The sequence below is a fragment of the Spartobacteria bacterium UBA695 genome (genome assembly GCA_002298145.1).
In the GTDB taxonomy this organism is placed as follows: domain Bacteria; phylum Verrucomicrobiota; class Verrucomicrobiia; order Chthoniobacterales; family Chthoniobacteraceae; genus UBA695.
The window spans coordinates 115,344-156,168 of the sequence record DBMP01000017.1 but is presented as its reverse complement, the minus strand read 5'-3'; the positions used below and the strand labels follow the sequence as shown (position 1 = coordinate 156,168).

At 56.7% G+C, this 40,825-nt stretch carries 34 protein-coding genes and 1 pseudogene (1 of these 35 running past the window's edge); 12 read left to right on the top strand and 23 right to left on the bottom strand.

What is annotated here, in order from left to right; genetic code table 11:
* From B2828_RS11530 to B2828_RS11520, 3 genes and pseudogenes are all read right to left on the bottom strand, one after another.
* Positions 1-109: hypothetical protein (locus B2828_RS11530; protein WP_479633894.1), on the bottom strand; the 109-nt coding region annotated here is incomplete at its 3' end.
* Between the two features lie 1,123 nt (positions 110-1,232).
* Positions 1,233-1,376: pseudogene (locus tag B2828_RS11525) on the bottom strand (hypothetical protein); the annotation flags it as partial.
* Positions 1,328-3,955 (bottom strand): hypothetical protein, encoded by a 2,628-nt coding sequence (locus B2828_RS11520; protein ID WP_479633891.1) that lies wholly within the window; start codon positions 3,953-3,955, stop codon positions 1,328-1,330. The pseudogene B2828_RS11525 and the gene B2828_RS11520, both read right to left, overlap by 49 nt.
* A gap of 431 nt (positions 3,956-4,386) precedes the next feature.
* Between B2828_RS11520 and B2828_RS11515 the strand changes: the two genes are divergently transcribed.
* The 4 genes from B2828_RS11515 to B2828_RS11500 are packed head-to-tail and all read left to right on the top strand — an operon-like array spanning position 4,387 to position 6,822.
* Positions 4,387-5,298 carry a hypothetical protein gene (locus B2828_RS11515; RefSeq protein WP_479633890.1) on the top strand — a complete coding sequence of 304 codons (912 nt, stop codon included), beginning with the start codon at positions 4,387-4,389 and terminating at the stop codon, positions 5,296-5,298.
* Positions 5,295-5,708 carry a CsgG/HfaB family protein gene (locus tag B2828_RS11510; protein WP_479633889.1) on the top strand — a complete coding sequence of 138 codons (414 nt, stop codon included), beginning with the start codon at positions 5,295-5,297 and terminating at the stop codon, positions 5,706-5,708. Before B2828_RS11515 ends, B2828_RS11510 begins: the two co-directional genes overlap by 4 nt.
* Complete coding sequence (locus tag B2828_RS11505) at positions 5,686-6,441, top strand: hypothetical protein (protein ID WP_479633888.1); 756 nt, start codon at positions 5,686-5,688, stop codon at positions 6,439-6,441. The genes B2828_RS11510 and B2828_RS11505 overlap by 23 nt, the downstream gene beginning before the upstream one ends.
* Before the next feature lie 48 nt (positions 6,442-6,489).
* Positions 6,490-6,822, top strand: a complete 333-nt coding sequence (locus tag B2828_RS11500) for a hypothetical protein (protein WP_479633887.1) — start codon at positions 6,490-6,492, stop codon at positions 6,820-6,822.
* A gap of 32 nt (positions 6,823-6,854) precedes the next feature.
* On the opposite strand, the gene B2828_RS11495 is transcribed toward B2828_RS11500, so the two are convergent.
* The 9 genes from B2828_RS11495 to B2828_RS11455 all read right to left on the bottom strand — a co-directional run bounded on the left by B2828_RS11495 (position 6,855) and on the right by B2828_RS11455 (position 15,042).
* Entirely contained in the window at positions 6,855-9,989 is a 3,135-nt protein-coding gene (locus B2828_RS11495) for a hypothetical protein (protein ID WP_479633886.1), read from the bottom strand.
* Entirely contained in the window at positions 9,923-10,216 is a 294-nt protein-coding gene (locus B2828_RS11490) for a hypothetical protein (protein ID WP_479633885.1), read from the bottom strand. Before B2828_RS11490 ends, B2828_RS11495 begins: the two co-directional genes overlap by 67 nt.
* Positions 10,217-10,222: 6 nt before the next feature.
* Positions 10,223-11,143, bottom strand: coding sequence for a CsgG/HfaB family protein (locus tag B2828_RS11485; RefSeq protein ID WP_479633884.1), 921 nt, complete (start codon positions 11,141-11,143; stop codon positions 10,223-10,225).
* Positions 11,144-11,146: 3 nt separating this feature from the next.
* The gene (locus B2828_RS11480; RefSeq protein WP_479633883.1) at positions 11,147-11,902 is read right to left on the bottom strand and encodes a hypothetical protein; all 756 of its coding nucleotides are present in this window, start codon (positions 11,900-11,902) and stop codon (positions 11,147-11,149) included.
* 53 nt (positions 11,903-11,955) lie between these two features.
* Complete coding sequence (locus tag B2828_RS11475) at positions 11,956-12,537, bottom strand: hypothetical protein (RefSeq protein ID WP_479633882.1); 582 nt, start codon at positions 12,535-12,537, stop codon at positions 11,956-11,958.
* Positions 12,534-13,079, bottom strand: a complete 546-nt coding sequence (locus tag B2828_RS11470; protein ID WP_479633881.1) for an RNA polymerase sigma factor — start codon at positions 13,077-13,079, stop codon at positions 12,534-12,536. The genes B2828_RS11475 and B2828_RS11470 overlap by 4 nt, the downstream gene beginning before the upstream one ends.
* A gap of 386 nt (positions 13,080-13,465) precedes the next feature.
* The gene (locus B2828_RS11465; RefSeq protein WP_479633880.1) at positions 13,466-13,654 is read right to left on the bottom strand and encodes a hypothetical protein; all 189 of its coding nucleotides are present in this window, start codon (positions 13,652-13,654) and stop codon (positions 13,466-13,468) included.
* A gap of 75 nt (positions 13,655-13,729) precedes the next feature.
* On the bottom strand, positions 13,730-14,887 hold the full coding sequence (locus tag B2828_RS11460; RefSeq protein ID WP_479633879.1) for a hypothetical protein: 1,158 nt from the start codon (positions 14,885-14,887) through the stop codon (positions 13,730-13,732).
* A gap of 5 nt (positions 14,888-14,892) precedes the next feature.
* A complete protein-coding gene (locus tag B2828_RS11455; protein WP_479633878.1) occupies positions 14,893-15,042 on the bottom strand; it encodes a hypothetical protein in 150 nt (49 codons plus the stop codon).
* A gap of 213 nt (positions 15,043-15,255) precedes the next feature.
* Here B2828_RS11455 and B2828_RS11450 point away from each other — a divergent pair, with 213 nt between their 5' ends.
* Positions 15,256-15,849: a hypothetical protein gene (locus B2828_RS11450; RefSeq protein WP_479633877.1), complete on the top strand. Its 594-nt coding sequence runs from the start codon at positions 15,256-15,258 to the stop codon at positions 15,847-15,849.
* Here B2828_RS11450 and vccA read toward each other — a convergent pair.
* The 8 genes from vccA to B2828_RS11410 form a co-directional block, all read right to left on the bottom strand.
* Positions 15,821-19,531, bottom strand: a complete 3,711-nt coding sequence (gene vccA / locus B2828_RS11445; protein WP_479633876.1) for a Verru_Chthon cassette protein A — start codon at positions 19,529-19,531, stop codon at positions 15,821-15,823. The two genes, B2828_RS11450 and vccA, sit on opposite strands and share 29 nt — an antisense overlap.
* Before the next feature lie 83 nt (positions 19,532-19,614).
* Positions 19,615-20,679, bottom strand: a complete 1,065-nt coding sequence (vccC, locus tag B2828_RS11440) for a Verru_Chthon cassette protein C (RefSeq protein WP_479633875.1) — start codon at positions 20,677-20,679, stop codon at positions 19,615-19,617.
* Complete coding sequence (gene vccB / locus B2828_RS11435) at positions 20,676-21,170, bottom strand: Verru_Chthon cassette protein B (protein WP_479633874.1); 495 nt, start codon at positions 21,168-21,170, stop codon at positions 20,676-20,678. The genes vccC and vccB overlap by 4 nt, the downstream gene beginning before the upstream one ends.
* A 1-nt stretch (position 21,171) precedes the next feature.
* Positions 21,172-21,831 (bottom strand): Verru_Chthon cassette protein D, encoded by a 660-nt coding sequence (gene vccD / locus B2828_RS11430; RefSeq protein ID WP_479633873.1) that lies wholly within the window; start codon positions 21,829-21,831, stop codon positions 21,172-21,174.
* A gap of 74 nt (positions 21,832-21,905) precedes the next feature.
* Positions 21,906-25,661, bottom strand: a complete 3,756-nt coding sequence (locus tag B2828_RS11425) for a beta strand repeat-containing protein (RefSeq protein ID WP_479633872.1) — start codon at positions 25,659-25,661, stop codon at positions 21,906-21,908.
* A 169-nt stretch (positions 25,662-25,830) separates the two neighbouring features.
* Entirely contained in the window at positions 25,831-27,255 is a 1,425-nt protein-coding gene (locus B2828_RS11420) for a family 4 glycosyl hydrolase (protein ID WP_479633871.1), read from the bottom strand.
* 94 nt (positions 27,256-27,349) lie between these two features.
* Positions 27,350-29,041 (bottom strand): hypothetical protein, encoded by a 1,692-nt coding sequence (locus B2828_RS11415; protein ID WP_479633870.1) that lies wholly within the window; start codon positions 29,039-29,041, stop codon positions 27,350-27,352.
* Positions 29,042-29,045: 4 nt separating this feature from the next.
* A complete protein-coding gene (locus B2828_RS11410; RefSeq protein ID WP_479633869.1) occupies positions 29,046-30,806 on the bottom strand; it encodes a right-handed parallel beta-helix repeat-containing protein in 1,761 nt (586 codons plus the stop codon).
* 217 nt (positions 30,807-31,023) lie between these two features.
* Between B2828_RS11410 and B2828_RS11405 the strand changes: the two genes are divergently transcribed.
* The 3 genes from B2828_RS11405 (at position 31,024) to B2828_RS11395 (ending at position 34,588) form a co-directional block, all read left to right on the top strand.
* Positions 31,024-31,869 (top strand): helix-turn-helix transcriptional regulator, encoded by an 846-nt coding sequence (locus B2828_RS11405; protein WP_479633868.1) that lies wholly within the window; start codon positions 31,024-31,026, stop codon positions 31,867-31,869.
* A 233-nt stretch (positions 31,870-32,102) separates the two neighbouring features.
* Positions 32,103-33,836, top strand: coding sequence for a right-handed parallel beta-helix repeat-containing protein (locus tag B2828_RS11400; RefSeq protein ID WP_479633867.1), 1,734 nt, complete (start codon positions 32,103-32,105; stop codon positions 33,834-33,836).
* Entirely contained in the window at positions 33,833-34,588 is a 756-nt protein-coding gene (locus B2828_RS11395) for a GDSL-type esterase/lipase family protein (RefSeq protein ID WP_479633866.1), read from the top strand. The genes B2828_RS11400 and B2828_RS11395 overlap by 4 nt, the downstream gene beginning before the upstream one ends.
* Positions 34,589-34,599: 11 nt before the next feature.
* Here the strand turns inward: B2828_RS11395 and B2828_RS11390 are convergent, their stop codons facing one another.
* Positions 34,600-35,646, bottom strand: a complete 1,047-nt coding sequence (locus tag B2828_RS11390) for a LacI family DNA-binding transcriptional regulator (RefSeq protein WP_479633893.1) — start codon at positions 35,644-35,646, stop codon at positions 34,600-34,602.
* A 95-nt stretch (positions 35,647-35,741) separates the two neighbouring features.
* On the opposite strand from B2828_RS11390, the gene B2828_RS11385 reads away from it, so the two are divergent.
* On the top strand, positions 35,742-35,912 hold the full coding sequence (locus B2828_RS11385) for a hypothetical protein (RefSeq protein ID WP_479633865.1): 171 nt from the start codon (positions 35,742-35,744) through the stop codon (positions 35,910-35,912).
* A gap of 723 nt (positions 35,913-36,635) precedes the next feature.
* Here B2828_RS11385 and B2828_RS11380 read toward each other — a convergent pair.
* A complete protein-coding gene (locus B2828_RS11380; RefSeq protein WP_479633864.1) occupies positions 36,636-36,806 on the bottom strand; it encodes a helix-turn-helix domain-containing protein in 171 nt (56 codons plus the stop codon).
* Positions 36,807-36,954: 148 nt separating this feature from the next.
* On the opposite strand from B2828_RS11380, the gene B2828_RS11375 reads away from it, so the two are divergent.
* From B2828_RS11375 to B2828_RS11365, 3 genes are all read left to right on the top strand, one after another.
* Positions 36,955-37,761, top strand: coding sequence for an MFS transporter (locus tag B2828_RS11375; protein WP_479633863.1), 807 nt, complete (start codon positions 36,955-36,957; stop codon positions 37,759-37,761).
* A 145-nt stretch (positions 37,762-37,906) separates the two neighbouring features.
* Positions 37,907-39,295, top strand: coding sequence for a hypothetical protein (locus tag B2828_RS11370; protein ID WP_479633862.1), 1,389 nt, complete (start codon positions 37,907-37,909; stop codon positions 39,293-39,295).
* The gene (locus B2828_RS11365) at positions 39,292-39,960 is read left to right on the top strand and encodes a hypothetical protein (RefSeq protein WP_479633861.1); all 669 of its coding nucleotides are present in this window, start codon (positions 39,292-39,294) and stop codon (positions 39,958-39,960) included. Before B2828_RS11370 ends, B2828_RS11365 begins: the two co-directional genes overlap by 4 nt.
* Before the next feature lie 192 nt (positions 39,961-40,152).
* Here B2828_RS11365 and B2828_RS11360 read toward each other — a convergent pair whose 3' ends face one another.
* Positions 40,153-40,825: the 3' portion of a hypothetical protein gene (locus B2828_RS11360; RefSeq protein WP_479633860.1), read on the bottom strand. The gene runs 2 nt beyond the window's last position; only the last 673 of its 675 coding nucleotides appear in the window; its start codon straddles the right edge of the window (only 1 of its three bases is visible, at position 40,825); it ends in the stop codon at positions 40,153-40,155.

The following is a 40,825-nucleotide window of genomic DNA, read 5'->3' as shown; positions in this document are numbered from 1 at the left end:
ACGTAGGCTCGAGCAAAGGGGGGGAGACCTCGAAGCTCTTCTGGCAGGCCGGGCAATAACATTGGGGCACTTCCACCACCAGCACCGTCTCTTTGAGCCCGATGGGCACGCTGCGGATGCGCCGGACCGTACTGAGCCGCGCTCATCATCTGCCGCGCCGTCAGGAAGTCCTCGCGAGCCAATGCGCGTTTGGCGATGAGCGCCCGTAAATCCCACGCAAACGCTTGATCGTCCGTCTTCTCTGCCGCTGCCGCCAACTCCGGTAATGGAGCAAAATGGCGTAACGTGTCGGTCAACTGCGCGATCTGCTCCGGTTCCGCATTGGAGAGGCTGGGATAGATGCCCGAGTCAGTGAAGGCGAAGGTATAGTCGGCCAAAAATCGGAACGGTTCTTCGTAGGTTTTTTCGCCCTGCTCGACTTGCAAGGCTTTTAATTCCAACAACGCAAGTCCTGTCTGGTGGTTGTCGCGCAGAGCGATGGCTAGGCGGATCCGGGCGGCGTCGCCCAGCGGATTTTCCTGGTGAGGATTATAGTAATGGCCGCCCCTTTCCCGAATGGCAGCGGGCACACCGGGAGGATAATGGCCGGGGAATTTTTTGAGAAGCAGGCGGTATTGCGCGATAGCCTCCGCTGTCTTTCCCGCACGCTGGAGAGCGACAGCCTTGGCAAAGCTGAGGTCTTCGCTAGCCTCGGGCTGGGGATCAAGCGCGGCAATGCGCAGTGCTTCGTCATGCTTTCCTGCGTTACTGGCTGCGTGGACGAGGAGTGCGAGATAGCGGGGATGCCAGGCTTCGGATTGATAGGCGGGTTGTTGCGCGGCCACGGCGGCAGCCAGCTCGGGTAGGAGCGTTTGCCTCCATTTACGAATTTTGTCCGTCAGCATGGACGGCGTTTCGCGGTCTTCCGGGTATTGAAAACGGAATGCCGCGTCTGGGGATCCAAGTACAAGGTAAAGCATCCCCATCGCCACCTGTGGGTGGGCCGCGACGAGAGCAAAAGCAGCCTTGCGCTTTTCCGCATCTTCGGTCGCGGCCAGCCGCCGCAACGTTTTCTCGATCATCAGTACGACGGATTTGAGCACTTCGGGATGATCGGGCGTCTCTGCTTGCCGGATATACCACTCCAGTGAACCGAGGTAATCCTCGGCATCCCAAGCGAGGCCGCCCAGCCAACCCTTCGCGTCGGAGGCGAAGCGGCCTTCGGGATACTTCTTGAGGTATGCATCGAATGCCGCTTGGGCGGCATCGCGCAAGCTCCCGTCTTTGGTGCGTTCGTCAAAGTCATAGCCCGGGGCGCGGGAAGCAGAGAGCAGACACCGCCCCTTCATCAAAAGAGCCGTTTCGGCCCGGGGATGGTCAGGGAATTCAGCGAGCACTTTTTCAAACCATGTTTGCGCGTCCACTTTGTCGCCATAGTGGAAAGCAACCGCGCCGCGCAAGTAGAGCCACTGGCCCCGGATGGAGCCTTGGGCGGTGCTGGCGCGCTTTTCCAATTCCACGAGCATGGTTTTGGGCGCAGGCGGCAAGGTTCGGGAAAAGCCGTTATAGGGATCAAGTTGCGGTTCCGGCTGAATGGTCGCGTCGTTGTCGAGCCGCCATGCCAGGTAAGGTGAACCTCTTTACCACCCACGCCGGGAATCGGTTCCCATTGGGCACTCCCGGCATTGTATAAATAGGATAAGCCGGTGGCGCGGACGGCCAGTTGACCTTGCGGGCCGCGAAAGACGTCCGTGCTACCATAGCCGCCGCAATCATCGAGTTTGTTTTGCGCGGGCCGCCGCCGACTGCTGGAGATGGTCTCGAATTCACCTGTGGCGGCGATCCATTTCCAAACGCCCGAGACGTGGTCCTGGCTCATATTGGAGGAGCGGCCTATAAAAAAGTCGTCCCCTTCGGGAAGAATCTCCGACCATCCCCATCCGCCGCGGTCGCCGGGCAAGGTGATGGCGGTCCAAAGCTGCTTACCGCGATCATACCGAGACACCTGGCCATACGCCCGATAGTAGAAGGCCCGCTCGCCCACATCAAAGTTGTCATAATCGAACGACTTGAACTGCATCGGCATGGAGGGCGGAAGCTCGATGGCATCGCTACGCTTGAAGTCCGATAACGCGACTCCATAAAGAGCCCCCCGGCAAGCGTTCCCATTGGTGGTCACGCAGAGCCAGAGTTTGTCTCCCCAAGGCGCGATTTGAACCGCCCACTTGGCAGCCTTTGCCTCCAACAGCTCCGGAATGGGAAAAAATTGCGTCACCCGCAAAGTTCCCGGCGGCGGCGTGGGTCGGATGTTGGGATAGCGATCGAGCCAGTTGTTTTCAATTTCCTGGCAGGCTCTGAGGAAGTTGGAACCGGATGCCCGCTCGCGATAGCCTCGCAACGCTTTGCAAACGCGGTCCGCTTCTTGTTCGGTGAAGTCATCCTGCGCCCATAGCGCCAGCAAATTCACATCTTCATCTTTTGAATGTTCCAAAAAGTAAAGCAGCCAGCGCAGCCGGTAAGCGTGGTCGAATCCAGCGGAGGGTTGATCCGGGCCCGGCTTGGTGTTCCGCTGCAAATAGGCGTCGAGCGTGGCGACTACCGGACCGATTTTGTGTTGCGCCAGAAGTTGCTCCCGGTAATTCCATAATTTTTCGAGCGCCGTCTGCAAATGCGCCGGGCTGGCCGCTTTTTCATCCACAATCTGAAGCAGCATTCCATCGGATTGTTCGCCCACATCGGGGGACGCCAGGAGTGTGCCAATGAAATCCCGCCAGAGCGTGGCGCAGTTTTCAGGCGTTTGCCCGCTCCAACCGACCAGATGGGGAATGTTTCTGACATCCCACACGGGGCTGTAAGTATTCATCCCCAGGCCGGAGACATCGCAACGCAGCAAGGCGTAACGCAGCCGGTCCATGTGCCCCACGGAAACCTCCGGCGGCTGTGCGGCCAGGAGTTTACGGCAGGCACCCAGGGCATCGGCGGGAGTATCGTACCAATAAGGGTAGGAGGCCGCAGCGTTAATATGAGGCGCTCCCGAGCGATTGAGAAACTGACACTTCCACGCCATGATGGTCGCAAACAACTCGCGCGACCGGCTCCGGATATCGGCAATCGTCGGGTCCGTTCGAAGCCCCTGGTTAAACGCGTCGCGCAATACATCCGAAGCCGTATTGAGAACGTCCATGGCGACGTACTCGCGATTTTCCCTGAAGGACTGGGTCCAGTGTTTCGGCTTGCCATCCGTCGTTGGCGAGGGAGCCGGCGCGGCCAGGAAGCGCTCGTAGCTATCCAGGGCCAGTTGGGCGTGGCGGATTGGTTCAGGGTTTTTGCGCAGATCCCTTTCATGCGCACGATTGACCAGTTCACTATAGATATTCGCGCCCAGCCGAAAATAATCCCGTTCGTGATTGCCCAAGGCTCCGCTCGATTCCAATGCCGCGCGAGCGATGGGCAGGAGATTGCCCTGCAAGGCCCATTCCGCCTCGCGCACGTATTCATGGCTCTCCTTCTCAGGCATCCAGCTTGTCGCTGGAATGGGTTGCTTTGCAATCAGCGAGGCAACCTTCGAGGCCAGCAGGGCGGCCAGTTCTGGCAGTTGGCCCCCCTCCCCTTGCGCTTCGATGGTTTGAACTTCTTTGCCTTCCGGGGAGCGGGCGAAAACCTTGACGTTCACCTTCATGGGAACCGTGCCGGATGCCTCGATCTCGCCGTCCACAAGGTAAGCACCGTTCCAAAATCCGCCCTCATCGGAGTGGGCCAACTCTTTCTCCAAAAGTGCGTCGCCCAGCCGCCACCGTTCCAGCACAAAGAACTCCGGCTGCGCGATCAGCCGGTTGGTGAAGAGAAACGCGAGCTGATTTTCCAGCGTTTGCGTTTCCGGCGTTTTGACGGAACAGCGCAGACGCAGCAGCGAAATCGGCACGGCCTCTTCGCGCTTAACATTGAGCTTGCGCAGCAACGGCGTAAACCGCGACACGATATCCTGCGCCAGGCTTTCGGGATCCCAATCAAGATGAAAAAAGACTGCGCGATAAGCTCGCCTCCGTTCATAACTCGATTTGGCGTCAATATCCCGTGCTGGCTCCGCAAGTGGTTCCCCGGCCGGGAGAGATCGCGGTTGGCCATTTCTGGAACACCCAAACGCAACCGGCCTTGAGTGCGGTCCCCAAGGATTCCGATATCGCATGGCAGGGGTGGCGCGAGGGCAAACTTTGGTTTACAACGGGGCACCGGGGGCGGGATCATTTGTGCGGGATCGCCCCCTTTTCCCTAGACGTTGTTGATCTTGAAAATCCGCATGAGATGCGGCCTGTTGAGATCACAACGAAGCATATTCTATACAAAAGCGGGTCCACGGTGCTTCAGGTGGATCGTATTTCTGGAGAATCGAAACGGTGGGCTCTTCCCGTGGACTCGTTCATCGTGCGGGCGCTTGCCTCGGGGCTATATGCAACCTTTCCGGCCCTTGGCTCCAATAGCCCCGATAAAGGCGGCGGCTTGTTAAAACTCAACGCAACCGATGATTCCTGCGACGTGCTCATTAGCAGCCGCCGGACGCCCCCGGTCAATCTGCTGGACGGCAGGTCCAAAAATACGCCCCAGGGGATGTTTGAGGACCGAAAAGGGAACGTCTATTTTTGGTGGTGGGATATTCCGGATCGCACCGTTTCGCCCGGCCTTCGCTCGGAGAGCCAGGTCTACCGGTGGTCCTCGGAGGGAAAGGAATGGGAGAAAGTGTTTTCCTCCGTCCGGGGTATTCGCCTCAAGGACGAGCGCCCGGGGGCGCTCATCATGACCCGGGGGAACCCGCCCGACGGGTTAAGCATGTATGGTTATGCACGGTTCGAGCAGATCGTGCTGTTGAACCCTGAGACCGGGAAGTTCGAGCTTTTGCTGGAAAATCCCGATGCGGAACAGCATCCGCTGAAACCGCCCGCGCGCTGGGATTTCCCGCCGGAGCTATGCCGGATTCTCCCCAATGCGGTCCGCTTCCATGAAATGGCCTGGTACAACGGAACGCTATGGGTGCTGGCCTATGACAAGAAGCTCGGCGAGAACAACGGCTCTGAGTATCTGCTATTCGCCTTCGTGCCCGGTCGCAAAACAGCGGTGCAGATTCCGCTGCGCTTTACTTTATCGGAAGAGGATCAAAAATGGAGCAAGCAGCGCGGGGCGAATCTTGATCGGCCGCTGCTGGCCGACAACGGGCTTTTTGCGACGCCCCAAGGGCTTGTCATTACGGCGCAAATGTCTCCTGGTTTTTGGTTCCTGCCTTACGCGGAAATCCCCCAACTTTCCCAACCCGCCGTTGCCCGATGAAATCCCGTTTCCTCCCGCTGGTTTTTCTGCTGTTTTTGGCCGTGGCTATCCACGCGGAAACGGTGCGGATTGCCATTCTGAACACCGCTGCAACCGAAGAGCTGGAGCCGATCCTGACATCGATCCTTTCCCAAACCGATGGAATTGCTTTGGTAGAGCGGCCGGAGGTGGACCGCATTCTTCGTGAACACGCACTTTCAAAAGCGGGTAATTTGCAGGAGCAGCTTTCCATTTCCTCGCTGCTGCACGCAAACGGCCTCTTGATTTTGGGCAAGGAAACCGTCGACAAAAGCGAAATCCTGTCCGTGCGACTGACGGCGGCGGAGCCGGGCGTGGTGATCGGTTCCGCCCTTTTTGCGCCACGCAAGGCGGATTGGAGGGAAGCGATTGCTCCATCGCGGTCAGCTTAGGTTCCAACAACTTTGCGTCCTCCTCCGTCCACTTCTGGTTGCCGGGAAGAAATGCGTCCCACGTAAGAATGTCGGTTTTTGTACGCGCATCCAGCATGTAGCCAAGCAGGTTGGGCAGAAACGATGGCGTCTGTGGCGCGGAACTGCAAACCCGGATGGCATTCAGCAATCCAACAGCAGTCACCCGCGGCGTTTCGAGGCCCAGCGCCGCCGCGCTATTGGCAGCGGAAATGGCCTCGCCGGGGAGTTGATTCACCATGGCCCATTCGGCAAGCCGTGCGAAGTTTTCCGCTTCAGCGATTTTATCCCAAGGCAACGCCACAGCGCCCTGCATTCCCAGTTCCGCCCTGAGCTTCGTCGCTATCCCATCGGCCATCGCACCGAGGTTTTCTTCGGACCCGGAAAGCTGAAATTCGATTCTGCTGGCATCGGCTTTTTTAAGATACACCGCAAGCGTCAGCGTTTTCCCCTGCCGGTGAATCGATCCTTCCATCAAATAGCTCCCCGTCCAAAACGGCGCTGGGGTAGCCGTCAGGCTTTTCTCCCAAGCGAGCGATTCCATTTTCCAGCGCTCCAACACAAAGAAACCCGGCTCATGGATCAGCCGGTCAGCCGTGAGCCGGTTGAGCTGGTTTTCCACGACTTTGGCTTGAAGGGAATCGACATCAAACTTGAGCCCGAGCAGCGAAATCGCCACGGCGTTTTGACCCGGCTGCATCTGGATTTTGCCTAGCAAAGGCTGAAACCTCGCCTGGATCGCCGCCGCATCCGAATCCGCTTTTTGGGAAACGGGAAGGCTTATCGTATCGATCACCACGCCCTGTTCGACGGCAATCAGCCGGGCCGCTTCCATCGCCGGTTTGGAATGGGCATCGCAGGTCAGGACGATCAGCCCTTGAGCATGGAGAAACGCGCCGGTTCTTTGAAAATGCCCCCGGGAGACGAGTTCGTGCAACTGATGCTCGGCGGCAATACGCTGAATTTCCAACCGTTCGACCATCTCGATTCCCTGCGATTGCGAAAACCCGGCGCTCAGAAGGTCGGCCAGAGGCTGGGAACCTTCGTCAGCGAGAATGGCAAGGCGCGGCGCGGCCCATCCATCGGCCAGGCTTAATAGCAGAAAAGTCAGCAGGAGAAGGCGGGATTTCATTGAGAAGCGGCGGGTTGGGAGAGTTGAGGGATCTCCGAATAAGGCAGAAACCAGAAGCCGGGCGTCAACTGAGCCGTGATAATGAGCCCATTTTCGGTGGCAAAGACGCCTTTGGAAAAAAGAGCCGGCTTTTCAATGCAACCCGGGAATTTGGGGTTGGAAAAAACACCTTTCAGATCCTTTTTATCCTGCTCTGGAACCTCAAACCGCAACGGAATCTGTATGGCCGTTTTCTGTCCCGGGAGGAAGGCATACAACGTATAGTTGGCCCCGCTCCAGTCGCTATACTTTTGGTCATAGGAAATGATCCAAAGCGAACCGTTCGCATTCCATCCCATTTCGTGACGGCGGTTTGATCCCGGCAATTCGTTGCAGAGTGCTTGGGGAAATTCCCAGCGCGGGGCATTCACCACGGGATGTTGCTTTGCCTCCGGATTTTCAAGCAGAAGTTCAAATTGGCCGCTGTCGGGGTTGAGCAATACGATCTGGTCAAAATTGCCAAAAGACATACTTCTGCCGCGAATCCCTTCCGTCATGATCAACGCTCCCGGGCGCTCGTCTTTCAGTTGAATCCGCCGACCGGTAAAGAAAACCTTCTCCCAGCTCTTTTGCGCCTCGGACCATTGATAAACCTGGCTTTCCCAAATATAGCCATGCCGCTTTTGGATCGTGTGGTCCAGCCAGGAAAAATAAACGTGTCCCTGCCGGTCATCCACAACGGCCTCCGGTTTGTTCGCCGATTTCCCGTCCAGCGGGCTCACGGCGGGCGTCCGGCGGCTGCTAAACAGAACATCGTAGGGGGCATCCCTGGAGGTCAGTTTCAGCATTCCGCTGCCCACTACGGGGCATCCCTGCTCGTTTTGAGGAAAAGGCAGGTAAAGCTCGTTCCCATGGGCGCGAACCATGTAAAAGGACGGAGGGAGATCGAACCGCTTCCATTTACCGGTAGCGCGCTGATAGCAAAGCACATCCGCCCGTTCCGCAAGATAAACAGCGGTGGATGTGACATCGAAGGAACGCCCTCCCCTGCCAATGGGCGGCTCTCCGAGGTGAAGATTCTCCGGCCATTGAAACGTCACGAGATCGTTTGTCTGGGGGGCGACACCGCAAATGCGGCGATCCTCTCCAATCGCAAACCAGAGCCGCCCTTGGATCCAACATGGCTGCTCGATATAGCAATCTCTCGGGATATTTTTCAGCGCATCCTGCGCGAACAGGTTCCAGTAATGTCCAACGGAAATTTCGCCGGGCCGTTCCTGTTCTTTTGCGACAAGGTCGGGGTACTGGCGCAAAAGCACGTGGTGAAAATTCGATAGGTGAGGCAAAAGCTCCCGATCCGATTGATCCGCTGACGCGGCGAGCGCTTGCTCATATCCAGTAATCAACGGTTCCACGGCTTGCGCCTCTTCAACGGTCCAGTTGCGGGTGGGATCGAGAAGTTCACTCCACGTTGAGATATCCGTTTTGACTCGCTGTTCCAAAAGATAGCACAGCAGCTTGGCTGAAAACGAAAAAGATGAGCCCTTGTCGGCTTGGTGATCCCGAAGAGAATTCTGGATCCCGCTGATTTTGATCCGGCTCTCGGGGCCAAAGATTTCGGCGCGGTGATTCCAGATTAAATCGTGAATGGATCCCAACAATTCTGCGTGATGTTCCGTGGTCGCATACTCAAACATCAGCCCGTCAATTTGAGTTTGAAGTGAGGGTGCATTTTTGAGTTCCTCGACAAACGCTTTCCAAAGCGCGGGGATCTCCCTTTCCGCCTCTGGCGTCCACGCCACCAGGAGCGGACTGTGCGTTTTGGGCAGTTTGGGATTATCAAGAGATGGATAATGGCACCATCTTGTCCCCCACTCCTCCCGGAGATGTTCTGGTGTGCCGAACACCCCAGCGGGGCTCATGGGCCGTGCGAGCGCACGCCGGTAAACGGCAAGGGTTTCCGCCGGCGTTTCCGTCCAGTAGGGAGCGTTGACGTTATAGTCCATCTTGGGAGGAAGCCCCTCCGGTTTGGCGTGGCGGAGCAGGCCGCCCACTTGCCGGACCTCCGCGCGCAATGCCGCGACCTCCGCCGGATGTTCGACGTAAATTTCGCTTTCGTACGCCCCACGCAAGACGCGGAAGGCCATCATCAAAACACGAGGCGCGAGATATTCCGGGTGCTCCAGCGTAAAGTTGCACGGCTTGGGCACGGTGGAATATTTTTGGGTAAACCAATTTAAGAGCCTCACCGCCTCGGTGGCGGCTTCAACACTTTGCAGCGCCGTTTCCTTTTTGAATTTCGCCGGAGCATAGGAATGCGAGCCGACCAGCAAATCATCCGGGTAGGCCACCATGCAATAGGCCCGAATCCGGAGCGTCTCCACGCGGGGTTCGGCCAAGCCGAGCGCAACGGCGCTTTCAGCGGCGGAAACGGCATCGCCAGGCAAGTCATTAGCCATGGCCCATTCGGCGAGGCGGACCTGATTTTCCGCTTCGGCAGTTTTATCCCACGCCAACGCCGCCCCTTGCGAGCCGAGTTCTTTTTTGATTTGGCTCACGAGCTCGTCGGCAATGCCCGCCAGATCTTCCTCCGAACCGGATAGCCGAATTTCCTTTGCGGTGGCATCGGCTTTTTTGAGACGCACCGCAAGCGTCAGCATTTTCCCCTGCCGGTGAATCGCTCCTTCCATCAAATAGCTCCCCGTCCAAAACGGCGCTGGGGTAGCCGTCAGGCTTTTCTCCCAAACGAGCGATTCCATTTTCCAACGCTCCAACACAAAGAAACCCGGCTCATGGATCAGCCGGTCCGATATGAGCCGGTTGAGCTGGTTTTCCACGGCTTTGGCTTGGAGGGAATCTACATCGAACTTGAGCCCGAGCAGCGAAATCGCCACGGCGTTTTGGCCTGATGGCAAACGGACTTTCTCAATCAACGGCCCAAATCTCGCATGAAGGAGCGCCGCATCGGATTCCGCTTTGTCCGAGACGGGAAAAGCGATGGCGTCCACGACCACCCCGGGCTCCACGGCAATCAGCCGGGCCATTTCCACAGGCCGCTTGGATCGGGTTTCGCGAGTCAGGACGATCAGCCCCTGCGCATGGAGTAGCGCCCCGGTCTGCTTGAAGTCGCCCCGGGAAGCGAGCGCCTGCAACTGTGCTCGGCGGCGATGCGCTGAATCTCTTCCCGCTCCACCAAGTCCACGCCGGGCGATTGCGAAAACCGGGCGGTCAGCAGCGCGATAAGGTCGCTGTCGGCGTCCGAACCAATCACGGCCAGCCGCGTGTTGGCCCAGGCTTCCGTTGCCATAAGCAGCCAAAGGACAAAGCCCGCGAGCGCCAGGGCAAAGGAACGTCCGCTTTGGTGTGCGATCCTTCGCATGTTCGATCAACGGGCGGTGATTGCGGGGACGATCCGGTCGATCAACTTCGCGGCGGCATTTTGAAGAGCGCTTTTGCCCGCCATGTTTTCGGCGAGATCGACGGCCACGCCGGTCTGGCGGTCGGCCAAAAGCAGGCTTCCCGTGGCGGGACGGGTGATTTTGAGTTCCACCCGGGCGCGGCAGGAAACCAGGTTGCCCCGGCGTCCGGCCATCTCGCTGAATGCCTCGCCGCTGATCACCACATCGGAGGGTTTGCCCGAGGAAGCGTCCACCACTTCAAAGCCGAGTTGCTGCAAAATGAATTTGATTTCGGTTTGCGCGGCGGGGTCCGCGACGGCCCGGGAAAGGTGTTGTTCGGCGATTTGAACGCTGACACTGGGGAGCGTTTTGCCCGCGACCAGTTTTTTGAGCCGCTCGATGCGGGCCGCCGGATCTTCGACCTTGGCGACCAGCGTGTCGGCGCGTTTATCAATCGTGGAGAGAATCTTGGGCGCGAGTTGATCCATCGCGCCGTCCAGGGCGTCCAGCGAAGAGAACAGAGCCGTTTCGCCATAAACGCGGCTGGTCTCGGTGCCGATAATCTTGGCTACTGCGTAATATTTGTTATCGGCCCCGAAGATCCGCCCGGTGATAATCACTTTCGCACCGGTAAGCTGGCCGACTTTCGCCGCCGTTTCAGGCGTGACGTTGCCCGAAAGCCCCAGTTCCTGTTCGCCAAACACCTTGTCGAGTTCCTGGCGCTCGACCAGGATGAGGTTGGGATCGCTGGAAAGTTTGGCGTTGAGCAGCACGGCGGCTTCGGCTCCCTTTTTGTCAAACCCCGGGCCGGAGGTTTGGAAATCGAGCACGGCGGCGGTGAGCGGTTCCGCGGCGCGCGCCGGGGCCAATGCCGCAAGGGCGAATAAGAGGATAAGCAATCGTTTCATAAGCTACGGGTGGTTGACTGTTTCGAGGATTTCCAAAAAGGTCTTTTGGTTGCGGGGATTGGAGGAAAGGGAGTCGAGCAGCGGCAACGTGACTTTTGCCAAGTGCAACCCGTCCTGCCTGGTGACAAACACCCCGGACAGCAGCGGCGCATCGGGACAGAAAGCCACGAGGTTCCCCTTCCAATGGGGATTGGCGGCGAGCCAATCGGTCAGGTTGGCGGCGTCGGATTCGATAAAATAAATCTCCGGGCCGCCATTCGCGGGGAGTGCATTGAGCCCCTCCCCCGCCGTCTCGAATGGGACGTTCTGCGCTTTGAAAAAGGCGTGGAGCCGTGAGCTTTCGCCCAAAAGGCGCAGTGGTCTGGCTTTGCAGACAGCAGCAAGAGCTGTTTTTACGAAATCCCGGGGATAGGCCGTGATATAAATCTGTCCCGAGGAGAGCCAAGGACCGTCGCCGGATTTCGTCCGCAACCGGGCCACAAATTGCGTCTCTCTTTTCACCTCCGGGATCGGCAGTTGCCAGCAAATCAGCGGCAACACATACGTCGGATTACCAAAGCAGCCTTCGTATACTGAAGGCTGGGCCACTTCGATTTCTTTTTGGATGGGAGCCAAAAGTGTCTGCCCTTTTTGGTACAGGTCGGCCCGGATTTCCACCGGGGCCAAAAGGTTGAGGCTTACCGGCAAAATCTCGATCGCAATGGACGCGGATGTGCCGCCAAACCCATCAAACGACGCCGGGGTTTTGCTATCGTTCACAGGCACTGTTCCCAGGGACATGATTAGAGTCACTGTACCTAGTATTATCGGGTTCATAACGAAAGGGTCCGCGCTTCGAGTTGATAGCCCGCGATATGGATCGGCTGGGAGCCCGTCCAGACAAAATCGGTCCCCTGCACGATGATCTTTCCATCGCCGGTGACCAGCGGCTCCAAAGCACACAGCTTTCCGCCCAACTTCACGCGCACTTCCCGTCCGCTAAATCCCAGCACGCGCACGATCTGCTTGCCTCGTCGCAGCGTAAGCGCCAACGCCTGTTTGGAGTTCGCCCCGGAGGTTCTCTGCGCAATATCAAGGTCCACATTCCCGTTGGAGCAAATCACGCCATCGAGCTGCCCGGGAAACAGCTTTTCCATTTCAGCGAGCAGTTGAGCGTCGGCATTGGGAGCGGAATGAGGGCGCAGGGTTACCCATAAACCCATCGCAATGAAAAGCACCGCCATGGCGACGGCCGCATATTTTCGCCACCGGATGGGCGACGGCTCATGGGCAGGAGTGGCGGGCGAATTGGCAAAGGCCACCGCAGCCCGATAGCGCGCCTTTTCCCGCGCGGCTTCGTCCAGGGGCGGAACCGTCAATTTGCCCATCAGTCTGTGGAGATCCGTGTCTTTCATGGCCGATCCTCCCGGGAAAGAAAGTGTTTCAGTTTTTGTTTCGCGCGGAAAATTCGCCACGAAACCGTGGTCTCTGCACAGCCCAGCGTCCGGGCCGCTTCCGCGTGGCTCATCCCCTCGTAAAACGTCAGCACAATCGCCAGCCGCAAATCATCGGGCAGCCCTCCCAGCGCTTCAGCTAAGCGCGCATGCTCGGGTTCCGGCCCCTGAGAGCCCGCAATCCACTGATCCGCGGCAGCCTCGGCAAGACGTTCCTCCCGCGCCTGTTTGCGCAGCCAATCTCGCGTGGTGTTGGTGGCGATTTGGTAAACCCAGGACTTGAACGACGAATCGCGGCGGTAAGTTCCCAGGGACCGCGTGGCCTTGATGAGCGTCTCCTGCGCAAGATCTTGCGCCTGTGCCGTGTGCAGACAGGCCCGGTAACAGAAGGCGTAAATCATAGGGTAAAAACGCTCAAACAGTTCATTAAATGCCGCCGGGTCGCCCCCTTGAGCCAAGCTCACCAGTTCCTCGGTTTCGATGTCTTTTGGGGGGACGACCATGCGTTCTTTTAACACCTAAGACGCATCCAAAACGACAATCCTTTGAAAAATTTTGCAGCGGGATGAAGGGCACCCCACCGGGAACTGGACGCCGAAATTTAAAGATGTGATCCGAATTTCACCGCTGGATCACCATAAAAGTCTTCAGAAGGCACAATCCAGAGAGAAAAAGATGGTAACGTGATTTACTAATCGACGACATAGAAACACAACACACTTGGATTCATCCGGGCTTTTCTGGGGCAGATCAACTAGACGACAAGGGAAAATTACATGGGGATTAATATTCTCGCCTATCCGACCTATGCAGAGCAGAAAACAGTCAGAATAACCCAGAGTTCCCCCCTACGGCGTGGAGGGGAATTCCAAAGGGGGAGCGAGGACAATCACTCGCGCCCTCTTTGGTCGGCAATGATCTTTTTAACGTCATAGCCAAAGTACCATAGGATGAAGAGGGCAAAACCAATGGTGCAGAGTTCGACTCCGGCCAGAAAGATTAGTGTCAGGCGCCAAAGCAGCTTGATGATTTTTCCTGCAATGCAGAGCGCAACGGCAAACCAAATTAAGTAAATCATATTTATAAAGGCTTCTTTCGCTGGAATCACTGACGCATTGGCGGGTGGCGACAGCCATGCCCGCCAACGCGGTTATTAGAAGCTCCGTCGATTTTCCCCGTAAGAGGCAATCATTTCGAGGAACTTTCGGAACGAAGGGGCGACTACCGGGGTATTAGGCAGTATCAGTGCGCCGTTAAGAACCTCTTTGACCATCACCGGAAGTGAGATTTCATCGGCCCAGATGAGATCCAAGCACCAAAATCGGAAATAGGTAGCGAGCCGTTGGCGGGTTCGAAGCGAAAGGTGATCCGTCGTGTGAAACTCGGAGTTCAGATCCAGGAATTGCTCAAAGGCGAATATCTGCGCTTCGGTGACCTGAGCGAGATACTCATTAATTCCAAGTAGACGAAGTTCAAGGCCGGCGGGATCGGGTTCAGCTTCATTGGGGACAACCACCTGCAATATGTGTCCCCATATATCTTGCTCAATTTGGTTCATGAGGATGGAAGCCACCGGGTAATGGTAGGTTGCTGGCATCCTATGATGAATGTATCGGATCGCCGTAGAGATGGGCTGCGCCTTGGGGCAATGCTCCAACTCGATGCCGGGAATATAATGAGCCAGCACTGTCATCCAACGGCCAATCTGGTCTCGGAGCAGAGCGATCTGGCTCGCGCGCGAGCAAATCCCGCTGGTAACTAGATTCCGTATCCGGCGGTAATCCCGACGCAGGAGGGCTAGATAGCGTTTGGCTTTGGCATGGCGCTCGTCGCTGAGCGCGACTTGGAGTTGCTGAATATATCGGATGGTTTGGATATTGTGGTTTTCCTCATCTGTAAAACCATTGGAGGATGGTTCCTCTGAATTTTTACATTTGAGGGCGGGATCGGCAAAAACAATGAGCTTCCCCTCTTCGGGCTCCCGGATTGGAATCGGCGGAAGCTCCCGCAGCAGGTTTTCCGCGTGGGCGACCAGCTGTGGGATGGAGTGCATTGCGTCTTTTGTTTTTGGCAGCAGCACAAAGAGCAGATTTGGAAAATACTTACCGCTTTGATCAAAGGAGGCGATGGCAGGCTTGTCGGCTTCTGGGGCTGGCAGAAAAACCAAATCAGGCTCATAACAAGCGATCTCCTTGGCTAGATTGGACACCTTGGATGTATCCAACAAAACGGCGTGGTTGGTATGCTTTTCGAGCCAACGGCGAAGGCCGGTTCGCAAGCGGTTATTGGGATGAATGAGGATGATTTTCATGATGGTTAACGGGCGAGCATTTGATTGCGGGAACGATGGTTGCGGTTGGGTTTGCTGGAGATGCTCCGGGGGCGGATACGCACCAGGAGATCCTGTGCTTGCTTGGATTTGAGGTTGAAGGAGCGGATGGAATGAATGCTGTTGATCTTTTTCATGGCACCCCGAAACCCGGAACGAGAGGCCGGAGCGACAGCTCAAGGGCCCCCATCGAAGGGGAGAGGGCTGGGCAATTCGACGGTAAGAAATCGCATGGCCTTCTTTGAGAAAAGACTTTTGGCCTGCCGCAGCAAGTAGTTCACGCTGATTTTTGCGCGTCGCTGCTTGATGGGGTCATCACCGGCCTGCTTCAGAAAATCCAGTTTTCACCTTTGAATTTTCTCTGGGGTAAGTCCGCCAATTTGATGGCGCTCGACCTTTCCAACCCAGTTCTGTCTCCCTCCCGTATGCGGGTTGAATTTCTCCCGCCCGCCATCAATCTCAAAAATGTCCGCAACAATCTTCCTGAGGGCTTTGGAAGAATCGGCAAGTGTCTTGGGTCGCAACCCCGCAATGCATTGCACATCCCGGAGCAGGTTGCCGACCGTGGCGACCGCTTTTATAGGAGCGGCCGCGGCGGCCTTGAATCGTTGGAGGGCCTCCTCCCATCCGCTGCTTTAAGGGCGAAGAATATCTCCTTGTCCCTTGCTGCCGCCCTGTTGGGAGCGCCAAGCAAAAATGTCTCCCGGCGTCCGCCATGCTGGATGCGCACGGAAAAGTCCAGCGAGGCAATCCCGCTGCCGTCCCGGGTGAATTCCGAGGAAAAGCCGCTTACCCCAATGACTTCTTCTTTTTCTCCAGCCTCCAGGAAAAGCGGATGCGAATACACCATCCGGGCCACCTCGCTGTCAAGAAAGCAACTGGCACATCCCGTAAATACCCAATCCTCCCCGATATTTAAGGAGAAAACTGCTTGGTTTCGATAGTCCGGAAGCGATAGAAGACATCGATTGGGACGGGGTTGGGGGCCGTTGCATAGTCAGGAATGGAAGTATCTCCGGTGTCAAGATAGCGTTCAAAAGTCGAAGAACCCCTGTATTCAGAGGTCACGGCATCTTTGCCTTCGATCCATTGGGCAGAAGCGGTCATTTTGAGTTTTTTGAGAGTCTGTACTTTGTAATGAACCGTGTAGGTGTTCGATTTGGTGGTCAGACGTGGATAGATGTTGGCGTAAGGCCGTTCACGGACGTTGTCTCCGGTGAGGAGATTGCCGGTCCAAAACGCTCCCATATTGGCGTAGGCTTTCCCTTGAGGTACGAGATAGAGCGAACAGATTTCGCTGGCCGACCGGAAGATATCGTTCGAATCAAATCGGGATTGAACCCCTTTCAGCGTTTCATCCAAATCGATAAAGTTGCGTTTCGAGCCAAAATTCGTCGCTCTTTTGTAATTCCTAGTGTCAGTACTCGATAATACCATAGGTTGTTCGGATCGCAGCACTGCTCGCAAGCCGGTGCTCCGGCTGATATAGGTGAAGGGGACAATCTGGCAATTTAGGTTGACCTTTCCCGCCGTGGAAAAGGGATCGCTGATGGCATAGGGTTCCACGACCGGCATATTGAAGAGGTCGAGCATCAGGTGATCCATGGGGGCATGAGCGCCGAGATGGGTTCCCGACGTGCTGGCTGGAGCGGGATGGAAGAGGAGGGTCTGCCAGGGGCGATTGGAGAAGACACCTGTAGGCAATGAACCGAACATAACCGGAGAGGGAACCTGGCGATTTGGAGAGAAGAAGGTAACGCCGCCGCCTTGGGAATAATTGATATTGTCGTAGTATGGGTATTGGTTGCCACTGGTGATGGCATAGGTGCTTCCCTCGTCGGCTTTGTTGATATAGGGGCCGTCAGAGATGAATGAGATGCCTGTATCCCAATCGCCCGGAGGATAGCTCAAGGAACCCGAAGTGGTGGTGGCGTTGGTGCCCGAGTAAACCCCGTTGGCGGGGACGCAACTGCTGCTGCTCATTCCAAAAACGCGGGGACCCGCGTAGGCGAGTTGGCCGGAGCTTGGAGAACTTACTTTGAGTTGAAGGTTGTCGGCAGCAGTGCCGGTGACCGTGAAGGTAAGCGCGCTATTATAGGGCTGATAGTAATCCGCGTCGGGAACGAATTTCCCATACAAACAGCCGACGGCGGGATATGCTGCACCGCCGTTGACACACTCTGAAATACTGTGTGTTTGCATGACGGATGAGTTTGAATAGTTTTGGGCCGGGCTGAAAAAGCTGATGGGGACGGCCTGCCGAGCGGCTATCAAACGGTAATCCGTGTTAGCCACGACGCTTCGCACAACATCCTGGCTGCATAGCAATATCCTGGTGCTGTTGCCTACCCCGACGCTCGTGTTGGAGGCCCCGGTGAATCGCGCGAAAGTGCCCGAAGTCGAATAATTATTGGTGGAAGTCGTCAGGCTTCGGAAGTCGGTATAGTAGTTGGGCAGGTTGGAATCCACAAGCTGTGGCGCCAACTGGGGAACGGGAAATATAGTGGCAGATGCAGGAAAGTTGATGGTGCCCGTTTGCAAGACGGTGTTCCCAGTGCTGTCCAGAATCTCCACTTTGACATCCCCACCGGCGAAGGAGAAGGTGCCGCCGGTATTGAGATCGATGTAATTGCTAACCACGGATGTCCCAGAAGCCACGGCAAAGGTGGATGCCCCCATATACCCCCCTAAGATCGGCCCGTTGTAACACTTGGTTATGGGAACTATCACGGAGGAGGCGAACCCCATGGCCGAGCTGTTCCATGTGAAGTTATTAAGGTTGCTGACACGCACTTTGAAATTAGGAACATAGACGCCGTAACCCTGACTGGGATCGAACAAATTCAGCAGAAACGCGGCTTGCACCCGGGTTTTGCCATTGGCAATGGCAGTCGCGGGGTTTTGGCTGGCATCGGGGGGGATGCTCTTGTAAATTGATCCGCTGGTCTGGACGGCGGTTTGACCAACTCCCACAAAGAGAAGGGTGGCCTCGCGTACGGTGGGGAAGCGCCCGAAGCCTCGAAGCGTCTCGGTATTGGAATCGTCGTGACTGGTATCGGTGATCGGAATAACCTGGCCCTGCCCGGTGACGCCAGCCTTAGCGGTTCCGCTGATGGCAAAGGTATTTCCCCCGACGAAAACGGGATCTTGAGCGTTGGTGGCGCGGATGTAATCGAAGATTTCGGTGAGAATTTCGTCGCGGTCCTGCGGATACTTGGCGAGAAAGGTTCCGCCGAATCCGGGAATGGCCTGGCTGGTCAGTTTTCGCAAATAGGAGATCAATGCGCGATTGCGACCGATGCCGGTGGCGGTAGCAGAGGGCGGCAGATCGGCCGTTGCAGAGGTGCTGTCGCCGCGTTGAAAATAATATGGAGTGCCGTTTAATGTTCCGCAGTAGGCAATGAGACTGTCATAATGGGTTCGGTATTGGGAGGTGGTATTGGAACTGACCGGCCACATCACAATGCGCGGCTGGCTGAAAAGATTGACTTCGGGAGCGCGGCTGTGGGCCGTAAGGAAGAATTCGGCGGATCGAAGGACGCTTCCCGATACCACTGGATTGGTGTCACGCAACGTCCCTGTTAGCGTGGGTGTGAAGAGCAGTTCGTCCACGGATGAATAGAGACGATTGGTATCGATGGTGATGGCGCTCCCGGTAACCACGGTGCCTCCGACCGATCCCCCGGGGGCTACCCGCGGGGTGATCTGGTAAATATCCGCTTCGGTAAGGCTCGGGAAGACGGCGCTTAGGTAGGTTGTGGCCGGATGGCCCGGATAACGCTGAAATTCATTTTTAGCCGGTTGGTTTTGGGCAAAGTAGGTCTTCTCAAATGGCGAATAGGTGCGCGGAATATCCCAGAAAGACCCTGGGTTGCCTGGCTGGCCCGCATCCGGCGCCGTATCGGACCAGACATCTCCCGAGGCGGTGTTAATGTTGATTTTGCATGTGTCGTCGTCGGTCCAAAACGCGATGCGGCCCACGATCGGGTTGGAATTGGAGGGGGAATTCGCCGAGCTGTTCCATGAGGCGATTTTTCCCGTCGAATCGATGCCGGTCGGGGTGGTCAACTGCCCGTTTTTGAGCACGTAGATCCATTTAACGGGCATCGGAGCATTGTTATTGATTGCCGAAACGGACTGGGTGGAATTGAAGGTTGAGGGGATTGAGATAGATCCGCCCTTGACCGCTGAAAGAGCCGATGGATTGAGAATCGGGTAGCTCGTGCCACTGTCGGTAATGACGGGCGCATTGAGATCGGTGTATTGAGCCGGTTTGCCGTTCCAATCGCTATCCCATTCCCCCGAGGGATTGAATGGGAAACTTGTGACGATCATCTGATCCGACGAATAGAGTTTATAATACGCCTGAGGAGTGCCCGAAGCGTCGTAGGTGCGGATCATCCCCGGTTGCGAAGCCCACGCGAGGTTGCCGGATGCGTTGGTGGCAGTGGTGGCCTGGCGGATGATGCCCATCGACAATTGCGCTGCGGATTCCCCCAACTGCCTGGACGACGCACTGCTGGCATAGCTGTTCGCACCGGAAAGCTCCGTCTTGACCGCTGAAAAAAAAGCGGTGATCATCATGGAAATGAGGACAAGGAACGTCAGGACTAGAATCAACGCCATGCCGGAAGCTGGGCGCTTCGGTTGCGGTTTCAAGACAACGGGAAGCTCGTTTTGATAGGGGAAGGTCATGAACGGAAAACGCTCTAGTTGATCTGCTCCCGGTTCCACTTGGCGTTCTTAACGCTCACATTGGCCGTGAAGATCCGGTAGTTCAACTTCAAATTGCGCAAGGTGGTTTCCAGCGTTTGCAGATCTTTTGCATAACCCGCGTTCGCCGGGTTTTGGATATCGCCAACGTTGGTAAACAGTGTGTTGAGGCCCAGGTCGGGCATGGTTTGGTTGCTCCCCAGGTAACGGCTAAAGGAAGCTTCGTCCACCGCCACCAGCGTCACTTGGAGGACCGTCGGAAGCTGGTTTTTGGAGTTGAGCGAGGCCTCTGGATTGGCCACGGTGGAATCATAACTATAGGTTGGAGCCAGCTTGGCTCCGGTGGAGTCCTCTTCGGGAGCCAGTTTCGGCAGGATAACCAATGCCATGATGTTTTCCGCGCGGACTTGTACGGGCCTGGATGAGCGCCCCAATGCGGTGGTAAACCACTCCGTACCTGCATACCCCGGGTAACCGCTCGTATATTTGTAAAGGGTCAGCGATTCCGACGGCTCCACCATTTCCATGAGCCGGAAGCGATAGCGCGACGCGACGATGGCCGCGGTGATGAATTCCGGACGCGCCGCGGTATCATCCCCCCACTCGATAAAATAGCCGCATGTGTTAAGCAGCTTTTGCGTCTCGGAATAGTCCGCCTTCTCGCTGTAACCGATGGGCGCCTGGAAGAATACGGCGTGTGTTGTGCAAGAACCTGAGCCAATTAGGGTCTGAGCCGATCCGGAGATGAACCGGAGTTCGGATTGGCGCGCGTAGCGGGTGGGCAGTTGCGTGGTGTCGGCCTTGCCGTCGGTGGTCAGCGGGTAATCGTAATCCAAATAGGTGTTGAGCGTTGCCTGGCTGAGCTTGCGCGTAACCGCCTCGAACGCCTCGCGTGTGTCGCGGAATTGTTCGGTCTTGGCGGTCGTGTAGGTCCACGTCCGCCGGACGGAATCCGTCAGCGATACCAGTACCAAAAGAATCAAGGTGAGGACGGAGATCGAAACCATGATTTCGACCAATGAAAACCCTCGGCGGAAAACAATGGTCGCAAAGTGGGTCATGGAGCGGTGTATTTGTTGCGCGAGACCATGCACGGATAAGACGAGATGGAAAGCCGGGAATCGCTCCACGCACCGGTGGTTGGATCCGTGCCCGGCGTCAGATGGGCGGGATTATTGGTAATCTGGATTAGCACGGTGGCGAGACTGGAAAAGGAAGCTGCCGCATTGGGCGTTGCGGTGGTTCCCGAGACGACGATCTTGACTTGGTAGACGTATTTGGAGCTTTGGGTGACTTCGTTGCCTTCTTCGTCAAAATAACGTTCCGCCTGGCTGCCACCCGTGAGCGTGTCGAAATCCGTTTGCTGAACGTCATTTATCACGCGCTGACAGATTTGCGTCCCCACCGACGCGTCCATGGCTTGGCGGAAGTTGCTCAACCCCATCGGGATCAGGCCAATGATTGCTGCAAACGCAAACCCGAAAATGCCCATAGCCATCGTGACTTCGACGAGGCTGAACCCGGCGCGCCGCACCCGGAGGCTTTGCTTCATATTACGGCCTGAAGGTTTGAATGTGTCCGTTGAGTGCATTGATTTGAAGGGTGAAAAAGTTCGGCGGCGGAGAGGCCAGCCCATCTCCGGCATCGCTCCCGTGGAGCGTCAAGAACCATCTCCCGGTTTGCGGTTTTAGCCTCGCGGAACCATCCGGAAGGAAACGGAAACAGACCGCGTTGTATTGAGTTCCAACCTTCGGAATGGATAGGCCAAGCGCATCGCCGGTGGTGTATGTGGGAACCGCGGGAGATGCCCCGGACAAAGCAATAATAGATGATAGGGCTCCAGAGTCCATTACGACTGACGTCGCAAGTCGATGGATTTTCCCTAGTGCGGCGGCCGAACCGCTCTCCAGAATGTTGAAGGATTGAAGCGCCCGGTATTTTCCCATAGTGGGCCTGAACTGCGTTTCCCCAGGGACATCTGGATCGGCAAATTGATAGAGCCGGATCTCGACTTCACAGTTGCGGGTGATTGCTTGCTGCCGCGCAAGGCTCAATTCGTTGACAAGCAACTGGGCTGCCTGTGAAAGCCTCGATGCCCCCATCAGTTTACCCGCTGTCGGAACTGCCAGCGCGGACAAGAGCACCATGATGCCCGCAACGATCATCAGCTCCAGGAGCGTGAATCCATAACGGGGATCGGTTCCGGCTTTCATGGATTGGGGGAAAATTTCGGATAAGGGCGCCTACACCGCCGGTTTATCCAACCGGCGGGGGCGCCCGATGTTGGTTACTTGATCGCTTTGCGGCGGAGGCGCTGACCGAAGGCCATCATTCCGATGCCGCCCACGAGCATCGCCCAAGTACCCGGTTCAGGCACCACCGTCAAGGTCACATCATTGTTATAGCCGTCGCCGCCCGTGTTGGCGGCGTAGTTTAAGAGGTATTCGGTGCCGTCCACGGCAAACGTATAGTTGGCGTTGCTGGTGGCGGTATAAGTGGAGCCGCTGGTGAGAATCGTCGCGAAGTATCCGCTGGTCGTTCCGCCGTTGACGTTGTCGATCAATGTGATCTTGGAGCCCAAGGTCAAGCCGCTGAGTTTGGAAAGATCGAGTGTTCCTTCAAGGGTGACATTGCCGCTGACCACCACCTGGTTATAGGATGTGCCCGCCGTTGTCCCGCTGACGACGATTTGCAATTTGGAAGTGCCATCCATGGTGAAGTTGCCTCCGACGGTTGTCAGCCCGGAGTTGATGTCCGGGGCCAGGGTGCCGCTGGTCAGCAAGAGGTTGCCGGTGATCGTGCTGGCACCTTTGAACAAGCCGCTGACGGCCACGTTGCCATCGATGGTGCCATTGGCGCTCGCCAACGTTGCTTGGGCCGAAACCGACAGCGTACTCGTGGACTTGGTGGTGCCGGTGAGCGATGTGGTGCCACCCACGACTGTCACGCTGCTGGCGATGTTGTGGCCGGAAAGCGTGCTGGCGCCATAAAGCGTGACGGCTCCAACGTTCAGCCCGTTGCCGTTGATCGTGGCGCTGGTGCCGCTGACGGTGTTGGTCACGGAGCCGGAACCGCTGAGGGTCTTGCCGCTGTGGAGGTTAAGCGCACTGGTGATCGTGCCGTTGTCCACAATGTCGCCATTGAAGGCGCTAGCCGAAGCCGTGGCCCCGCTGGCGATGGTTACGTTGTTGTTGAAGGTCAGGCCGCCCGAGATCGTCCCGCTGTTGACGACCGTACCGTTGACCACGCCGGTGCCGGTGAGCGTTGCCGTGTTGGAAACGGCAACGGCGCTGTTGCCCAACGATCCGATGACGCTCAGTGTTCCGCCGGAAACAGCGGTCGCTCCGGAGTAGGTGTTGACACCGCCCAAAACAAGATTGCCGCCGCTGACGGAGAGCGCCGTCGTACCGGAGCCGTCGGTGATCGCGCCGGAGTAGTTGCCGCCGCCGGTTACCGTCAGGATGGAGATGCCAGGGCCGTTGTTGGTCACCGTCTTGGAGCCGCTGCCCGTGCCGGTCAAGCCCGCCACGGTCTGGTTGCCGCCGTTGAGATCAAACGCGCCGTTGCTGTTGTCCGTCCCGCCCAAAATCAGGGCGGTGGTCGTGGGCAGCGCGTTGCTGACACCATTGACCAGAACGCCGCCGCCGTAGACCCAAGTGGGACCGTTGTAGGTGTTCACGGAGCTCAGCGCGGTGGTGCCTCCGGTGATATAAAGATCGGAGTTCGAGTTGGAGCCGCTGATCGTGCCGGTGACATTGATGCCGCTGCCACCGCCATCCAAAACTAGGATCGTGCCGTTCTTCACCACTGATCCAGAAAGCGTCAGAAGCCCGCTGCCGCTGTTCTTGACGGTGTTGAGGCCATTGCCCAGAGCGTAAATGGTTTTGTCGAAAGTTCCCGCCGCGCCGGTGTATTGAAGGGTGCCGGAACTGGTGGCGACCGCGCCGATATTGACCACACTGCCTGAGCCCAGCGCCTGGGCGTTGGTGCCGCTGGCCGCTAAGTTGAAAGCCAGCACGCCGCCTTGAACGGAGGTCGGCCCCGAGTACGTATTGGACCCCGTGAGCGTCAAAGTGCTCCCATTGCCGGTCTTGGTGATTGCCAATGCCGTTCCGGTGGCAATCGCACCGGTCTTGGTGTCGGAGATCACTCCGCCAAAGGTGCTGTCGGTGTTGTCCAGCGAACCATTGACATAGGTTTGCCCGTTTATGGTGAGCGTGGCCGTCCCGGCCGTTGTGGCGCCGTTATAAATGGCAATCGCTCCACCGGCTCCAGAGGTGGTCTGTGCCGTGGCCCCCAGGGCGCCGATCGTCTGGTTGTAGCCGTTAAGCTTGAAGACGTCCGTCACACCAGAGGCCACCGAACCGAAAGCCAGCGTCGTATAAGTTGGTAGTGTGTTGACAGCCAAGGCTTGCAGGCCGCCTTTGGAGATGTAAGTCGCCCCGGTGTAGGTATTGGCCTTGTTGATGCTGACATACCCCACTTCGCCAAATAACGATGCCGCGGGACCGTTGATCGTCAGGCCGATGGAGATCGATTTGTTGTCCACAATGGTCGTAAACAGACTAAAGCCGTTGGCGCTGTAGTTGTTGACGATGAGATCCTTGCCGTTGCCGCTGGTGAGGGTGCCTCCGGTAATAGTGCCGCCGCTGCCGACCGCGCTGCTCTTTAAAATACCGCCGCTGGCGATCACGGCAGTTCCGGAGCTATTCAACGTCACTGTGCTAGCGGTGCTGAAGAGCAGGCTATTGGTGGTGGCGGATGCCGCCACCGAGCTACTAATAGTAACCGCAGTGTTATTGCCCACGGCCCACGTATTGTTCGTATAGGTTGAAAGGGCTGAAACCGCACCGGCTGTCGTCCCGTTGCCGGCGCTGACGGCCCAAGCCGTGCCGCCCACCGTGGCCCAGCCGCCCAGGATGGAGCCCGTGGTGTTCGCGGTGGTCGTGGTAATGGTGCCCGAGGAAAGGTTGGAGAAATTCAGCGCGCTTCCAGCAGCCCGCGTAATGGCCCCAAGATTCAGGACGACATTCCCCCCGATTCCCGCGCTCGTCGTCACTGTGGCGGATGCGCCCCCCTGGAGCACCGTGCCGTTGAATGTCTGGCTGTTAATTGCGCCCGCTGAACCGGTCAGTGCCACCGTGCCGCCGCCGCCAAAAACCAGGGCGGATGCACTGTTGATGGCATTGGTGGCCGTGGTCACCGTGTTAGCCAATGCCGATACCGCGCCGCTCCAGTCCAGGAGGAGCGTGCCCGCGTTGACTACCGTATTGGCCTGGGACCCCACCGTGCCGGAAATCGCAAGCGTGCCGCTGTTGACCGTGGTGCTTCCCGTGTAAGTGCTGGTGCCGGTCAAATACCATGTCCCGGAACCGTTCTTTACCACGGAGACCCCGCCCGCAGCGCCGCCGTTCTTTATTCCCTCCACTTCGCTTGAGTTGCTGCCTACCGTAGTGCCCGCGCCCGTGAGGTTCAGGGTAATGGAACCGCTGGTAGTCCCGCCGCTGACACCGCCGGAAAACACCAGTTTCCCGCCGGAAAGGAACGTGTAGGAACCGTTGCCGGTGGAACTCTCGGGGGCAATTACCACGGCCGAATTCACATATTGACCTCTAGAGGCATAATCCTGAACCGAACCGCCGTTGGTTAACAGCAGCGTCCCCCCGGTGAAGGAGAGATTGGTCGCGGTGGAGAGGTTATCAATATAAATGGAACCCAGGCTCTGCGTGCCGGTCACATTGACCGTGAATGATGAAAGCGTAGTGCCGCTGGAGTTGGTAAAGCCGCCCGTAAAGTAGGCGGTATCCGAGCCCGTGAGCACACCCGAACTCCAGTTGTAGGCCGAGGTGAACGATCCCGCCCCGCTGGTGGAGGTCCCGGCGATCGTTGTCGTGGCCCATGTGATGGTGGATGCCTGGGCCGCCACGCAAAGGGTCAGCATGGCCCCGATCAGCGGGACAATGGCCCGCCTTGAATTTGCCGAACGAGGGGTGACAAACGCCGCATTACGATTGGGAGCGGAGGGTGAAACGTGGTTTTTCATGGGGTATTTTGATTTGGGGGGGTGCGCAACTGACATTCCTGCATCCGAAACCAGCAAACAATCGATTTATTGCTTAACCGTTAGATAGAGTTATTTCAGGGGAAACGATCCCGTTTCCGGCGATCGGAAGCGGAATCGTTTCCATAGGGGGTATCAGAGCCAGTTGGGGTTAGTATAGTTTTAAGCCGGGGTGACCGGCAACTCCCGCGAGCGGGGCGTTCTCTTGTTTATTTTCAGTCTTGGGCCAATCCCAAAGCGCCTCGGCTTCCAGTTCGAAGATCTCGTCAATTAGCGTCTGAGCCGTGGCGATGGAATTGACCAGGGGATCAATCGAAAGGGCGCGGACCAGCAGTTCCCGGTTTTTCTTCATGATGGCCTCGATGGTCAGCTCGTGAATATCCAGGATGAGGTATTGCAGACCCAGCAGGCCGCGCGGGAAGCTCCCGGCCTTGAAGGGACGCGGCCCGTTGCGGTCCAGCCGGCATTCGAGTTCCAGGTACGAGTCGTTCGGTAGATTGTCTACGGCGCGTCCGCCATCCTCGGTATTATCGAAGTTGCTGCGATTGATGAAGTAAGTCCGGCCGTCTTCAACAATCATGGTCTGGATTACATCCGTGGCGTGGTCCGATTTGATGCTGGAATGGAATTCGGCGATGGGGCGCTTGCCGGAAATATAGTCGTCGATCTCCTCCCACACGCGCTGGGTCCACTCCTCGCGTTCGTCGCAATCGAACACCGAAAGCGGCGGGATTTTTTCCTGAATCGGCGAGCGGCCCTGGTAGAAGGGGACATATTCCTTGGTATGCCCGGTGCAGGTCGGCACCGCTCCGAACACGTCCGAAAGCTGCCCCGTCACATAGTTATTGAACCGCCCCTTGGCATAGCCCTCGTCTTTTTCGCCAATCGAATCGCGCCAGAATGCGTTGCGGATGTCGGGCAGGACGTCGCGTCCGTTGAGTTCGGCTTTGAGCATCCAGGTAAAGTGATTGACCCCGGCAATACGCATGTCGAAATGGCCGATCTCGCTGACATCCTCGCCGATCAACTGCAAATAGCTCTCCTTTTTGGCCGGCATGTGGTGCGTGTCGCAAAGGGCGAAGCTCTTGGCTTTCGAATGCCGCATCAGCCCGATGCCCATCGCAGCGGAAGGGTTGACGTAGTTGATTACCCACGCGTTGGGGCAAATCTCCTCGACAGAATGGGCGATTTCCAAAATGGCAGGGAATTCGCGCAGGGCGTGGAAGATGCCCGCCGGCCCGATGGTGTCGCCCGAGCAGGAGCGAATGCCGTATTTCGCCCCGACTTCGCATTCAATCCGGCGGTAATAGGAATTCTTTTTGGAAAAGCTCAGCACCACAAAATCCGCGCCGCGCAAGGCCGTGCGGTAATCATCCGTGCTTTCAATCACCGTATCCGAATCCGCAGCGGCGATCTTCGCCAGGGCCGTGAGTTTTTCGAGGCGGCAGGGATCGATGTCCACCAAGCTTAAGATACAACCGCGCAACCCGGGAAGATGCGCGACGGCCCAGATGGCCTGCCGGCCAAAAAACAAACTCCCCGCACCGATGATGACTATTTTTTTGCGTGAACTCATAAGAAAGAATCGAATTGATGCTGACTATAGCGCCGTGCAGCAGAGCTCTCCTAGAGGAGCGATGTTGTATCACCAGAACAAATGTTGCATTCCGTCAATCCTCTGGATTTTGAATCTCGCGGATGACCCCGGTGCAGCGGGCCGACGGGCTGATTTCCGATAGAAAAGCGTCTTTGCGCGTCGCGGACTCCTCGTAATTGAGCCATGGCTTTTGTTGCCAGGCGGGCTTGACGGCGCGGACGTTTTTCAACATGACCACCGAGGTGCCGTGGAAGGCGATCTGCCCGACGCCGTTGCCCCAGGAGACGAGATCGTCGATATCGGCGGCGCACCGGGAGAGCCAAAGACCGTATCCAATGTTCGAGTAGATCCGGATGTTGTACGCCTCCAGGGTGCATTGGTTGACGGGCGTGACGCCGTTATTCCCGATGCCATTGTCGTTGGCCCAAAACCGCCCGCCGTTGATTTTGCATTTGATATCCTCGTGGGCGGAAAAGCCCTCGTCGATATTCTGGAACGCCTCGATGTTTTCAAACACCAGGTCCTCGCCTTTTCCGTGGAGATTATATCCGTCGTTCAAGCTGCCGGAGGCTTTGATGTTTTTGTAAACCTGGTGGGAGGCGTTTAGAATTCTCACCACAAAGTAGCGCGACGAAATCTCCCAGGCGTCCGGGTCCACGCCCGGCAGCAGGGTGATGAGCGTCTGGTCTTGGGAGAGCCGCGCGAATTCCTGAAGCTGCGCGCTTTGTGCATCCTGCAATACTCGATGGCCATTGTAAACAATCACAGCGGAGAAGGTATTGGGCACGTCGCCGACCCATCGGCCTTCCTTTTTGCTAAACCCCGAAATGGCCTCCAGCTTGGAAAAAAACTCGCGCAAATCGGCAACCCACTCGCCGCCCTGCTTTTGGAACCGGAGCGGCTCGAACCCGGTGATCGTTTCCCCGGCTCCGTCAAAGGTAATCGGCTTGCCGGGCTCCCCGGATTGCGGGATGAAGAGGATTTCCCGGTAAGGGCCACTGCCGGGCGCCAGGCGGATCGTATCGCCGGGCCGGGCTTGGGCGACCGCCGCAGCGGTGGTGCGCAAACCAGATGCGGCGCGGCGGTCCACCAAAAGCGTGCGGGGTGCGGATGCCGCCGCTTCGGCTGGCGGCTGCGCGGAGGAGGATTGCCCCAGGATGAAATTCAACGAAGGCGACTTGCAGAAAACCTTCCCGTCGGCCAACTCAATGCCATAACCGCCGTCGGGAGTGCTCGACGGCGTGACCTTGAGCACGATCTTTTGCTCCACTCCGCCCACGTCGGTGAATTGCAACAGGAACCCGTACCTTTCATCCTTTTGGAATTCGACTTTCGGAAAGTTGATTTTAAACCAGGCGGGCTCCGAATGGGAGATCCCGGGATGGATCGGCAGGGTGCCGGTATAGGCCGCCATTATTTCGGCTCCGTCCGCGATGGAGGCTCCGGAGAAATGAAGGAAGAGGAGTCTGAACTCCGGCTTTTTTGCCGAACGCAGTGGATCGCTAAATTGGAGTTGAACTGCCAGATCCGTGGCCGGGAACGTTTGGGCTGCGATAAAGTACTGCCCGCAGTCGCGGCGTCCGTCGGCCTCGGTCCATTTCCAGGCCCATCCGTTGGCGCTTCCCGGGTTGAGGTGTGCAACGCCTCCCGCGAGGGAAGGCTGATCTTTTGACAGCTCTGTTTTCAGTTCGGCCGCAGGCAACGAGGCCGCGGCAGTGAAAAGAAAGACGAATCCTGAAGCCATTACGTGTAAAAGAGATTTCATGGAATTAGGGGAGTTGATTGTCTGAAACCACGGCGTCCGAGTCCTTGACCGAAATGGGGGTTTGTGGAGCCGCCTTCCGTCGATTTTCTGGCAGAGCGGCGAGCCCCCGGAGCACGTCGGTGATCCGGTTCCAGCGAACCTGGACATTCCTGGCATTGCCGACGCTGATCCCCCCGATGGCGCACCGGGCGATCGTGTTGTGTTCGATGGTAATGGCTTCGTTGCCCTGGAATGCGCTCGTCTCGTCATCGGCGTGGCCCACGATGCTGATGGCCGCAGGCGTGTAGCTCGTATACCCGTTGGGCAGCAGGCAGTTCATCCCCTTTCCGACATCCTCGATTGAATTGCCGGAAACAATAACGTTGCGGCACCATCCCGCCTCCCGCCAAAAGGCGTATTCCGGCCCGAATGACATGGCGCATCCCGTAATACGCTCAAAAGTATTATCCTGTACCACGCCATTGCTGGCCATGATCCGCAGGCCCCGCCCGCGATGGTCGTGGAAATAGGAATTTCGGATCATAAACCCCTGTGCGCCCAGCACCGGGATATCCATGAACATTCCGGCATCCACCCCGGCGGGGCAATTCTCCAGGGCGACGCGAAAAAAGGAGACTCGCGCCGGTTCCACCTTCAGCATTTTCCATATCGCCCGAATTTCCGGCAGCCACGGCTCGGCGGGTTCTGTAACGCGGGCGAAGCTCTCAAGCCTCGCCTCTCCGGCCACGGCATAGGCGGGGCGGCTCAGGAAACGAACCGTGTCTCCCTTACTGGGCACCGCCTCCATCCGTTGGGCTTTCCATGGCATGCCCACCAGAAACGTTTTCTCGTCCAACCGGCGCAGGAGCGGCATCAAGCCAGTGTGCAGGTTGACGGCGTCGTCGCCCTGGAAGGCAAATTCGCACTCCTCGATAACCGGGCCCACCCGCGCATCGGCGATATTCAGCCCGTCGGAACAGGCGGACATCAGGCGCGGCTGGGACGCCCCATCGGGCGCCAGCCCCGGCACCACCCGGACGCCGCGGTAGGTACCGGCGGTCTGGCAGTTGCGCACCACAATAGCCACATTCGGGGCGGCCAGAACGGAAACCCCTTCCAAATGAATATCACGCGAGTAGCGGATGGAAACTCCCTCCGCGGCCCGGGAGGAAAGCGTGACTCGGTCGCCCGGCTCAATCTTGGCCAGACCCGCCTGCTGGTCCTTCAGCATCACCAGGACCGTCCGCCCCTCCTTGGTCTCGAGATTGGAGACATGAAAATCCGGCGCTCCCGGTTTATGGGTGGCGATCTCCTTGCAAAAAAGCTGGAGGCGTGCATCGGTAAACATCCCGGAGCGCGCCACAGCGGCCTCCGCCCCGGGGTAGCCAGCATGCAGGCTCACCTCGATGGTTTGCCCCTGCCGGTCCACCGCAACAACGTCGCCTTGGGTAAAGGGCAGCGGATCGTAGTCGATCTGGAAGTTGCAAAGCGTCACCGCCTCGCAATCCTCGATCCGAATGGCCGAAACATCCCGGCTGCCTGCCACCAGCGTTGCCCCGTTTCCCTCAATCGTTAAATGGCGCAGCTTTTCCAGCTTCAACCCCTGGGGCGGAAGCTTGTGCCTGCCCGGAGCAAGCGTCACAACGCATTCCCCCCGGGCCTGCGCCGAAGCAATCGTGGAGAGAATATCGTCGCTGGCGGAATCCGATGAGGCGTTGGCCGCCATTCCAGCCATGGGTGTCAATGCCGCAATGATGGCCACAACGGGCAACTTGAGGGAGAACATACTAGCGTCTGAAAGTAATCCTCATCAGCAAAAAGGCTAGAGGAGCAATGTTGTTTTATCAGGATAAATGTTGCACCTGAATCAAGCCGTCACGGCCGCGGGAATTACCGAATCCGCCCCGGTGACGTTCGAGCGACGATCCCGCTTCAAGAACGCTTTTATGTTGCGCCTGAGGGCTGGGGTAATTACTCTTCAAGCAACCCCCATTTGGCGACAAATGTTGCAATCCAAAAAGATCAGCGTTTACCGCTTTAATCACGAACTGCCCCAGCATTTGCCGCTGGCGGTTCGATCCACCGGTGCTTACGCGCTAGTCGCGGGGGCCCTGAGTGAAGAACCGATTCGGAAATGGTTCGCCGAAGTTTTTTGGTGCGAATCGGGGAGGGGCGAGTTCGATCTCGACGGTCAGCAGATCCAAGTCAAGGAGCGGGATATCTTTTACCTGCTGCCTGGCGAGCTACACAGCCTGCGGCCGCTCAGCAAGGTCTGGAAATATCACTGGTTGACCCTGGACCATACTGAATGTTCGCAGTGGCTGAAAGCCTTTGGCTTTGACAAGCGCCCCATACAGGGGAGCCCATGCCCGATCGAGTTGTTCAAAAATCTGCGCGAAGCGCTGGCCCGCGGTACCGTGTCCGGCGACCGGGAAGCGGCGCACCAGGCCCATGCCATTTTGCTGGCGGCCACGGAAGGAGCCCTGCCCGCCACCCTCTCCCGGGATATTTCCCGGATCGAACAATGCCGAAAGAACATTGACGAAAAATATGCCGATCCGCAGCTCAGCGTGGAGGGGATGGCCGCCGCGATGGGGATGCACCGGGCCACGCTGTTCCGCGCCTTCAAGCAGGTCTACCAGATGACGCCCTCGCACTATCTGCAAAGCCGGAGGATTCACCAGGCCATCGAGCTGCTGAAACAAACGGATCTCCCGGTCAAGGAAGTCGCGTATCAAGTCGGCATTACCGACGCCAACTACTTCGCCCGCTTGATCCAGAAATTCTCCGGGGTTTCTCCGCGCAGCTTTCGCGAGGGCTACCGCCACGGGCGGTCAGCCTTTTCATGATGGCAATCTAACGATTAAGCAATAAATCGGTTGTTGGCCCATTTGGAATATTGGAGGGTGTGCTGCACATCACACGCCGCCGTTTTTCCCCCACTTTTCATCTCATGATCCATAGGTATTCCCCGCTGGCCGCTCTGTTTTGCGCCATGATGGGCTTTTTTCTTCCGACAAGCTGGCTAGCCCGGGCTGAAATCTCCGCCCCGTGCGACTACTCGAAAGCGCCTGTATTGGATTTGTCCCAGATCCTCGAAGAGGCTGTCGCGCATCACGAAGCCGTCATCCGCCTTCCCGCCGGTATTTATCGCATACCGCCCCGTGGCGTAGCACTTTGCGGGGCGAAGGGGTTGACCATTGAGGGGCCGGAAACCACCTTGGTTTTTACCCAGTTCAAGGATGCCGGCATGCGCTTTGCCGATTGCGACGGCATCACCGTCAAGGGGATCACCTTTGACTATGATCCGCTTCCGTTTACGCAAGGGACCATTGTCGCCACCTTCCCCGATCATTCCGCGGTCGATGTCGAGATCCAGGAAGGCTATCCGGATCTTGGGGAAGAACTCAATTCGTCGCGGATTCATTTATTTGACGGCCAAACCCGGGGGTGGAAGCGCGGAGCTGCCGAGGGAATCTATCGGAGCCTGCAACGGATCACTCCGCGCAAGGCCAAGGTTTTGCTGGACCCGTCCATGGTTGAAAAAGGCCAGGCGGCTCTTCTCAGGCCGGGGGACATGGCGGTTTTTTCCATGCGGCAGGCGCCGGCGCTTGATTTCTTCCGCACTCAAAACATCCGGCTGGAAGCCCTGCGGATTTTCTCGTCACCGGGCTTGGCCATGGTTATTCGAAACAGTGCCGGCGAAAATCAATTTTTGCGCTGCGTGGTCGAACGCGGCCCTCGGCCCGCCGGAGCCGCCGTTGCGCGATTGCTTTCCACCAACGCAGACGCCTTGAATTTTGCCTATTCCCGCAAGGGGCCGTTGATCGAAGGCTGCGAATTCAGTTTTATGGGCGACGACGGCATCAATCTGCACGGACCCGCCTTTCAAATCGTCCACGTAGAATCTCCCGATGTCATTTGGTGTCTACGTCGCACCACCTTGGATATTATCAGACCATACTATGACAATATTCTGCTTCCCGGTGACCCGGTCCGCATCCTTGCCGCTGATAATTACCGGATCAAGAATACCGTTGAAATTGCGAGGCTGGAAACCGATCTCACGCCGCCCTTTTCGCTCTCCCGTTCCGAAATCGTAAAAGCCGGCCCGCTTATAACTTATCCCCGGGAAAAATACCTCCGCATTACCCTTTCCTCCGATAGCGGAGCGGCGGCGGGCGACGTGATCGACTTTCCCTCCGCCAATTCCGCCGGCTACGTGGTCCGAAAAAACACAATCCATGATGTCCGCCCCCGCGCCATCCGAATCATGGCAGGCCATGGAATAATAGAGGATAACTATATTGCCAGGACCACCCAGTCGGGCATCAGCCTCGCTGCCCTGTATGCCTACTACCGGGAAGCGGGCTGGATCGATCACGTGACAGTGCGCGATAACGTTCTTGAAGATATTGGCCTCGGGGCCGCAATGAACCTGGGCCTATGCCCGACGCCCGGCGCCATCAGCGTATCGGCGGAAACGGCTCTCAACGCCCCGACCGGAACCCAAACCACCGGCAATCACCGCGATATTGATATCACGGGGAATTGGATCGAAGGGTGCACGGACGAAGGCATCGTGGTCAACGGATTGATCGGCGGCCGCATCTCCGGCAATTCCATTTCCCATTGCAACACAGCATATCCTAAAGCGCCCCTTGGCAGCGGAAAATTTTCGCGCGGGCATGCGATCACTGTGATAAATTCCTACGATGTAATAGTCAAAAACAATTTCATCTCCGGGGGCACTGAGAGTGATCCCGTGTTTATTGACAATCCGTCTCCCAACACCCCACCATTCCATTCCAAATGATTCGCACAACCCTCCTTGCGTCCGCCGCATTATTCCTAGCGTTTTCCGCTTCCGCGGATGTTTCTTCGCTGGTCTGGCGTGAGCCTTTGCTGACCCCTGAAATGAACGCAGCCGTCATTCCGTTCCCCCGGCAGGAGTGGATGGTTCGCGTCAAGGCCAACCTGGAAAGATCGCGGGAAAAACAGTTTGACCTGATCCTGGACGGAGACTCGATCACGGATTTCTGGCAGCGGCAGGGTGCGGACGTTTGGGCGTCAAGGTTTGGAAACCTAAGCACGTTTAATTTCGGCATCGCAGGGGACCGCACTCAGCAAGTTCTCTGGAGGCTTATGCAAGGCCAGGCCGAAGGGATCCGGCCCAAATTGATCGTGTTGATGATAGGCACAAATAACCTTAGTGCGAATACTGTTGAGCAGATCGCCGAAGGAGTGAAAGCGGTTGTCTCCGAATACCAAAAACGGTGTCCTGGCGCGGTGATTTTGCTTCAAGGCATCCTGCCTCGCGGGGAAAAGCCGTCCGATCCACTTCGGGCTAAAATCAATTCTATCAACCAAATCATCGCCGGTCTGAATGACGGGAAAAAAGTTGTTTATATTGATTTTGGAAATCGCCTTCTGGAACCTGATGGCACGCTCACCCGGGCGGTCATGCCGGATTTCCTTCATCCCTCGCCCAAGGGATATGAAATTTGGGCGGACGCTATTGCGCCGTTGATTGAACAATATGTGAGGGATGCGCCTTCGGCCCCGTAAATAGTGTCACCCTAGCGCCGTGGCGGAGCCGTTTCTCCGTCCACCCAAAATCCTGGCAAAAGAATAACCTGCGGATGGGTTGGCAAGCCGATTTCATTGCGGGTCAGGCACCCCGCGAGGAGTTCGATCGCGGTTTCGCCGACATGCGACGAGATCTGCTGGATTCCCGCATGGTGGGACCATCGGCCCTCCATTTGTTTGTCGAGTGTGGCATAGGCAAAATCCCCGGGAAAACAATAGCCGGAATTTTTGAGTAAATCGATTACGCTGATAACGTCAGGCCCGATGAGCACATCGGGCCGCCAGCGGGCGAACCAGGAAAGCAACTGCGGAGAATCCGTGGGATCCATCATGGGGGGCACGCGGTCTTTTTTAAGGTAATACCGCAGTTGGCAAGAGAGGAAACCCGCCGTCCAGTGGTTGCGCAACCGATTATCGAGCCACGATTCCATCACCAACCCCGGACGACGGTAGCCAAGGTTTTGCAAAGCATTCATGGCAGTATGCAGCGCCTGGATTTGATCGTGCATAACCCGGTGGGTTTGGGGAACGGGACAGGAAAAACCGATAGCCACACTGGCGAAATTCTCCCACGGCAAAGACTCAAACCCTTTTGAATTTCCAAATTGATCTTTTTGTGGAAGCACCAAAATTCCCCGCACTCCTCGACTTTTCAAAATGCTTCCCAACCGGGTTTCTGTCATATGGCTCGATACAACGTGGTATTCTACGGAGTACCCGAGATCCTTAGCTCGTTTCAGTGCCCCGACATACTGCTCCCAAAAAACTCCTGTCGCCCTTAGTTCCGTCAACGTCATTTTGCTGACAAAAGCGATGGTTTCCCGAATGTTGTTGATCCGCCCTTTGCGCAAATAGCCCATCAATTCCGAGACATGGGGGTCGGGCAAATATCCCATCTCTTTAGCCAAGGCGTGAATCCGTTCTCTCGTCCCCACGGAAACGCGCGGATGATTGCGGAGCGCCATGGAAACGGTCGCGATCGATACGTTCGCTTGGACGGCAATATCCCGCAGCGTTAGGATGTGACCCGGCCTCATAACTTTCATTGATTGTATCGGAGATCTAACGATTAAGCAATCAATAGATTGTTTACCAGGCCAGGCATTGTATTAATCCTGCAACAAGGGAGTGAATGGAAGAAGATGAGTGTAAATGGATCCCGCAAGAACAAACGGTGGCAAGAAGGCGGGCGACGGCGTTACTTTTGGAGGGAAAAATTATCAAGGTGTTTGGCATCGCTGATGTCCATGCCGCTGTATTTACACTTCCTCTTGCAGAGAGGTCGGGGCTTTACTTGGAGTAGAGCCCGATAACCGACTCTTTTGTAGGTTGGATAATCCCCAACCGACCACCGAACCTTGTCACGACAATTGACGGTAACGCAGCGAATTGGATGTTCGATACGGACGCTCCTCTTGGTAACTTACCATCAGGGCTACGCCAAGGGAGAATAACCGCCGCGAGGAACCGACCCGGAAAGCCGACGCAGCCAACAGTCGCGCCGGCTACAGGCACTACATCCACAGCGAGGCAACGCTTCCTTCAGAAACATTATCGCAGCTTGACTATATAACTCGTATTATCTTCTCGTATCTTGGGGGGATCGTTGCTGGTCGCATATCCAGTTTGTCCCGTCCCAATTGAGGGGGGACAAGTGCCAGTGAGCGATTTTTTTGATAAATTTTTGTAAGGACATTTTGCCCTGTTTGGGATTGAAAAGGGCCGATATTGGGCGATGATCCCTCTGTAAACGTGAAAATCCGGGAAGGCGGGGAGAAATTTGTAATCAGACGGTCGGCGGTTCGAGTTTGACTGCTGGCTCCGGTTTTACGTCGTTTGCGTTAAGCACCTTATGCGCACAGATTTTCTTGCGGTTTCGATGGTCCGAAAACGCCAGCGTATCACTTTTTAGGCTATAAGTGCTAAACTGATGTCGATCATTACAGAAGCCGTAAGTGCGAGTTCGGAGCCAGGGCGGACTAAGTCGGTAACAAACGGCACACGACGAAAGATTCAAAAAGCGCAATTACCCACGCGAAATACCAATTGCACTACGGCGAATGAAGTGATCGGGGGATAAGCCATAAACTCGCTTGAATGCGCGGGAGAATTGGAACGGACTTGAAGAATTGAGCTGTTCGGCGACTTCCTTGACCATGGAGCCCGAGCGGAGGAGCAGCTCAGCAGCCCGATTCATCTTAAGCCGCATTGTCCTCACCTTGTTTTGGACATTGTGGGATGTCTCTGGCGCCGCCGCCAACGCAGTGTTTGGAGGGCTCCTAAGCAATGTTGTCCCTCAATGTGTTATAGGGCGGTTTTTGGGTACGTTTCGCGCGGCAAGCCTAATGGCTGGCATCACATTTAACTATTGGATATTAGGGAAATCGGAAAACCATTACGTTGGAATTTTTATCGGCATCGGAACACTCTACGGTGTCGGCTTGATGCTGTTATGCTTGAAAGCAAAGGAAGGGGAATACCCTCCGGCCCCGATCTTCATTCCAGAAGAAAACAGAGGATCCCTCCTTGCAACCAAAACCTATTTTAAAGAGTGCTTTGGAAAACGCTATTACATTTTATACTATATAGCCATTGCCTTGGGCGCCACAGCTTCTGCCCCCATCAATCTATTTAGTGTATTTTTTGCCCAATCCATTGGGATGGATATGGATACTTATGGGAAATGCATTGCATTAACTTATATTTTATCTTTTGCGATGGCTTACCCGCTCGGCGTTCTAGCGGATCGATTCCATCCCCTGCGTCTCGCTTCTATTTTGATGGGACTTTATGCATTGGCCACACTCGCAGGTGGTCTATATTCAACGAACACTTGGTATTTTGGCGGTGCACTGGTTGCTCATGGTGTAATTAACGGCAGCTATCTTACCGCATCAGCTTCGATAGGTCAGAGATTACTGCCCAACACACGATTTGCCGAATTAAGTTCCGCTGGGGGCGTGCTGATTAACTTATCATCATTAGTATGTGCCCCGGTGATGGGCATATTCCTCGGATACACCGACCATGCATATCGGTACACATTTTTTGTAAGCTCGCTGATAGCCGTTTTAGCGCTGGGAGCATATCTTATCCTCTACAGGCAATTTATGGCCTTGGGAGGTCCCAACAAGTATGCCCCTCCTGAATAATCAGTCTCGCAATTTTGCGCATACTAATTCTGTAGCAACAATCGCTATATATGTTACACGACCATAGCTTGCGCTCGGATGGATATCGCCACTACCCCGGTTGAATCCCTGATTGCAGCCGGTCCGTATCAAGAGATTTCCCCTTATGAAACATCACCTTCCCCCACGCCTTTGGCTCGGCTTCGGTGCCATCCTCGCCCTCTCATTAACTTCCGCCCAAGGGGCCGTTTCCCTGCCATCTTTGATCTCCGATCATGCCGTTCTCCAGAAGTCCTCGAAAACCGTACTCCGGGTAAAAGCCGCTCCCGGAGAACACGTTACAGCAACCATCGCAGGCGTCCGAGGCGAGGCGACGGCAACCGATCCCGATGGAAAATGGCGCATCGAAGTAGATCTTTCCCAGGTCGGGCAAGTCCCCTTCGATCTCGTCATCGAAGGAACCAACAAAATCACCATCAGCGACGTAGCGGTCGGCGAAGTATGGCTGGCCTCAGGGCAATCAAACATGGAATTTCTTCTGAGCCGATCCATCGGAGCGGAAGAAGAAATTGCCGCGTCAGCCAACTTGCAGCTACGCCAATTTCGCGTTAACTATAACGCAGCCCCGACCGTGCAGGACGAATGCAAAGGGAAGTGGGTTTTGGCCGATCCCGCGACCGCGGGCAGCTTCACCGCAGTCGGCTATTACTTCGGCAAGACATTGCAACAAAGCCTTCAAACCCCGGTCGGCTTGATCCATAGCTCCTGGGGCGGCACGCCAGTCAAATCGTGGACTAGTGATGAGGCGTTGGAGAGCAACCCGGAGCTCAAGGCTGGGAAAGATCGAATCAACAAAGACGTGGATACCTACAACGCCGCCAAGCTAGCCTATGTGAGCGCATTCCATGAATGGGCAAAGCAATATGAACGCGCGGATAAACCGGCCGATCCCCCCGCCTTCGCCGCCCCAGGCATCCCGACCACCGACTGGCAACCGGTCGTCCTGCCCGGGAAATTCAGCGCCGCCGGGCTCCCCGACTCTGGAGCAGTCTGGATTCGGAAAACCGTTTCCATCCATGGCACAGACCGGAACGTCATTTCTCAGCTTGAACTGCAAACCCCCGAAGGCTTCGAAACCGTATATTACAATGGAAAACTAGTCAGCAGCGTGACACCCGACAATTTTGCGGGCATTGGGGCTCGTCACTACTGCTACCTCAAAGACCACGTCAAAGGCGACAACGTCATCGCCATCCGGATCTACAACCCCGTCGGCGGTGCGGGGTTGAGCGGCAATCCCGACCTCCTGACCTTTGACAAAATCCACCTCAAAGGAGAATGGCTCGCCAAAACGGAATACGCCTTGCCTCCCCTTTCTACCGACGCTCAGCAAACCGCCCCGCAACCCCCGAAATTCGTCCTACGGCCTCAGAACCGTCCCAGCACACTATACAACGGAATGATCGCCCCCCTCCTGCCGTACACCATCCAAGGCGCCATCTGGAAAACAACGTCGGCAGGGCCTGCCAGTACCAAGCCTCATTCCCCCTCATGATCATCGACTGGCGGCAACACTGGGGCCGGAACTTCCCCTTCTACTTCTGCCAGTTGGCCAGCTTCCAGGACAAAAAAACGCAACCGATCGAATGCGCATGGGCCGAATTGCGCGAAGCCCAGACCAAGACACTTTCCCTGCCCAATACCGGCGAGGCGATCCTCATTGACGTCGGCGAAACCGGCGATGTCCATCCTCGGAACAAAAAAGATCCCGGACAATGTCTGGCGGCCATCGCCCTGGCCAAAACCTACAACAAACCCGTTCCCTCCTCCGGTCCGGTTTGCGATTCTCAAAACATCGAAGACGGCAAAATCCGCCTTCACTTCCGGGAACTCAACGGGGGCCTCGTAGCCCGGCCCTTGGGAACAGAATACGTCGCCAGCTCGTTGAAAAAAGAGAATCCCTCGCTAGTCCGCAACAGCCCCGAGAGCCAGCTCGAAGGATTCGCCATCTGCGGCAAGGACATGAAATGGCAATGGGCCAACGCCAAGATCGAAGGCGACACCGTCGTCGTCTCCTCGCCCGCCGTCGCCAAGCCCGTGGCCGTCCGCTACGCCTGGGCCGACAGCCCCACCGCCAATCTCTACAACCAAGCTGGATTCCCCGCGGGCCCCTTCCGCACCGATTCCTTCCCAGGGGTTACAGAACAGGCAAAGTTCTAGCCATCCTCGATAGCCGACCGCGGTGTCGTGCTTGATAAGATCTGAGAAGAGCCCCAGCTGACACCGAAGGAAAAATCCATAAGCGTCTTGGCTGAAACCGAGCCCCTCATGAGAACCCATGAGGAGCTGGATGCCGCGTTCCAAAACATCCCCAAGATGTAGCTTCTATCCCGGGGTTAAGCACCGTCGGCTTTATGGTGGCGACGAATGGAGCTTAAGCTTTTGCAGTCCGGCTTTGTGCTTCTTTAGGATCGTAAGAATTTTCTCGGGAGGCGTCAGTTCCTGCGGGGGCGCGTTGAACGTATAGGTACAAGTCACTTCCTCATCCGAGTAGAGGAGAGGCCATTGCGTATCGGCCGATAGAACCGCCGTGGCTTTTCCCTGTCCTTTGGGCACCTCAAATAAATAGGCCGCCCTCCCCTGGTAGGGCTGAGCGCTCCGGAAGTGAGACGGCGAGACCCACTCCATCCCACCGAAGTCGCAAGTATTGTAATCATTGAACTCCGGGGAGGACTTCCCCGTTGAGGGAGTCTCAACAATGACCACGAACCCGCCTTTGACGATCTGCAATTGAGCGTCTTCAAAAATCCATTTTTCCCCGGTTTGCCCCGAAGCATGGGCGATCTGCTCGCGATAGGTCGTGCCCGCTTTCGTTACCGTGATGCTTTGCACGGGATCTGGATCGGTTCTGCGATGCTGTGCCGTTCCCGCGTTACTATATTTAAACGAGATCGTCCACGAAGCCAGCTCCGGAGCCCTTTGCAAAGTGGGGGTCTTGATTGGCGGCAACGGCGCGTTCTGGGCGGCGACAGTGGAGATCGCCAAGGCAATGCCGCAGACGGCGAGAACTAAATAAGGCCATTTC

Excerpts from the sequence above, each read along its gene's own strand:
- B2828_RS11510 (WP_479633889.1), top strand. The coding sequence starts at position 5,295 with ATGAAATCCCGTTTCCTCCCGCTGGTTTTTCTGCTGTTTTTGGCCGTG.
- B2828_RS11490 (WP_479633885.1), bottom strand. The coding sequence starts at position 10,216 with ATGCGAAGGATCGCACACCAAAGCGGACGTTCCTTTGCCCTGGCGCTC.
- B2828_RS11485 (WP_479633884.1), bottom strand. The coding sequence starts at position 11,143 with ATGAAACGATTGCTTATCCTCTTATTCGCCCTTGCGGCATTGGCCCCG.
- B2828_RS11475 (WP_479633882.1), bottom strand. The coding sequence starts at position 12,537 with ATGAAAGACACGGATCTCCACAGACTGATGGGCAAATTGACGGTTCCG.
- B2828_RS11470 (WP_479633881.1), bottom strand. The coding sequence starts at position 13,079 with ATGGTCGTCCCCCCAAAAGACATCGAAACCGAGGAACTGGTGAGCTTG.
- B2828_RS11465 (WP_479633880.1), bottom strand. The coding sequence starts at position 13,654 with ATGATTTACTTAATTTGGTTTGCCGTTGCGCTCTGCATTGCAGGAAAA.
- B2828_RS11460 (WP_479633879.1), bottom strand. The coding sequence starts at position 14,887 with ATGAAAATCATCCTCATTCATCCCAATAACCGCTTGCGAACCGGCCTT.
- B2828_RS11455 (WP_479633878.1), bottom strand. The coding sequence starts at position 15,042 with ATGAAAAAGATCAACAGCATTCATTCCATCCGCTCCTTCAACCTCAAA.
- vccA (WP_479633876.1), bottom strand. The coding sequence starts at position 19,531 with ATGGCGTTGATTCTAGTCCTGACGTTCCTTGTCCTCATTTCCATGATG.
- vccC (WP_479633875.1), bottom strand. The coding sequence starts at position 20,679 with ATGACCCACTTTGCGACCATTGTTTTCCGCCGAGGGTTTTCATTGGTC.
- vccB (WP_479633874.1), bottom strand. The coding sequence starts at position 21,170 with ATGAAGCAAAGCCTCCGGGTGCGGCGCGCCGGGTTCAGCCTCGTCGAA.
- vccD (WP_479633873.1), bottom strand. The coding sequence starts at position 21,831 with ATGAAAGCCGGAACCGATCCCCGTTATGGATTCACGCTCCTGGAGCTG.
- B2828_RS11425 (WP_479633872.1), bottom strand. The coding sequence starts at position 25,661 with ATGAAAAACCACGTTTCACCCTCCGCTCCCAATCGTAATGCGGCGTTT.
- B2828_RS11420 (WP_479633871.1), bottom strand. The coding sequence starts at position 27,255 with ATGAGTTCACGCAAAAAAATAGTCATCATCGGTGCGGGGAGTTTGTTT.
- B2828_RS11415 (WP_479633870.1), bottom strand. The coding sequence starts at position 29,041 with ATGAAATCTCTTTTACACGTAATGGCTTCAGGATTCGTCTTTCTTTTC.
- B2828_RS11410 (WP_479633869.1), bottom strand. The coding sequence starts at position 30,806 with ATGTTCTCCCTCAAGTTGCCCGTTGTGGCCATCATTGCGGCATTGACA.
- B2828_RS11405 (WP_479633868.1), top strand. The coding sequence starts at position 31,024 with ATGTTGCAATCCAAAAAGATCAGCGTTTACCGCTTTAATCACGAACTG.
- B2828_RS11395 (WP_479633866.1), top strand. The coding sequence starts at position 33,833 with ATGATTCGCACAACCCTCCTTGCGTCCGCCGCATTATTCCTAGCGTTT.
- B2828_RS11390 (WP_479633893.1), bottom strand. The coding sequence starts at position 35,646 with ATGAGGCCGGGTCACATCCTAACGCTGCGGGATATTGCCGTCCAAGCG.
- B2828_RS11385 (WP_479633865.1), top strand. The coding sequence starts at position 35,742 with ATGGAAGAAGATGAGTGTAAATGGATCCCGCAAGAACAAACGGTGGCA.
- B2828_RS11380 (WP_479633864.1), bottom strand. The coding sequence starts at position 36,806 with ATGAATCGGGCTGCTGAGCTGCTCCTCCGCTCGGGCTCCATGGTCAAG.
- B2828_RS11375 (WP_479633863.1), top strand. The coding sequence starts at position 36,955 with ATGGCTGGCATCACATTTAACTATTGGATATTAGGGAAATCGGAAAAC.
- B2828_RS11370 (WP_479633862.1), top strand. The coding sequence starts at position 37,907 with ATGAAACATCACCTTCCCCCACGCCTTTGGCTCGGCTTCGGTGCCATC.
- B2828_RS11365 (WP_479633861.1), top strand. The coding sequence starts at position 39,292 with ATGATCATCGACTGGCGGCAACACTGGGGCCGGAACTTCCCCTTCTAC.